The following is a 56322-nucleotide window of genomic DNA, read 5'->3' on the forward strand; positions in this document are numbered from 1 at the left end:
GCAGAGTGCTGTGTTTTTATTAAACAGTCGCAGCCACCAGTTTATTGCAACCCTTTCACCCTCATGGAGTAAACCAATCAAGCTACCGGGGCGTACCTTTTCCCGAAGTTACGGTACCAATTTGCCGAGTTCCTTCTCCCGAGTTCTCTCAAGCGCCTTAGAATACTCATCTCGCCCACCTGTGTCGGTTTGCGGTACGGTCTCGTATGACTGAAGCTTAGAGGCTTTTCTTGGAACCACTTCCGATTGCTTCGTGAATAAATTCACTCGTCTCAACCCCTTGAATTCCGCACCCGGATTTGCCTAAGTGCCTTCTATGAGCCAAAAACCAACTATTCCAACAGTTGGACAACCTTCCGCGATCCGTCCCCCCATCGCATCATACGACGGTGCAGGAATATTAACCTGCTTCCCATCAGCTACGCATCTCTGCCTCGCCTTAGGGGCCGACTCACCCTGCTCCGATGAACGTTGAACAGGAAACCTTGGGCTTACGGCGTGGAGGCTTTTCACCCCCATTATCGCTACTCATGTCAGCATTCGCACTTCTGATACCTCCAGCATCCTTTACAAGACACCTTCGCAGGCTTACAGAACGCTCTCCTACCATATCCAATAAAGGATATCCGCAGCTTCGGTGACTGGCTTAGCCCCGTTACATCTTCCGCGCAGGACGACTCGATCAGTGAGCTATTACGCTTTCTTTAAATGATGGCTGCTTCTAAGCCAACATCCTGACTGTTTTAGCCTTCCCACTTCGTTTTCCACTTAGCCAATCTTTGGGACCTTAGCTGGCGGTCTGGGTTGTTTCCCTCTTGACGCCGGACGTTAGCACCCGACGTCTGTCTCCCAAGCTCGCACTCATCGGTATTCGGAGTTTGCAATGGTTTGGTAAGTCGCAATGACCCCCTAGCCATAACAGTGCTCTACCCCCGATGGTGATACTTGAGGCACTACCTAAATAGTTTTCGGAGAGAACCAGCTATTTCCAAGTTTGTTTAGCCTTTCACCCCTACCCACAGCTCATCCCCTAATTTTTCAACATTAGTGGGTTCGGACCTCCAGGGCGTGTTACCGCACCTTCATCCTGGCCATGAGTAGATCACTTGGTTTCGGGTCTACACCCAGCGACTGATCGCCCTATTCGGACTCGATTTCTCTACGGCTTCCCTATGCGGTTAACCTTGCCACTGAATGTAAGTCGCTGACCCATTATACAAAAGGTACGCAGTCACGGAACAAGTCCGCTCCTACTGTTTGTATGCACACGGTTTCAGGATCTATTTCACTCCCCTTCCGGGGTTCTTTTCGCCTTTCCCTCACGGTACTGGTTCACTATCGGTCGATTACGAGTATTTAGCCTTGGAGGATGGTCCCCCCATATTCAGACAGGATGTCACGTGTCCCGCCCTACTTGTCGTACGCTTAGTATCACCGGTCTGATTTCGAATACGGGACTATCACCCGCTACGGTTCCTATTTCCAGAGGATTCTTCTATCAGTCCGACTATCACGTACAGGCTCTTCCCATTTCGCTCGCCGCTACTTTGGGAATCTCGGTTGATTTCTTTTCCTGCAGCTACTTAGATGTTTCAGTTCGCCGCGTTCGCCTTGCATACCTATGTATTCAGTATGCAATACCCTAAAAGGGTGGGTTGCCCCATTCGGAAATCTGCGGATCAAAGTGTGTTTGCTCACTCCCCGCAGCTTATCGCAAGCTACTACGTCCTTCATCGCCTGTAATCGCCAAGGCATCCACCATGTGCACTTATTCGCTTGTCCCTATAACGTTAGCCTCTCATCATTTACATAATGAAAGAGCGCTACAGGGATAAGAAAGTACAACGTTGTTGCTTGTTTGTTGATACATACAATCATTACCCATCGATTCGCTTTTTACGGCAAACCGATCAATAAATAATCTTTACTTCTTCCAGATTGTTAAAGAACATACAGCACTTGATCTCGAAAAGACCAAACCTAAATCCCGGTGTTGAACTCAACACTGATTTACGTTTGAACTTTTGGTGGAGGATGACGGGATCGAACCGACGACCCCCTGCTTGCAAAGCAGGTGCTCTCCCAGCTGAGCTAATCCCCCTATGGGTATTTCCAGACTACAGAAACTGGTAGGGCTGGTTGGACTCGAACCAACGACCCCCGCGTTATCAACACGGTGCTCTAACCAGCTGAGCTACAGCCCCAAATGCTGTTCTTTATATTAACAGCCGATAAGTGTGAACATTTGATGCGTGAATCATTTCTGATTCGTGCAAACTCTAGAAAGGAGGTGATCCAGCCGCACCTTCCGATACGGCTACCTTGTTACGACTTCACCCCAGTCACGAATCCTACCGTGGTAAGCGCCCTCCTTGCGGTTAAGCTACCTACTTCTGGTAAAACCCGCTCCCATGGTGTGACGGGCGGTGTGTACAAGACCCGGGAACGTATTCACCGCGACATGCTGATCCGCGATTACTAGCGATTCCAACTTCATGCAGTCGAGTTGCAGACTACAATCCGGACTACGATACACTTTCTGCGATTAGCTCCCCCTCGCGGGTTGGCGGCGCTCTGTATGTACCATTGTATGACGTGTGAAGCCCTACCCATAAGGGCCATGAGGACTTGACGTCATCCCCACCTTCCTCCGGTTTGTCACCGGCAGTCTCATTAGAGTGCCCTTTCGTAGCAACTAATGACAAGGGTTGCGCTCGTTGCGGGACTTAACCCAACATCTCACGACACGAGCTGACGACAGCCATGCAGCACCTGTGTACTGGTTCTCTTTCGAGCACTCCTCAATCTCTCGAGGATTCCAGCCATGTCAAGGGTAGGTAAGGTTTTTCGCGTTGCATCGAATTAATCCACATCATCCACCGCTTGTGCGGGTCCCCGTCAATTCCTTTGAGTTTTAATCTTGCGACCGTACTCCCCAGGCGGTCTACTTCACGCGTTAGCTGCGTTACCAAGTCAATTAAGACCCGACAACTAGTAGACATCGTTTAGGGCGTGGACTACCAGGGTATCTAATCCTGTTTGCTCCCCACGCTTTCGTGCATGAGCGTCAATCTTGACCCAGGGGGCTGCCTTCGCCATCGGTGTTCCTCCACATATCTACGCATTTCACTGCTACACGTGGAATTCTACCCCCCTCTGCCAGATTCTAGCCTTGCAGTCTCCAATGCAATTCCCAGGTTGAGCCCGGGGATTTCACATCAGACTTACAAAACCGCCTGCGCACGCTTTACGCCCAGTAATTCCGATTAACGCTTGCACCCTACGTATTACCGCGGCTGCTGGCACGTAGTTAGCCGGTGCTTATTCTTCAGGTACCGTCATTAGCAAAAGATATTAGCTTTCACCGTTTCTTCCCTGACAAAAGAGCTTTACAACCCGAAGGCCTTCTTCACTCACGCGGCATTGCTGGATCAGGCTTTCGCCCATTGTCCAAAATTCCCCACTGCTGCCTCCCGTAGGAGTCTGGACCGTGTCTCAGTTCCAGTGTGGCTGGTCGTCCTCTCAGACCAGCTACTGATCGATGCCTTGGTAGGCTTTTACCCTACCAACTAGCTAATCAGATATCGGCCGCTCCACGAGCATGAGGTCTTGCGATCCCCCACTTTCATCCTTAGATCGTATGCGGTATTAGCGTAACTTTCGCTACGTTATCCCCCACTCTAGGGTACGTTCCGATATATTACTCACCCGTTCGCCACTCGCCACCAGAGCAAGCTCCGTGCTGCCGTTCGACTTGCATGTGTAAGGCATGCCGCCAGCGTTCAATCTGAGCCAGGATCAAACTCTTCAGTTTAATCTCTGTTACTTTGCCGTTTTACCGGCACCGTCTTGCGACGGGTCGCTCACTCAAAAAACTGACAGGCTACTTCCGAAGAAGTATCCTATTTCATTATTTCTTGTGAACATTTGATATTTTAAGTTTTACAGCGATCCGAAAATCGCTGCTGCACTTACATCAAATGCCCACACTTATCGACTGTTAATTGTTAAAGAACTGTATTCGGCGCTACTTTCGCGCTATCGACAAAGCGTTGTGTTTGTCAGCTGCGAAGAAGGAAGAGTATGAAGCGTTTGCAGCATTTCGTCAACCTTCTTTTTTCACCCTGCTTTACTCGGCATTTGCATGCGTCGTTCAGCGAGGGGGCGAATTATAGCCCTGCTCCGCGTGCCCCGCAAGGGCTATTTTCCCTCCCTCACCGCCCAGCAAGCATAGTCTTCACTTCAAGCGCCTTTTTGTGCAGCCTGTCGCAATCGGCTGGCGTAGTTCGTGGTCTTTAGGCACAGTGGCAACATCAGACTCTGACGCTACTCAACAAGGGGTTAAACTTGCCCGCCGCGTCGATTAACTCTTGTATTTGAAAGTGCTCCCATGCTTCCGATTTCCAGCCTGCCCCACTTGTTGAAAACCATCCTCGCTTGGTTGCAACGGGCATTCGACGCGACGACGACCTGGGTCACCCAACTGTCTTGGTGGAAATTCTTCCTGTTCGCTGCGCTGGCCCTGATCGCCGGTTCCATTTTGCAAGATGAGCTGTTCTCGTCCAGTCCGGACGAAGAAGTAGTCATCAAGTCGCATAAACGCAGCAGCAAGGGTTCGGGTGAAACCAATATCCTGATCGACGATACGGGGATTCACTTCAATCCCCGCAACAGCAAGAACCGGCGCAGCAGCGCGGCCGATGCAGCCAGCGAGCCGGCCGATGCCGCCGAGGCGGACGCACAAGCCAGTGCCGTGCCGCCGGAACCACCGGAGCCGCCGGCCGCCCCTGCCAAGCCCAGCTATCCAGTAACGACGAATGCCTCGGGCGAAGAAGTCCACATCGAATTGCCGCCACAAATCGGTGAAGAGTTGTCGAACGCCATCGAAGAAGCGGTCGATGATGCGGCGGAACAAAAAGTCTCGCGCTATCACCAGCAAGCCTCGACCTGGTTCAAAAGCTTTGTATCCTTGCTGGTATTGGCCCTGTTCGCCATGAAAGCCCTGGTTGGCGGCAAGAAACGTGCGGAAGCGGAAACCGTCACGGCGAATGAGGCGGCCGAACGGGAATCCATGCAGCGCCAGCTCAGCGAAGCAAAGATGCAGATGATGCAGGCGCAAGTCGAGCCGCACTTCCTGTTCAACACGCTTGCTTCCGTCGAACACCTGATCCAGGTCGACCCGCCGCGCGCGGCCAAGATGCAGCGCAGCCTGATCCAGTATCTGCGCGCCGTGCTGCCGCAAATGCGCGACAACGCCCTGATTACCAACCTGGGCCGCGAAGCGGACATGGTGCAAGCGTACCTGAACCTGCTGAAAATGCGCATGGAAGAACGCCTGACCGTCGACTTCCAGATTCCCGATGGCCTGCGCAGCGCCGCCTTCCCGCCCATGATGCTGCAATCGATGGTGGAAAATGCCATCAAGCACGGTCTGGAAGTCAAACCGGAAGGTGGCACCCTGCGCATCGTGGCCGAAGTGGCGCACAGCAAGCTGCGCGTCACGGTGACCGATGACGGCCTCGGCTTTGGCGTGGTGCCCAGCGATGGCACGGGCCTCGGTTTGCCCACCATCCGCGAGCGCCTGAAGCTGCTGCATGGCGATGAGGGCAGCCTGACCATTACGCCAAATCAACCGTCCGGCGTGTGCGCCGTGATCGAAGTGCCATATCAATTGTCCAAATAAGACAGAGTAGTTGATAAAAACGCTAAATCATTGAATAATCAATCTTCGCCTGTTCACACTTGAGACCTATGCCTACCGCTATTATTGCCGACGACGAAAGACTGATGCGCGACCAGCTGCGCCTGCGCTTGGGCCAGGCCTGGCCTGAACTGGAAATCATCGGCGAAGCCAAGAATGGCGACGAAGCGATCGAACTGGTGGAGCAACTCAAGCCGGACTTTGCTTTCCTCGATATCCGCATGCCGGGCAAGACGGGCATGGAAGCGGCGCAAGTAATCGGCGGCAAGACGCATATCGTCTTCGTCACGGCCTATGATAGCCACGCCGTCGAAGCCTTCGAGCGGGGCGCCGTCGACTACGTGCTCAAGCCGCCCGAGCATGAGCGCTTGCTGGTCACGGTGGAGCGCCTGAAAACGCACCTGAACAAGCCGGCGCTGGACGTCAACAGCAGCGTCACGGCCATGCTGTCGCAGCTGGCGGAGAAAATCACGGCCAAGCCCACCTATTTGCAATGGATACAGGCCAGCATCGGCCAGGACTTGCGCATGATCCCCGTGGAAGAGATCCTGTTCTTCCGTTCTGACGAGAAATACACCTGCGTGCAAACCGCCAAGTATGAGGCGCTGATCCGCAAGCCCGTGCGCGACCTGGCCGAAGAGCTCGATCCTTCGCTGTTCTGGCAAATCCACCGCGCCACCCTGGTCAACGTGAATGCCATCGAAGGCGTGACGCGCGACATCCGCGGCCGCCACCTTGTGCTCATCAAAGGCAAGTCCGACAAGCTCGAAGTGAGCCGCAGCTTCCTGCACCTGTTCAAGCAAATGTAAGTCTCCCGCCGCCGCCCGGCCCTGGCCGGCGCGGCGCATGCCTCTCTTCTTTCCCCTTCCTGCGCCACATCAAGCCACGCCGCGCCAACAGGCATAGGCTAAAGTCCTGTCCGCCATTCCTGTCTTGCCTGCCTTCGCTCACGTTCGCAAGGAGAAGCCCATGCCTGACCGAGGCAGTTCCACACTGCTGCGTATTCTGCCGCTCGGCATGGCGGCGGCGCTTTTGCTGTGCTTGTTTCCTCCCCTGAAAGCCCGCCGGCAACGGCAGGCGCGTGGCCAGGCCATCATCGACAGCGCCAGCGACGCCATCATCAGCATCGACAGCGGGCAAATCATCCTGCATGCGAACGCGGCGGCAGCCAGATTGTTCGGCGACACGCCGGCCGGCATGCGCGGCATGCGCCTGGGCCAGTACATCCTGCGCGACTTGCGCACCCTGGGCGGCCTGGGCGAGCACGAGGGCGATCCGCCGTTTGGCGACATCAACCTGGAGCTGCGCCTGACGGGCCGGCGCACCACCGACTACACCCTGACGGGACGGCGCAGCGACGGCGCCATGTTTCCCCTCGAAGGCTCGCTCTCGGCCATGCTGGAAGACGGCCAGAGCGTATTTACCATCATCGTGCGCGACATCAGCGCGCGCCAGCAGATGCATGAACAACTGGCCCGCTCCTTTTCGCAATTGCGCGAATTGTCGAGCGCGCTGCAAACCATCCGCGAGGAAGAGCGCAAGCATATCGCGCGTGAACTGCATGATGACTTGGGGCAACTGCTGGCCACCTTGCGCGTTGACCTGACCTTGGTGCGCCAGCACACGGACACCACCGCATCCCTGCAGACACTGCTGTACAGCATGGACGGCTTGCTGGTGACGGCCATCACCTCGCTGCGGCGCATCGCCAGCAACCTGCGCCCACGCGCGCTCGATGAAGGGGGTTTGTATTTTGCGCTGCAAAAACTGCGCCACGACTTTCTGTTGCGCCGCGCCATCCATTTCGACTTGCTGGCCGACGAGGCCGACCTCGTGCTCGACGATGCGCGCAGCACGGCCATCTACCGCATCGTGCAGGAAGCGCTGACGAATATCGCGCGCCATGCCGAGGCTAGCCACATCACCATCGCCCTGCACCGCATCGATTCCTCGCTGGCCATCACCATCCAGGATGACGGCCGCGGCATCGCCGAGCACGACCTGGAAAAGGCCACGGCCCTGGGCTTGCTGGGCATGCGCGAACGGGTGTGGGGCTTGAATGGCAGCATCCATATCGGCGCCGATAGCGAACTGGGCGGCACTCGCATCGAAATCTCGCTGCCCATGCATGCGGAAGCGGCGGAAGCGGCCACGCCATAAAAAAGGCGCCCGCAGGCGCCTTCTACTTCGTCACATCGAATGCTGCTTAGAACTTGTGTGCCAGACCGATCTGGTACGAGGTCAGGGACTTGACGCGCTCGCGGCCAGCGTAGGCGTACACGTCGGTACGCTTCGACAGGTGGTAGTCGTAACCGACGCCGAATTCCTTGATGGTGTCCTGATCCTTGACCTTGTTGTTGCTTTGCTCTTGCTTGCCATACGACACTTTGGCATCGCCGCCGCCAACCGTGTAGTTCAGGCCGATCAGGTAGGACTTGAATTCGCCGTTGGCAGCCACCTTGGTGTCGCCCTTCGAGTAGGCGGCCGTGATCTTGGCCGGGCCGAATTTATAGCCGCCACCGATGGACCACAGGTCAGGCTTGGCGGCCGTTGCCGTTGCTTTTACGGCTTTTTCGTAGCCGGCGTGCAAGCTGATCGGGCCATTGTCGTAGGTTGCCAGGCCGATCACGCCTGCGTCAGCGCTGTTGACTTCGCTCAGCACGTATTGCAGGCTGCCCACGAAACCGTCAAAGCTTGGGCTGTTGTAGGTCACGGCGTTGTTGACGCGCGACGAGCCGACGCCCGAACGCAGCAGGGTTTCATTGTTCTTGCCGACCACGCCGTAGGTGTTGAATGGGTCGACGCGGGCGATGGTGCCATCGACCAGGTTCTTGGTGCGGCCCAGGATGGCGGTACCAAACGCGCCTTTCAAGCCCACGTAAGCTTGACGGTCGAACAACACGCCTTTTTGCGCGCCGGTGTCAGCCAGGAATTCACTTTCCAGGTTGAAAATTGCGGACAGGCCGCCACCCAGATCTTCCGTACCCTTGAAACCGAGGCGCGACGCGTTGTTTTCACGTTGTACCGTCGGCTGGCCAGTGGTCTTGGCAATACCGAGGTCAACCAGGCCATACACGGTGACGTTCGATTGTGCTTGTGCCGTAGCTGCTGCGAAGGTGCCGATGATCAATGCTGCCAGAGTAATTTTTTTCACTTGAGATTCTCTACATTAGGTTGGACAAGAATGGTGCTGCTCAGCTGCTGAACCGAATCATGCCCACCAAATACTTCAACAATATGACATCGACAAGATGTTGTTTTTTGGCACAACATCTTGTCAGATAAAAACAACAGGCGAAAAAAAACCGCCCGAGGGCGGCTCATGCGGCGGCAAGGCCTATTTACCGTAGGTCGGATTAGCGTGGCAAGGCCACGCGTAATCCGACAACATTGTTGGCAAGGCGGCGGTGTCGGATTACGCGGCTGAGCCGCTAATCCGACCTACCATATAGACAGATCAGCTTTATTTCAGGCGGCAGCTCAGCAGCCAGTAGTATTCCAGGCGCTTCATGCGGATTTCACGGGCCGAGTGAGCAAACTTCTTGCGCAGGTGGCTGTCCGATGGGAAATTCTTCAGCACTTCATAGCGCTCGCCCCCATCCGTCGTGCGGAACTGGTGGGTGTTGCCTTCCAGGTCGGTACGCGCGATCACGGTGCTGCTGCCGTCGACATAGGAATTGTCGATCAGCACCAGCATGATGTCCTTGCCCAGCTTGCTGCGCAATTGCTTCAGGTATTTATCCTGGTCTTCGCGCTTGACGTGCGACCACCAGAAACCGGCGAACACGGCCGTGAACTTGCCCAGCATATCGTCGGGCAAGTTAAAGGCGTCGAGCTTGGCGAAACTAACGTTGTCCGGCAAGCCGCGCGACTGGGCCAGCGCCAGCATTTCATCGTTGATATCGGTGGCCAGCACGGAGTCGGCCGACTCGGCGACCACTTCCGTCCAGTAGCCGGTGCCGCAAGCCAGTTCCAGCACGGTGTGGCCTTCCAGCACGTCGGCGACCTTGTCGCGCAACACTTCCAGGTCTTCCTGGCGTTCGGGCTTGGCATAGACGCGCTCGTACTGCTGCGCGATGGTGGCGTAATATTTGGCAAGCTGATCGGTAATCATTGTTTCTTCTCTTCTTAAATAATCTTGGCCAGGCAACTCGCCCGGCCGACTTCCTGCATTGTTTATAGTTCGTAGTGCTCTTTATCACCGCTCATCGCCTGCTCGATGAGCTTGCGGTTCAGGGTCGGCGTCAGCAACTCGATAAAGGTATAAATATAGCTGCGCAAATACGCGCCTTGCTTGACGGCCACGCGCGACACATTCATGCCGAACAGGTGGCCGACAGGGATGGCGCGCAAGCCTTTGTCGCGCTCGGCATCGAAGGCCATACCCGCTATGATACCAATCCCCATGCCCAACTCGACATAAGTCTTGATCACGTCCGCATCAATGGCTTCGAGCAAGATGTCCGGCTTCAGGCCGCGCAGCACGAAAGCGTGGTCGATCTTGTTGCGTCCGGCGAACGCGCTGTCATAGGTAATCAGGGGGAAGGCGGCGATTTCTTCCAGGGTCACGGACTTCGATTTGAGCAGCGGATGGTCGACCGGCACCACCACCACGTGCTCCCATTGATAGCATGGCAAGGTAATCAGGCCATCGATGGCGGCGATCGATTCCGTGGCGATGGCCAGGTCTGCCTGGTCGCGCTGCACCATCTCGGCGATCTGGCGCGGATTGCCTTGCAGCAAAGATAAGCGTACCTTGGGGAACTTCAGCATGAAAGCTTGCACCACCTTCGGCAAGGTGTAGCGCGCCTGCGTGTGCGTGGTGGCAATGGTAAAGCTGCCGCTGTCCTGCGCCGCGAATTCCTTGCCGATGCGCTTCATGCTGTCGATTTCCTGCATGACCAGCTCGACCGACTCCAGCACCAGGCGACCTGGCTCCGTCAAACCGCGGATACGCTTGCCATGGCGCGTAAAAATATCCACGCCCAGTTCTTCCTCCAGCTCGATGATGGCTTTCGATACGCCCGGTTGCGACGTAAACAAGGCCTTGGCGGCGTCCGTCAGGTTGTAATTCTGCCGGACCGCTTCGCGCACGAAGCGCAGTTGATGGAGATTCATTGCTGGTTTGCCCTAGATTGCCGTGATTTGCCGAGTTTCCGCCCCACCCATGATTTTGCGTTCATGCATATACGCATATCGCATATAAGCAAATGCGTACTTAGTAGTTTGGAATAAACACTAAGTTTATTACTATTGCGGGTACTTTGGGGGTGCAAGCATGACTTTGTCTTATATAGTCTCAGGATTTGCCGTAGGATTACTCGTAGGAATGACCGGCGTGGGCGGCGGCTCGCTGATGACGCCGCTGTTAACCCTGCTGTTTGGCGTGCCGCCTTCCGTGGCCGTGGGCACCGACCTGGCGTTCGCCTCGATCACCAAGAGCGCCGGCACCCTGACGCACCGCCTGCGCGGCACCATACGCTGGGATATCGTCAAGCGCCTGTGCATCGGCGCCCTGCCCGCCGCCGTCATCGCGACTCTGGCGCTGAAATCGTTCGGCACCCTGTCGCCGGAAATCGGCCAGATCATCCGCTACTCGATCGCCGGCTCCGTGCTGCTGACCGTCGTGGCACTGATTTTCAAGGGCCGCATGCTGGCCTGGATCAACGCGCACCCTGAGAAACAATTGCAAGGCAACAAGCTTGCCGCCGCAACCATTATTTCCGGCGCCGTGCTGGGCGTGCTGGTGACGGTGTCGTCGATCGGCGCCGGCGCCATCGGCGCGACCCTGCTGGTGATGCTGTATCCACGCATGAGCTCGGCGGAAGTGGCGGGCACCGACATCGCCTACGCCGTGCCCCTGACGGCCATCGCCGCCCTGGGCCACTGGTGGCTCGGCTCCATCCACTGGGAATTGCTGGCCTCCTTGCTGGTAGGCTCCCTGCCCGGCATCACGCTCGGTTCCTGGGTCGCCCGCTCGGTGCCGGAAAAGTTTTTAAGAGTCCTGCTGGCGATGACCTTGACCGGCGTGGCAGTGAAGCTAATCTATTAATTACCGAACAAGTGACAAGAGCAGTATCAAGAACATAATCCCAGGCAATCTTCCAGCACCCCGGCTTTTTTAGGAATTGATATGTACCATTACGATCAGTACGACCACCTCATCATCAAAGAACGCATCGCCCAGTACCGAGACCAGGTTGCGCGCCGTATCGCCAATGAACTGACGGAAGAGGAATTCATTCCGCTGCGCCTGCAAAACGGCCTGTACATGCAACGCCACGCCTACATGCTGCGCATCGCCGTGCCGTACGGCTTGCTGTCGTCGACGCAGATGCGCATGTTCGCGCACATTGCGCGCAAGTATGACCGCGGCTATGGCCACTTCACGACGCGCCAGAACATCCAGTTCAACTGGATCGAGCTGGAACAAACGCCCGATATCCTGACGGACCTGGCGTCCGTGGAAATGCACGCGATCCAGACGTCCGGCAACTGTATCCGTAATACAACATCGGATCCGTTCGCCGGCGTCGCGGCCGATGAAATCATCGATCCGCGCCCGTACGCGGAAGTATTGCGCCAGTGGAGCACCTTCCACCCCGAGTTCATCGCCCTGCCGCGTAAATTCAAGGTCGCCATCAATGGCGCCGAGGAAGACCGCGCCGCCATCGCCGTGCACGACATCGGCTTGACGGCCGTGCGCAACGCCGCTGGCGAAGTGGGCTTCAAGGTGATGGCCGGCGGCGGCATGGGCCGCACGCCGATCCTGGGCAGCGTCGTGCGCGACTTCTTGCCGTGGCAGCATTTGCTGACGTACATCCAGGCCATCATGCGCGTGTACAACTTGCACGGCCGCCGCGACAACAAATACAAGGCGCGCATCAAGATCTTGCTGAAAGCCATCGGCGTGGAAGAATTCACGCGCCAGGTGGAAGCGGAATGGGTCGACTTGAAGGACGGTCCGGAAACCCTGACGGCCGAGGAAATGCAGCGCGTGGCGGACTTCTTCAATCCGCCTGCCTACCTGGCCCTGCCGGAACTCGACTACAAGAATGAACACGCAGACAACAAGGCGTATGTGAACTGGCTGGCGCGCAACGTCAAGCCGCACCAGCGCCCCGGCTACGTGGCCGTGGTGCTGTCCCTGAAGAAAACGGGCGTGCCGCCCGGCGACGCGACTGCCGAGCAGATCGACTTCGTGGCCGATCTTGCCGACCGCTACAGCTTTGGCGAACTGCGTGTGACGCATGAACAAAACCTGGTGCTGGCCGACGTGGAACAGTCGAAACTGTTCAAGCTGTGGCAGGAAGCCAAGGCGCACGGCCTGGCCACGCCGAACATCGGTTTGCTGACCGACATGATCTGCTGCCCTGGTGGCGATTTCTGCTCGCTGGCCAACGCCAAGTCCTTGCCGATCGCGGCCGCTATTGCGGAACGTTTCGACAGCATCGACTTCCAGCACGACATCGGCGAGATCGAACTGAATATTTCCGGCTGCATCAATGCCTGTGGTCACCATCACGTGGGCAGCATCGGCATTCTCGGCGTCGACAAGGATGGCAGCGAATGGTATCAAGTGTCGATCGGCGGCGCGCAAGGCAACAACGCGGCCATCGGCAAGATCATCGGACCCTCGTTCTCTTCCCTGCAGATGCCTGAAGTCATCGGCCGCCTGCTGCACGTCTACGTGCGCGACCGCCATGAAGGCGAGCGCTTCGTCGACACGGCCCAGCGCCTGGGTGTGGCGCCGTTCAAGGAACACGTATATGCAACGCCGATCACGGTCGGCAACCTGGTGGGAGAAGACGAATATGTTTGAAGTACGCGAAGAAATCATCAAGAACGCCGCCGTGGTGCCAAATACCTGGGGCTTGCTGCGCCTCGATGAAACCGACACGCCGGAAACGGTGGTCGTGCCTGCCGGCAAGGTCATCGTGCCGCTGCTCGTATGGCAAGCCCAGCGCGAGACCCTGGCGGCCCGCCTGCCCGACATCGGCGTGTGGCTGGCTAGCGACGAGCGCCCGGAAGAACTGGCGGCCGACGTGGCGCAACTGCCCGTCATCGGCGTGGACTTCCCGAAATTCACGGATGGGCGCGGCTATTCCATCGCCTTCAACCTGCGCGCCCGCCTGGGTTTCCAGGGTGAATTGCGGGCGATTGGCGACGTGCTGCGCGACCAGCTGTTCTCCATGCACCGGGTAGGCTTCGACGCGTATGCGACACGTCCCGACCGCAGCATCCATGACGCCCTGAAAGGTTTATCGGTCTTTTCGGAAACCTACCAGGCTTCGTGGGATCAGAAATCGCCGCTGTTCCGCCGCCACCAGCGCGAAGGCCAGAATCCTGACCTCGACAACGCGGCTGGCATCTGAGGGCCTATCATGAGTGATTTGACTTCTTTGATTGACGCCACCGAGCAAACGCTGACACGTATCGCCGCGGATTTTTCGCCGGCCGTGTTCGCGTCCAGCCTGGCAGCCGAAGACATGGTGCTGACCCACATGATACTCAAGGCGAAGCTGCCCATCGGCATCTTTTCCCTGGAAACAGGCCGGCTGCACCAGGAAACCCTGGCCGTGCTCGACAAGGTGAAAACCCGTTACGACCATGACATCACCCTGTACCGTCCCCAGCCCGAAGCCGTGGCTGCCTACGTGGAACAAAACGGTCTGAACGCGTTCTACAACAGCGTCGAGATGCGCCGCGAGTGCTGTCGTATCCGCAAGGTCGAGCCGCTGGGCCGCGCCTTGGCTGGCAACAAGGCCTGGGTCACGGGACAGCGCCGCGCCCAGTCCACCACGCGCGCCGAATTGCACGTGCAGGAAGACGACGCCGCGCACGCGATGACGAAATTCAATCCGCTGGCGGACTGGTCGGAAGAAGACGTGTGGGCCTACATCCGCGCCAACGACGTGCCCTACAACGCATTGCACGACCAGGGCTACCCCTCGATCGGCTGCGAACCGTGTACGCGGGCCGTGCAGCCGGGCGAAGATGTGCGCGCCGGTCGCTGGTGGTGGGAAAACCCGGACTCCAAGGAATGCGGCCTGCACATGGTGGATGGTAAGTTGATACGCATCAAATCCGTGGCAGCCTGAACAGACACAACAGACTCAGCAGAACAAGAAAGCACCCATATGAGCAATATTTTGAACCAGCGTCACCTCGACAGCCTTGAATCGGAAGCCATCCACATCATGCGCGAAGTGGCGGCCGAATCGGCCAACCCCGCGCTGCTGTTTTCGGGCGGTAAGGATTCCGTCGTCCTGCTGCGTTTGGCCGAGAAAGCCTTCCGCCCAGGCAAGTTTCCATTCCCCCTCGTGCATATCGACACGGGCCACAACTTCCCGGAAGTCATCACCTTCCGTGACAAGAAGGTGGCGGAACTGGGCGAACGCCTGATCGTCGGCTCCGTGGAAGACTCGATCAAGCGCGGCACCGTGCGCCTGCGCAACCCGGCCACGGATTCGCGCAATGCGGCGCAGGCCGTGACCTTACTGGAAACCATCGCCGAACACGGTTTTGACGCCTGCATCGGCGGCGCGCGCCGCGACGAAGAAAAAGCCCGCGCCAAGGAACGCATCTTCTCGTTCCGCGACGAATTCGGCGCCTGGGACCCGAAAGCCCAGCGTCCGGAACTGTGGGACCTGTATAACACCCGCGTGCATCCTGGTGAAAACATGCGCGTCTTCCCGATCTCGAACTGGACCGAGCTGGACGTGTGGCAATACATCGCCCGCGAGCAACTGGAATTGCCGCCGATCTACTTCGCGCACGAGCGCCAGGTGATCCCGCGCAACGGTTTATTGGTGCCGCTGACGGATCTGACGCCGCCGCGCGACGGCGAAACGGTGGAAACACAAATCGTGCGCTTCCGCACGGTGGGCGATATCTCGTGCACCTGCCCCGTGTCGTCCGACGCGGCGACGGTCGACGCCATCATCGCCGAGACGGCAATCACGCAAATCACGGAACGGGGCGCCACCCGCATGGATGACCAGACTTCCGAAGCCTCGATGGAAAAACGCAAGAAAGCAGGATATTTCTAATGAACGCAGCACTCCAGAACACCACCTCCACCGACAGTTTAGAGCGCGGCATGTTGCGTTTTATTACGGCCGGTTCCGTCGATGACGGCAAGAGCACCCTGATCGGCCGTTTGCTGTTCGACAGCAAGGGCATCTTCGCCGACCAGCTCGACGCCATGTCGCGCTCCAAGCACAAGCGCACGGTGGGCGACACGGTCGACCTGTCGCTGCTGACGGACGGCCTGGAAGCGGAACGCGAGCAAGGCATCACCATCGACGTGGCCTACCGTTACTTTGCCACGCCGAAACGCAAATTCATCATCGCCGATACGCCGGGCCACGAGCAATACACGCGCAACATGGTCACGGGCGCCTCCACGGCTGACGCCGTCATCATCCTGATCGACGTGTCGAAAGTCAAACTCGGCGACGACGGCAGCGTGGAACTGCTGATCCAGACCAAGCGCCATTCGACGATTGCCCACTTGCTGCAAATCGAGCACGTGGTCGTCGCCGTCAACAAGATGGACCTGGTCGATTACGATGAAACGGTATACAACCGTATCGTCGCGGCCTACCGCGAATTCGCCCAGTCGCTGGGCCTGAAGGACATCACGCCGATTCCATTGTCCGCATTGACGGGCGACAACGTCGTCGAACGCGGCGACAAGCTGGGCTGGTACACGGGCCCGACCCTGATCGAGCTGCTTGAGTCCTTGTCCGTCTACGACGAATCGCACGACACGCCTTTCCGCTTCCCGGTGCAGCTGGTGGCGCGCCACAACGGCCACGAAGCGAACGACTTCCGCGGCTACATGGGCCGCATCGAGGCAGGCAAGGTCAGCATCGGCGACACCCTGGTGGTGCAGCCATCAGGCCAGACGGCCACCGTCAAGGATATCGTCACCCTGGACGGCTCGCTGAGCACCGCCGTGGTGGGCCAGTCCGTGACCCTGCTGCTCAATGAATACCTCGACATTTCGCGCGGCGACTTGCTGGCGAGCAGCGAGCGCCCTGCCACCCTGCTGAAAACCGTGGTGGCCGACGTGTGCTGGCTGTCGGAAGACGCACTGGATCTGCGCCGCAAGTACTGGATCAAGCACGGCACCAAGCAGACGGCGGCCAAGGTGACGGCGATCGAATCGATCCTCGACATCAATACGCAGCAGCGCCATCCAGCCGAAGGCCTCAAGCTCAACGACATCGCCCGCATCAGCCTGAACGTGCAGCAGGCGCTGGCGGCCGACGCGTATGCCGATATCCGCGCCACCGGTGCTTTCATCCTGATCGATGAAGTCACCCACCAGACGGTCGCGGCCGGCATGGTTCGACTCTAACCCCGCATCGTCCAGGAAAGGCAGCCACATGAACAGCTCCCCATCTCTCCCCGGCAAGGTCTACCTGGTCGGCGCCGGCCCCGGCGCGCAAGACCTGATGACCTTGCGCGGCGCGCGCCTGCTGGCGCAAGCGGACGTCGTGCTGCACGACGCGCTGGTCACCGAAGAGATGCTGGAGTTGTGCCCGCAAGCGCAAAAAATCCTGGTCGGCAAGCGCTGCGGCCAGTTGTCGACGGCGCAGGCGTTCATCAACAAGCAATTAGTAGACAACGCGCGCAAGCACGCCGTCGTCGTGCGACTGAAAGGGGGCGACCCCATGCTGTTCGGCCGCGCCGACGAGGAATTGCGCGCGCTGGAAGAGGCGGGCATCGAAGTGGAAGTGGTGCCCGGCATCACCACGGCCCTGGCGGCGGCAGCGGCCACGCAGCAGCCGCTGACCAAGCGGGGCGTGTCGCGCAGCGTCGCCTTCTTTACTTCCAGCACGGCGCCAGGCGAACCTGACCAGACGCGCATTCCCGACTGCGATACCCTGGTGCAATACATGGGTGGCCGCGAAGCCATCGCCACGGCGCAGCGCCTGCTGGCGCAAGGCCGCCGCGCCGATACCCCGGTGGTGGTGATTGAAAACTGCAGCCGCCCGGACCAGCACATCGTGCGCCTGCCGCTGAGCGCCCTGGCGCGTGGCCTGGGCGATACCCACGGCCCCGTGCTGGTGATGCTGGGCGACGCCATGGCCGCGCGCGCGCATCAGGCCATCGACAAAACGGCCGCTCTTCTGGCGCGCCATGCCTGATTAAACACAGCGTATTTTACCGACTTTAAAGTCAGTAACCGACGTCTTCAGAGGAAACATGATACGATGCTGACGCATCTTTTCTCGAGAAGTTGTTGCGTGATAGCAATAAATTCACGCTTCGCCCCGCCATAGCGCTTGCCATGCGGTTTCCCGGCTGACGGGAAGCACTGGCAATCTCCCCGAAAAAAGCTGCGCCCGCAGGCTGCAATACCGCGCCGCGCAACTTTAGCCTTACGATCACACATGAATTTCACCTCCGTGCGCGAAGCCCTGACTTCGCTCAGCCGCAGCAATGTCGGCGTCGCCAGCGCTGTGCTGCTCAGCATGCTCGCCTCCATCGCCCTGTGGACAGTGTTTCCGAATATCGACGACGAAAACCATTTGCTGGAGTGGCTGCAGGCGCTGTTCCTGGCCCTCGCCTGCACCGTGCACGGCGTGCGCGCCTGGCAAGAGACTGACCGCCAGTCGCTGCGCTTCCTCATGCACGCAGGCTTGTGCGCACTGCTGTTCGGCTTTCTGCTGCGCGAACTCGATATCGACCAGTTCGGCACGGCGCCCGCGTGGGCGCAACTGGAAAAAGCCCTGCGCGTGCTGGAATTGCTGATCCTGATACGCTTGCTGATCTTCTTCGCGCCGCGCGCGCGCAAGGTCTTCGCCCATGCCGGCCTGATTTTCAGCATGCGCATCACCATCCTGACGGCCATCGGCGGCTTGCTGATGGTGGCTGGCTGGCCGTTCGACAAGAAGGTCTTCCATGGCATGCCGGACGCTTACGCGCTGCTCGGCGAAGAAGTCTTCGAACTGGGCGCCTATTTGCTGCTGTTCCTCGCTTCACTGTCCGACAGCTCGGCCGCCGCCCGTATCAGCCTGGCGCCGAAGAAGAAATCGGCTTAAGCGCCTTCAAATGATGATGGCAGCGGCAGCAGCCGCTGCAAGGTGGCGGCCACGCGCAGCAGGCGCGGGTCGTCATCATCCGCCTCGTCGCAGGTATCGTTGATGCAGAAAAACGGCAAGCTGCCGAAACGCGCCGCCAGTTCCTCCAGCTGCCGCGGCGCCTGCACATCGCCGCTGGCGATATGCAGCGGGTCGAGCATGCGCGAGCGCGCAATCCCCTGATGCACCATCCAGCGCGGCACCAGGTCGGGCAGCAATGCCGGCACCTGCCACGAGCGGAACACCGTCGCGCGCACGCCGGCAAACATGGCCGGCGCCAGCCCTTCCAATGCATGCAGCGCGCTTTTCAGCATGGGGCGCGGCGCATGCGCATACAGGCGCGGTTCATGCAGGTATCCGGCGTACTGCGCCGACAGCCATTGCCGCGACAACGTGGCACAGTTGGCTGGCGCGGCCACGTCGGCGCGCAAGTCCTGCAGATCATCGTGCAGCGCGCTCTCCGTGAACACACTCAAACACCCCTCCCCTTCCTCCCCGAACCAGAACGCGGTCTCGAACGGCGCGCCGAAAAATACGTCGTCGTTCAGATACAGGAAGCGTTCGGACAGGCCCGGAATATGGTGCAGATACGATTCGATATGGCCCGAGTCGAACACCGGCAGGGATGCAGCGGGCATCAGGCTCGCATGGTCGATCACCGTCAGGCGCGGTGAGGCGCGCAGCCAGTCGGGCACTTGCCGGTCCGTCAGCAGGTAGATGTGGCCGTGGCCGGGGAAGAAGCGCTCGAGCGCGCGCAGGTTGTAGCGCAGTTCGCCGTTGTCGCGGTAGCGCCCCGCCACGTTGCCATGCAGGGCCAGCTGGCCGGGATGCGCCTGCGCCCAGGCGGCATAGGCGCGCTGCCGGCGCGTGCGCCAGGCGGGATCGGCGCCGTCCACCCACAGGTAGACGATGTCGATGCCGCTCAAGGGAGAATGCTGGAGCCTGGCGCCGCCACGCAGTAATCGGCGATGGCGGCGAGCACGCTGGAGTTCTCGCCCACCGCCTCGACCACCTTCAGGCGCAGTGCCGGATGCTGCTGGCGCAGTTCTTCCAGCAGCAGCGGCAAGTCGCGCAGCACATGCCCGCCCTGTCCCAGGAACACGGGCACCACGGTAACGTCCAGGGTGGCGCCGGCGGGCAGCTCGGCCAGCAGGGTCGCCACCAGTTCGGGCAGGCGCGGCGTCATCAGCTCCAGGAAGGCCAGGTGCACGCTGGTGGCAGGCATGCGCGCCTGGGTCAGATCGCGCAGGCGCTCGAAAGGCGCGGCCCACGATGCGGCGCGCGCGCCATGGGCAAACAAGATCAGGGCCTGTTGCACGTTCGTCTCCATCAGTGCCGCTCCACCCACCACAGGGCGCCCAGCGCCAGCAGCAGATACAGCGCGCTCGGCGCCACCGCCGTCAGGAAGGCCGGCCAGGTGCTGAGCAGCCCAAGATGCGAGAACAGCGTGTTGACCAGCATGAAACTGACGCCGATCATGATGCCGATGAAGATCTTCAGGCTGATGCCGCCGCTGCGCGTATGCATGTAGGCGAACGGCAGCGCCAGCGCCATCAGCACGAAAATGGCCAGCGGATCGATCAGCTTTTTCCAGAAGGCGATGCGGAAACGCTCCGTTTCCTGCTTGTTCTCGGCCAGGTGGCGCGTGTACACGGCCAGTTCGCTGGCCGACATGCGCTCCGGGTCGGACGCCGACACCGTCAGGATCTTCGGCGTCACTTCCGACGTCATGTCCTTGCTGGCGCTTTGCACCGTGTGCACCAGGCTCGTTTCCTGTCCATAGTAGTTCGACAGCTTGGGCTCGAAGCCGGGCGAAGTGGCCGCGCTGTTCGAGAACGAGGTTTCCGTCACCTCGGTCAGGCGCCAGATATTATTGCCCTGATACGTCGCGCCCTTGGCCACGGTCAGGGTACGCAAGCGCATGTCGGTGTCGAATTCATACAGCTTGACGTTTTTCAGCTGGCCGTCCGGACGCGCTTCGCCGACATTGAAGAAGCGCGAGCCGGTGACGGTGCCCGTCAGGCCCTCGCTCTTGACCATGTCCTTGGTCCACAGGCCCGAGCGAAACTCGCTCGACACGGCCGCGCCGCGCGACGTCAGCTTGAGGCGTTCGGCCAGCGGTTCCGTGCGCGGCGTGATCAACTCGCCGAAGATGAAGGTGATGACGACGAAGACGATACCGATGCGGAACAGGAAACCGGCCGCCATCGCCGTCGACATGCTCGATGCGCGCATGATGGTAAATTCGGAACTGGCGGCAAACTGCGCCATCGTATAAATGGTGCCGATCAGCGCCGCGATCGGCATCACCTCGTACACGTGACCAGGCACCAGCACCAGCACATACAGGAAGGCGTATTGGATGGTATAGCCGTTGCGGCCCACCTTGGGCAGCTCGCCCGTCAGGTCGATGAAGGCTTGCAGTGCCAAAAAAGCGAGCAGCACGAACAGCACCGCCTGGAATATCGAGACCGCAAAATAGCGCTGTAAAATCTTCATTTCGATGCCGCTTTACTTGGTTTGCCGGCGCGGCGCGCGCGCTTGAAAGCCGCCAGCAGGACCAGCGGATGATAGCGGTGGTTCACATTCAGGCGCCACGCGAACAGCGCCACCACGGCCAGCGCCGCCAGCAGGTGCAACGGCCACCAGGCCAGGCCAAAGCTCAGGCGGCCCTGCTTCACGCTCGCTTCGATGACCTTGATCAGGTTGCTGTACGTAAAGAAAATCAGCAAGGCGATGATCAGGTTGGTCGAACTGCCGGCCCGCGGATTGACAAAGCCCAGCGGAATGGCCAGCAGGATCAGCATCAGGCCGATCAGGGGCGCGCTGACCCGCCACAGCAATTCGGCCATGGTGTAGGGATTCGCATTGGCGACCAGCGCCATGGTGCTCATGGCGCGCACGCCCAGTTCCGCGCCCAGCTCCTGCTGCTTGCTCTCGATGCGCATGATGTACTGTTCGAATTCCATGGTCTGGAAGTCCGCTTGCGTCGGCACGCCCTGGTAGCGGCGGCCGCTCTTGAGCACCAGGAAGCGTTCGCCCTTGGCGTCGGTATTGATCACGCCTTCCTTGGCGACGACGACGACGGCGCTGCCTTTTTCATCGACGGTATTGACGAAGACGTTTTGCACCACGGTCTTTTCGCCGCTGACGCCCTCGACAAAGAAGATGCGGTTGCTGCCGGCCGATTCGCGGAACTGGCCCGGCGTGACTTTCTGCAGGTCTTCGCGCTTTTCAAAGCGCGCCACATATTCATCGCTTTTCTTTTGCGCCCACGGCGTGGCGTACAGGCTCAGGACGCCGGTAGCCAGCACCAGCGGCAGGCCGAAGCTGAGCACGGGCCAGATCCAGCGCGACAGGCTCAGGCCGGAGGCGAACCACACCACCATCTCCGACTCCTTGTAGCTGCGGGTGACGACCATCAGCACCGAAATGAAACCGGTGAGGATGATGATGGTGGGCAGCTGCATCAGGGCGGAAAAAACCATCAGCGACATGACGTCGGACGACGCAATCTTGCCGCCCGCCGCCTTGCCGAGAATACCGATCAGCATCCAGGTGAGCAGGATGCTGAACAAAACTGTGAAGGTGGCCCCGGCGGCACTAGCCAATTCACGTCGAAGGGCGCGTTGAAAGATCATTCGGAGTTTATAATTCGGGTCAGTTAGTTGAGTAACACGTTACTAGTAAATGAAAACGGAGAACCAAATGGACTTTAGCATAAAAGCATTCGATACCAAGAGCACCCTCGGCACGGCCAAAAGCGGATGCATCGCGGTTGCGGTATTCGAAAACAAAAAACTGTCGCCAGCGGCAAAATCGCTGGACAGCAAGGGTGCGATTTCGGCTGCGCTGAAGTCCGGCGACATCAGCGGCAAGCCTGGCAGCACCTTGCTGCTGCGCGCAGTCGATGGCGTCGCCGCCGAACGTGTTCTGCTGGTAGGCATGGGCAGCGATGATACTGTCAGCGAAAAAAGCTTCACGACCGGCGTACAAGCCGCACTGAAGGCCTTCGGCTCGCTGGGCGCTGCGGACGCCATTATCGCATTACCGCTGGCTGAAGTGAAAGAGCGCGACGTAAATTGGGCAATCCGTTGCGTGGTGCAAGCCGCCCACGACAGCGAATACCGCTGCGACTCGCAAAAAAGCAAAAAAGATCCGGCGCCAGCCGGCGTGCGCAAGATCGTCCTGGCTGCTCCCGCAACAGCAGCGACGCGCGGCGCGCTGGCGCAAGCCATCGCCATCGCCAACGGTTCCGACCTGACGCGCAAGCTGGGCGACCTGCCTGCGAACGTCGCCAATCCGACCTACCTGGCCAACACGGCCAAGCAGCTGGCCAAGGATTACAAGTTCGAAGTCGAAGTACTGGACCGCAAACAGCTCGAAGCGCTGAAAATGGGCAGCTTCCTGTCCGTCACCAACGGCAGCGAGCAGCCGCCGAAATTCATCGTCCTGAAGCACATGGGCGGCAAGGCCAAGGATGCGCCAGTCGTCCTGGTCGGCAAAGGCATCACCTTCGACACGGGCGGCATTTCGATCAAGGCCGGTCCTGGCATGGATGAAATGAAGTACGACATGTGCGGCGCCGCCTCGGTGCTGGGCACCTTCCGCGCCATCGGCGAAATGAACCTGAAGCTGAACGTCATCGGCGTCATCGCCGCCTGCGAAAACATGCCGTCGGGCCGCGCCACCAAGCCAGGCGACATCGTCACCTCCATGAATGGCCTGACCATCGAAGTGCTGAACACGGACGCCGAAGGCCGTCTGGTGCTGTGCGACGCGCTGACCTACGCCGAACGCTTCAAGCCGGCAGCCGTGGTCGATATCGCCACCCTGACGGGCGCTTGCGTCGTGGCCTTGGGCCACCACAACAGCGGCCTGTTTACGCGCAGCGATGCGGCGCATGACCAGCTGGCCAACGAATTGCTGGCAGCGGGCAAGCAGTCGAGCGACACGGCATGGCGCATGCCGATCGAAGAGGCGTACAACGAGCAGCTGAAGTCGAACTTCGCCGACTTGGCCAACATCGGCACGCCAGGCGGCGGTTCGGTGACGGCAGCGGCCTTCCTGGAAAACTTCACCAAGAAGTACACCTGGGCACATCTGGACATCGCTGGCACGGCATGGAAATCGGGCGGCGCAAAAGGCGCGACCGGTCGTCCAGTTCCCCTGCTGACGACGTTCCTGATCAACCGCGTGTAAGATAACGCAAGAAGACAGCCGCCATGGTCACTGACCCTGGCGGCTTTTTTTCGTGTCTAGTAATCAGTAGACGACGGGATTGGGCAAAGGCGACGGCGCCACCTTGGGCTGCACCACCGTTTCCGGCACGGCGGCCGGCCGCGGCGCTGGCATCGGCGCGGGCGGCGGCGCCAGGCGCGCCGGGTCCTGCATGACGATGGTCAGAATCGATGGATAGTCAAAGCCGGCGCCCGTGTTACGGTCGACGAAATAGCCGACGCCCAGGGTCAGGATGACATTGCCCCAGACGCTGCCATTGAGCTTGGGATCGATATGGTCGTCCGTCGCGATGGCGGGTGAACCGTGCTTGCGGCAGTCGACCTTCAACGGTTCCTGGCTCTTGCGGATGGTGATGCGGCCGGGCGTGGTGACGAACCACTTGCCCACGTCGTTGCTAAGGATGCAGCCGGCACCCGTCAGCTCGCGGTTGTCCTGGATGGTTTGCACCAGCACCATTTGCTCGGTGTTACCCGTCAGGGTGGCGCAGCCGCCCAGGCCGAACAGCAGCAGCGTCCTGGCGGCAAGGGCAGCAGACGATGGCACGCGCATGGGAAGCTCGCTTAACGGACGGGAATCGGCTGGTCGCCGGGCACGGCGACGGCGGTGACGCTGTTTTTCGGACTGCCGTCGATCAGGCGGTCGGAATACACGAGGTAGACCAGCGCATTGCGCTTGCTGTCGACCATGCGCACGACGCGCACATGCTTGAAGAAGATCGAGGCACGCTCGGTAAACACTTCTTCCTGGCGCGGTAGCTTGCCCTTGAATTGCAGCGGCCCCACCTGGCGGCAAGCCACGGATGCATCGGCCTTGTCTTCGGCCAGACCGACGGCGCCCTTGATGCCGCCCGTCTTGGCGCGCGACAGGTAACAGCTGACGCCAGCGACGCGCGGGTCGTCATACGCTTCGACGACGATCTTGTGGTCAGGGCCGATCAGTTTGAATACGGTATCGACCGAACCGATGGTTTCGGCATGCGCCGCGGCGCAGGCAAAGCCCAGCACCAGAGCGGCAGGCAGCAATTTACGCATGAAAGAATCCCGGGCACGCACGCAGGCGGCCATCAGTTGATGGGAGCGAAACGCTGGACCATGACGCCTTCGACTTCGATCAGTTGAAAGAACACGTCTTTCGGCCGGGTCCAGATGGAACCGTCGGCGGCGCGATAGACGATCATCGGCGTCAGATCCGCTTCCAGCGTGGCTTCGCACACCAGTTCGTAAATGCCGCCTTTATAGTGCCGATAACGCATCGCCGTCCCCTCAAGCCGTTGAATCTTCGCTCTTGTCGTCGGCCAGTGCCTTCTGCTTCTGCTTCAGGCCCTGGATTACTTTCAGTATGCCTTCCATGCCGGCCGCGCCATCGGCGCCGCTGAAGGCGTCGAGCACCTCATTGAGCACCTTGTTGCGCACGGTCGCTTCATCGGAAGACATTTCCAGCGCGCGCTGGGCTTTCGCCGCCTTCTCGGCCGCGCTCACGCGCGGCTTGGCAGCCGTCTTGCCATGCGTCAGAGCAGCCTGCCAGATAACCCAGCGGCGCTGGGTCTCGAAAATCAGGTACTCATCCGGTTTATCTTCTCTTCGCCGCACAATGTGGCCGTCACGCTGCGCCCACGCTTCAAATGCAGTTCGCATTTTCTTCCTTTGCAAATGCTACGCGCAAGTCTCACTATTAAAACTGCAACATTTCAAAATAGTACCATCTATTGATGTCGCAAAACAGTCTCATAGATATAGTACTGCAATTTATATAACAAGTCTGGCGGCGCCAAAGACGGAATTGACACTCCGTCCCCGGCACAGTGGTCATGTAATCGGAATAGCAATTACAACTAATTACAACTGCTTCCTGTTCGGTTCTTCACTTGGCTGTAACAAAGCCGTATGACACAGTTGTTACACGGTGCCATTTTAGTAGTTTTTATCGCGTTTTAGCGAGAAACTTTACACCTTTGTCGCGTTAAACGGCGGGACGCATCCTGCCGCGCCAGCCACTTATGCCAAATCAAACATAGGGGTTGATCAATGATACACAAAAACATAATATTCATGCGCCACGATTGGTTAAGTATAAATATTTTATCCCTCCTCTTTTTCCCGGTCAGTCAATAAAGCCCCTACCCGGCAAGAGGCGCAGGACGCCATCGACACGCATGCGGTAAGATTCGCGCCTATCGCCACCTATTCAAGCAAGGATTTTTCCCATGAAACTCGCCACCTGGAACGTCAACTCGCTCAAAGTGCGCCTGCCGCAAGTGCTGCAGTGGCTGACAGACAACCCGGTCGACATACTGTGCCTGCAAGAGACCAAACTGACGGATGACAAGTTCCCCGTCGCCGAGATCGAGGCGGCCGGCTACCAGGTAGTCTTCAGCGGCCAGAAAACGTACAACGGTGTGGCCATCCTGTCGAAGCTGCCGATCACCGACGTGGTCAAGAACAACCCGCGCTATGAAGATGCGCAGCAGCGCATCCTGGCCGCCACCATCGGCGGCGTGCGCGTCGTCTGCGCCTATGTGCCGAACGGCCAGAGCGTCGATTCGGACAAATACGAATACAAGCTGGGCTGGCTGGCCGCCCTGCACGACTGGCTGGCCGAAGAAGCGCGGCAGCACCCGCAACTGGCCGTCGTCGGCGACTACAATATCGCGCCCGACGACCGCGACGTGCACGACCCCGTCGCTTGGGCCGGCCAGGTGCTGGTGTCGGACAAGGAACGCGCCGCCCTGCAGCGCCTGTTCGACATCGGCCTGACGGACGCCTTCCGCCTGTTCGAGCAGGCCGACAAATCGTTCAGCTGGTGGGATTACCGCCAGCTGGGCTTCCGCCTGAACAAGGGCCTGCGCATCGACCATATCCTGCTCTCGCCTGCCCTCGCCGGCCGCTGCACGGCTTGCGTCATCGACCGCGTGCCCCGCAAGTGGGAACAGCCGTCCGACCATGCGCCTGTCGTGGCGACGATTGATTAACTAATAGCTATTCGCTCCAGCAAGGCCTGCGCGTTCACGGCGGGCACTGGCGCGGAAAACAGATAACCCTGCGCATAGCGGCAGCCGTTCGCCTGCAGCAGGGCGAACTGTTCTTCCGTCTCCACGCCCTCGGCCACGGCCGACAATTGCAGGCTGTCGGCCAGCGCGATGATGGCCGCCACGATGGCGCGGTCTTCCGCGCTATGTTCGAGGTCCTTGATGAAGGCGCGGTCGATCTTGACCTTCTTCACGGGGAAGCGCTTTAGATAGGCCAGGCTGGAATAGCCGGTGCCGAAGTCGTCGATCGACAGGCGCAAGCCCATGCCATTGATCTGGCGCAAAATCTCCAGCGTATGCTCGCCGTGCTGCATCAGCGCCGTCTCGGTGATCTCGAATTCCAGCAGCGCCGGATCGATGCCCGTTTCCCGCACCACGGCGCCGATGGCCGCCACCAGCCCCTTGTGCATGAACTGGCGCGGCGACAGATTCACCGCCAGCGGCACCGGCTGCAAGCCCTGGCGCTGCCAGGCCATGCTTTGCTCGCAGGCCTGGCGCATCACCCACTCGCCCACCGGCACGATCAAGCCGTTTTCCTCCATGATGGGAATGAAGCGGTCCGGCAGCACCAGGCCGTGGCCGGGACGGCGCCAGCGCAGCAGCACTTCCATGCCGTGCAGCCGGCGCGTGGCGATATCGATGATCGGCTGGTAAAACAGTTCGAACTGCTGCAGCGCCAGTGCCGTGCGCAAGCTGCTTTCCAGATCAAAGTGCAGGGCCGCCGCCTGGTTCATCGTCTGCGTGAAGAACTGGTAGTTGTTGCGGCCATTGCCCTTGGCGTGGTACATGGCCGCATCCGCATGGCGCATCAGCGCGTCGACGTCGCCGCCATCGTCCGGATACAGGCAGATGCCGATCGACGGCGTCACGTGCAGCACGTGGCCGTCGAGCGGAAAGGCGGGCGTCAGCGCCTCGATGACCTTCTCGGCCACACGCGCCGCCTCGTCGCTGCCGCGGATGCCAGGCACCAGCACGACGAATTCATCGCCGCCCAGGCGCGCCACCGTGTCGCTGGCGCGCACGGCGCCGCACAGCCGGGCGGCCACTTCCTTGAGCAGCAAATCGCCCGTCATGTGGCCCAGCGAATCGTTGATGGTTTTAAAGCGATCGAGGTCGATGAACATCACGGCCAGCTTGCGCCCGGAGCGCTGCGCGGCCAGCATGGCCCGCTCCAGCCGATCCGACAGCAGCGCGCGGTTCGGCAAGCCCGTCAGGTTGTCGTGGTAAGCCATGTGATGCACGCGCGCCTCGGCCTGGCGCCGCTCGGCGATCTCACCCTGCAGCAGCAGGTTGGCGCCGGCCAGTTCGGCCGTGCGTTCCTGCACGCGCAATTCCAGTTCGTCGCGCGCGCGGCGCACCGCCTCGGCCGCCTCGCGGCGCGCCGTGACGTCGTCGACCAGCCACACGGAACGGCCATGCGCATGCGCCAGGTCAAACGGCCGGCCGGACAGGCGCGCCCAGAAGCGGCTGCCATCCTTGCGCACCAGCTGGTATTCCGACATATGCACGCGCCCCGCATCGAAATCGCGCGCCGTCTCGCCGCGCGCCACCTTCCACGCGGCCACGTCCGGATACAGGGCTTGCACCGACAGGCCGTTGATCTCGCCGGGGCCATAGCCGAACAGCTCTTCCATCTTGCTGTTGGCGCGCAAATTGTAGCCGCCCTCTATCACCGAGATGCCCAGTACAGCGCTGTCGAGGATGGCCTGGTTTTCCAGCAGCGCGTTGCGCAGGGATTCTTCGGCGCGCTTGGCTTCCGTGCGGTCTTCGATGATCCAGATGGTGCCGGCGGCGGGGTCGTCGGGATTGACGACATAGGCGATCAGCTGCGCCCACAAGGTCGTGCCGTCGCGGCGCATCATCTCGACTTCCGTCTGGAAGGGCTTGGCCACCGACAGGAAGGGAAAGGCCGCCGCACCGAGCAACTCGTACGATTGCTGCGACACGTACAGCGCGCGCCCGGGCAAGCCCAGCGCCTCGTCGCCGCTGTAGCCGAACATCGCGGCAAAGCCCAGGTTGTAGCGCGTGATCTGGCGGTTCTTGGTGTACAGGATGCTCACCGAGGCATTCGTCATGATGGCCGCCACCTCCATCTGCGCCTGGCGGCTGGCCGTGATGTCTTCCAGGATCCAGATGGCGCCCTGCTCGCTGTGCGTCTGGTCGACGGCCTTGGCGCGGATGCGGCACCAGAACAGACTGCCGTCGCGGCGGCGGAACAGCGATTCATCCTGCTCGTACGGCAAGCCCTGCCCCAGCAGCGGCGTCGCTTGCACGCCAAACGCCTCGTAGGCGGCGGGCGAAGGAAACAGCTCGGCGGCGGGCAGGCCCGTCATCTCTTCCTGCGCGTAGCCGAACATTTCGGCAAAGCGGGGATTGCAGCGCAGGATCAGGCGCGAACGCGAAAACAGGATGCCGACGGAGGCATTGTCGAGAATGGCCTGCTGCTCCAGCATCAGCTGGCGCGTCGCCTCCTCGGCCGCCTTTTGCGCGCTGCGGTCGTCGAACAGCCAGATCGTGTCGCGCAAGCCGCGATCCGTCTGGCTCTCGGGATTGAGCACATAGCCATACGCCAGCGCCCAGAACGTGGAGCCGTCGCGCCGGCGCATCTCCATCTCGCCCTGGAACGGCAAGCCACGCCGCAGCAGGGGCGAAGCCTGCCGCACGACATTGTCATATGCCGCGCGCGACGGATACAGGTCGGCGACGGCCATGCCCACACCGCTGTCGCCGTCAAAGCCGAAGCATTCGGCGAAGCGCCGGTTGTAGCGCAGCACGCCCTTGTCGCGCTGGAAGCCGATGGCCAGCGGCGCGTTATCCATCACGGCCTGCATTTCCAGCATGGCGCGGCGCAGCTGGTCTTCATCGCGCCGGTGGTCGCTGATGTCTTCGATGATCCAGACCGTGCCGTCATGGGTATTCAAGGGATCGACGGCGCGCCCGTGCAGCCGGCTCCAGAACAGGGTGCCATCCTGGCGCCGCAATTCCAGCTCGGTGCGGTATGGCTTGCCCTTCGAGAGCAGCGGCGCCGCTTCCAGCCCCAGGGCGCGGCAATGCTCGGCGGAGCGGTACAGCACCGCGCCCGGCATGCCCGTCAGCTGGTGGCGCGCATAGCCGAGCATCTCGGCGGCGCGGATATTGCACTCCTCGATGAAGCCGCCCTTGGAAAAGACGATGCCGACGGCCGCGCTTTCCAGGATGGCCTGCTGTTCCAGCAAGGTCTTGCGCAAGGCTTGCTGGTCGCGCTGCTGCACGCGGATGTCGGCAAACACGAGGGTCGCACCGGGCAAGCCATCGTCCACCAGAAGCGGCCTGGACCAGACCTGCACGGCGATGGCGCCCGATACCCCTTGCAGGCTGCTGTCCCACTGCCGCTCGCGCCCGGCCGCACCGAGCGCGCCGCGCAGCATGCTGGTGCTCGACGCGCGGTAGGCGTCCGTAAAGCAATCGGCCAGCAGCCGGCCCGCGATATCCGTGCCCAGCAAGGCCTGCAAGGCGCCATTCGCCGCCACCACCATGCCGCAGGCATCGCAGGCACAGGCCGGCAAGGCGATCAGCTGCAAGGCATCGGCAATGAAATCGGGACTGGTGGGGACGCGGTTCATGGACACCATGGGACGGTTAGGGACGAGATAAACATGCGCCTGTGTAAATATTCTTCCAAGCATCATGGTGCTGCTAGATCATAAACCAGTTTCCGGCGGTTTTTTCATATTCCTTATTGGCAATATCTGAAACGCCACAGACCACTTGCAACACGATCGTTGCAACGGCGTTGCATGGCAAGAAAATGAAACAAATCGTTTAGAATAAAGCATGCGCCGCCCTCCCCAACCTCCGCTCGACCACCGCGACAAACCCGTCATCTGGACCGTCTCCGTCTCGCGGCTGTTCGACCTGTTCCGCGACATCACGCTCGAATACGACGACCTGGCGACGATCGAACCGATCAACCTCGGTTTCGACGACGCCGTGCGCCACATCCGCGAACGCATGGCCACCGAGCGCTGCGACGCCGTCATCGCGGCCGGCTCGAACGGCGCCTACCTGAAAGGCCGGCTGTCGGTCCCCGTCATCATCGCCAAGGCCAGCGGCTACGACGTGATGCAGGCGCTGGCGCGCGCGCGGCGCATCTCGCCGCACATCGGCGTCGTCACCTACCAGGACCCGATGCCGGAACTGGCCGAATTTGCCGCCACCTTCGGTTTCCAGATCGCGCAGCGCACCTACGCCACCGAGGAAGACGCGCGCGCGCAAATCAATGAACTCAAGGCGGCGGGCGTGAAAGCCGTCGTCGGCGCGGGGCTCGTCACCGACCTGGCCGAAGAGGCGGGACTGGCCGCCGTCTTCGTGTATTCGGCCACGGCCATCCGGCGCGCCTTCGACGACGCGCTGGAACTGGCGCGCCTGACGCAGATCGAATCGACGCGGGGACGCCGCGCGGTGGTGGCAGATACCCTGCGCGCGCGCCACGGCCTGCACGACCTGCGCGGCGAATCGGAAGCGATGGAAGCGCTGCGCCAGTCGGTGGTGCTGTATGCGCGCTCGCCGGCGACGGTGCTGATCCAGGGCGAGACGGGCAGCGGCAAGGAACTGGTGGCGCAGGCGATCCACCGTGAAAGCCCGCGCAGCCTGGGCGCGAACCGGCCCTTCATCGCCATCAATTGCGGCGCCATCGCCGAATCCCTGCTGGAATCGGAACTGTTCGGCCACGAGGACGGGGCCTTCACGGGCGCGCGCCGCGGCGGCCATGCGGGCCTGTTCGAAGCGGCCAACCACGGCACCCTGTTCCTCGACGAAATCGGCGAAATGCCGCTGGCCCTGCAAACGCGCTTGCTGCGCGTGCTGGAAGAGCGCGAAGTGGTGCGCGTGGGCGGCACGCGGCCCATCGCCATCAATGTGCGCATCATCAGCGCCACGCATTGCGACCTGGAGCAGCGCATCCGCGAAGGCCGCTTCCGCGCCGACCTGTTCTACCGCCTGGCCGTGCTGCGCCTGCATTTGCCCGCTTTGCGCGAACGCGCCAGCGATATTCCGGGCCTGGCCGAATGGTCGCTGAAAAACGCGCTGGCCGCGCTGGGCGCCCGTCCGCACCCCAATCTGCATGCGGAAATTCAGGCGTGCGCGCCGCTGCTGCGCCGCTACGACTGGCCCGGCAATGTGCGCGAACTGCGCAACCTGGCCGAGCGCCTGGCCCTGTTCCTGGCCGCCGAACCGCTGCAGGCGCTGACACCCGGCTTCGTGCTGGGCGTGGCGCCGGAACTGGCCAGCGCTGCCGGCGCGGCGGTGCCGCTGGCGCAGGCTACCGCCGCTGTCACCGCCGCGCCGCGCCTGGAAGACGAAAGCGCCAGCGCCGTGCTGGCGCGCTTCGGCGGGCGCCGCGACGCCGCCGCCCACTATCTCGGCATCAGCCGCACCACCCTGTGGCGGCGCCTGCGCAGCGGCTGACTTTTCAACCATACCCCAAACACCATGGACGACTGGCCTCATTTGCACGAATTATGGCAACGCTGCACGGGACACGCTGGCGCGAGCGGCAAGCAGGGACTGGCGCGCGACCAGCGCGACATCAAGGCGCTGTACGCGTGCGGCATTTCCATGGAAGACGCCATGCAGTTCCTGTTCCAGCAACGCCCTACGCTGGAAGCCTTCCAGGCGTGGCTGGCTGGCCGCACGCGCGTGCGCCCGGCGCACGCCGCCAGCGCGCACCAGGACGTGCTGTCCGCCGCCGAGCTGCGCCATTTCGAGGAGCACGGCTATCTGGTGCTGCGCGGCGCCGTGCCACGCGCGCAGTGCGAGGCAGCCCGAGCAGCCATCTGGGACTATCTGGATGCCAGTCCCGATGATGCCGCGTCGTGGTACCGGCCGCACCCGGGCAAGCGGGGCCTGATGCTGCAGTTTTCCGACCATCCGGCCCTCGAGGAAAACCGCCACAACGCGCACATCCGCCATGCCTGTCAGCAGCTATATGACACCGGCATCGGCGCTGGCGCCGGCATCTACGCCAGCATCGACAAGGTCAGCTTCAATCCGCCGCAGACGCCGCAGCACAGCTTCCCTGGCAGCGCCCTGCACTGGGACGTCAGCCTGCAGCAGCCGATTCCCTTCAAGCTGCAAGGCATGCTGTACCTGAGCGACTGTCCCGCGCAGCACGGCGCCTTTCACTGTGTGCCCGGCTTCCAGCACCACATGGCCGACTGGCTGCGGCAAGTGCCGCCGGGGCGCCAGCCGCGCGAATGGGCCGTCGACGATTTGCGGCCCGTGCCCGTCGGCGGCATGGCCGGCGATTTCATCATCTGGCACCAGGCCCTGCCCCACTGCGCCACGCCCAACCACGGCCCGGCGCCGCGCATGGTGCAGTACCTGACCTACCTTCCCGACCATTGCCAGGACCAGGATGTGTGGATATGAACCGCTCATCCCGCCCTGCCGCCGTTCATCCCGCGGCGCTGGCAGCCGCACGCCTGTGCCGCTAGCATGGTCGTCAAGGAGGAGTACCCCATGAAACGAACACTGCAAACCTTGATCTTATCTAGTGCCCTGCTGGCGGCAGGCGCCAGCCAGGCCGCCACCCCAAAGGCCTTCACGGTCGAAGTCACCGGACAAGGCCGGCCGCTGATCCTGATTCCCGGCCTGGCGTCGTCGGGCGAAGTGTGGCAAGGCACGGTGGCGCGTCTGTGCGGCCCGCAAGCCGCACGCCAATGCCACGTGCTGACACTGGCCGGCTTTGCTGGCGCGGCGCCCATCGAAGGCGACTTGCTGGCGCAGGCGGAGCAGCAACTGGCCGACTACATCGGCAACCAAAAACTGGGCCAGCCGGCCATCATCGGGCATAGCCTGGGCGGCTTCCTGGCCCTGAAAATGGCCATCGACCATCCGGCGCAAACGGGCAAGCTGGTGATCGTCGACTCGCTGCCGGCGCTGGGCGCGACGCAACTGCCCTCCATCACGCCGCCGCAGCTGCAAGCCATGGCGACGCAGATGCAATCGGCCATGCGCGCGCAGGATGGCGCCACCTACGCCGCCAGCCAGCGCCGCGCCGTGACCAGCATGGCCAGCGCGCCGGCCGACGTGGAACGCATCATCGGCTGGGGCCAGCGCTCGGACCGCGAGACGGTGATCAAGGCCATGGGCACCCTGATGGCCAGCGACCTGCGCCAGGACGTGGCGAAAGTGCGCTCGCCGACCCTGGTGCTGGGCACCTGGATCGCCTACAAGGACTTTGCGCCGCGCGCCGCCATCGAGGCTACCTTCCAGCAGCAGTATGCACAGCTGCCCGGCGTAAAAGTCGCACTGGCCGACACAGCGCGCCACTTCATCATGTACGACCAGCCAGACTGGATGCATGCGCGCATCGAACAGTTCCTGGACTAGGCAATGAACACGCCCTTGCACCGGCCGCTGCTGGCCAGGATCAACTGGTACTGGACCTTCCAGCTGGCCGGCTGGGGCGCGCTCACCCTGTTCAACAGCGTGTATGGCGGCTCCACGCAGCTGCGCATCGTCGTGACGATTGCCGGCTGGGGCTCGCTGGGCGGGCTGCTGCTGTCGCATCTGTGGCATGGCATCCTGCAGCGGCGCGGCTGGGCGGCCAACGGTCTGCGCTGGACACGCATCGTGCCGTCGCTGATCGTGCTGGCCGCCATCCAGACGGCCAGCGTGGCGAGCGCCTTCCACGTCATGTATCCGCCGCACACCATTCGCGGCCTGGCCTGGCTGCCCGGCGCCCTGTTGTTCTGGTTCGGGGTATTCCTGACCTGGACGGTGTTCTACTTCACCGCGCTGTCGCTGCGCCGCGCCAGCCGCTTCGAGGCCGAGGCGCTGCGCCTGGAAGTGCTGGCCAAGGACGCCCAGTTGCGCGCCCTGCAGGCGCAAGTCAATCCGCATTTCTTCTTCAACAGCCTCAATAGCGTGCGCGCGCTGATCTTCGAAGACCGCGAAGCGGCCGCGCACATGATTGACCAGCTGGCCGGCCTGATGCGCCACGCGCTGCAGTCCAGCCAGCACGCCACGGTGCCGCTGGCGGCCGAACTGGACGCCGTGCGTGCCTACCTGGCCATCGAACAGAGTCGCTTCGAGGAACGCCTGCGCGTCAGCTTCGACATCCTCCCCGGCCTGGAGCACGCGCGCGTGCCGCCCATGGCCCTGCAAACGCTGGTGGAAAACGCCGTCAAATACGGCGTCGAAGCGAACGCCGAGGGCGGCGACATCCGCATCGCGGCGCGGCGCGGCGCCGACACGGACATGCTGCGGATCGAGGTGGCCAATACGGGTGAGCTGCGCGGCGCATCCAGCTCCACCGGCATCGGCCTGCGCAATGCGCGCCAGCGCCTGCAGCTGGCCTGCGGCGAGCGCGCCAGCCTGGAACTGCGCCAGCAGGCGGGTTGGGTATATGCCACCATCGACTTGCCGGAGCCGGCATGAACGGATCGCCGCTGAAGGTAATGCTGGTCGATGACGAGCGCCTGGCGCGCGCCGAGCTGCGAAGGCTGCTGGCGCCGCATGTGCAGCAAGGCGCCGTGGAGATCGTGGGCGAGGCGGCCAGCGCGGCCGATGCCGTCGCGCAGATCGGCAAGCTGCGCCCCGACCTGCTGCTGCTCGACGTGCAGATGCCGGGCGGCTCCGGCTTCGACCTGCTTGCCGCGCTCGATGATGCGCCGGACGTCATCTTTTGCACGGCCTTCGACCAGTACGCGCTGCAGGCGTTCGAGGTCAGCGCCCTCGACTACCTGCAAAAACCCGTGCAGGCGGCGCGCCTGGCCACGGCGCTGGCGCGTGCCGGCGCGCGGGCGCAAACCGTGCCACCGCCCGCGCCGCGCAAGGTCTTCATCAAGGACGGGGAACGCTGCTGGTTCGTGGCGTTTGACGATATCCGCCTGCTGGAATCGGAAGGCAACTACACGCGCGTGCATTTCGGCGCACAGCGGCTGCTGATGCTGCGCACCCTGAACCAGCTGGAAGAAAAGCTCGATCCCGCCCTGTTCCTGCGCGCCAACCGGCGCCAGATCGTCAACCTGGCGCAGGTGGCGCGGCTCGCGCCAAATGCCGCCGATGGCCTAGCCCTGCACCTGCAGGACGGCAGCGTGGTCGAGGTGTCGCGCCGCCGCGCGCAGCAGTTCAAGGCCGCCTGCGGCCTGTAGCCGGACTACTTCAGCGCGGGAATCGGCTGCGCCTGGAAGGCCGGGCGCGGCTGCTCCTTGAGCTTTTTCGCCAGCATGTCGAGCGCCACTTCCAGCTGGCGGTCGGCGCCATTGAAGGTGGCGTGCGGCGGGTTTTCCACCTCGACGTCCGGCACCACGCCCACGCCTTCGATCAGCCACTGGCCGTCGATGCCGAACTGGCCGTTTTCCGCCACGCGCGCCATGCCGTTGTCGGCCAGGCGCGTATTGTCGCTGAGCCAGACGCCGGCGCCGGCCGTGCGCTTGCCCACCAGCGGCGCCAGTTTCAATGCCTTGATGCCGGCGGCGAAAGTCTCGCCATCCGAATACGTGAGTTCATCGACCAGCACCACCAAATGGCCACGGAAGGTGTTCTGCATGTTCGACGACGGCTGCACGCCCGGCGGCGCCCAGTAGGCCCAGGCCTTGCGCAGCAGCTTTTCAATGATCCAGCTGTCGATATTGCCGCCGTTATTGCGCCGCACGTCGATGATCAGGCCTTCGCGGTTGATGTTGGCGTAAAAATCGCGCGCGAACGAGGCGATGTCATTGGCGCCCATGGCGCGCAAATGCAGGTAGCCGATGCGTCCCTGCGAGGCGGCCGCCACCTGCTCGGCGCGGCTCAGTTCCCAGTCGCCATAGCGCAGCGCCGTCTGTTTCGCCATGTTCACGGGCGCGACGATGACGGCGCGCGGCGCGCCCCCTTTTCCATTACTCCGTTTGACCTGCAGCAGCACCTGCTTGTCGGCCTGGTTCAGCAGCAAATCGCTGATGTCGCGCGCGGCCAGCACGTCCTTGCCGTTGACGGCCGTGATCACGTCGCCCGCCTTCACATCCACTTCGGGGCGCGACAGCGGCGCGCGCGCCGAGGGCAATTCCGCTTCGCTGCGGTAGACATGTTCGACCCGGTAGCCCTCGCCGGTGCGCGCCAGCACGGCGCCGAGGCCCGCCGGCGTGCCTTCCTGCTCCGTGCGGCGCAATTCGCCGGGACGGATCTGCGAATGCAGGGCGCCCACTTCGGCCACCATCATGCCGAGTACATCATTGAGTTCGGCACGGTCCGTGACCCGCTCGACCAGCGGCGCATATTTGTCGCGCGCCGCCTTCCAGTTCACGCCGCGCATCTTCGCGTCGTACAGGAAGTCGCGGTGCAAACGCCACGCATCGTTGAACATCTGCTTCCATTCCAGGCGCGGATTCGACACGAACGTCCAGTCGTCGACCTTGACCTTGGCCTTCGACAGGTCCGCCGGCAGCTTGGCGCCCGCCTCGATCACCAGCATCTCGCCCGGGCCGGTGGCGGCCGCAGTACGGTAATACAGATGCTTTTTATCCTGCGCCAGGTCGAATTCGCGCACATTGGCCACCAGCAGTTCCGGCTTGGAGCCGGTATTGCCAATCGCCAAGGTCTTCAGGCTGGACTTGTTCTCGCCACTTTCCCGTTCCAGGAAATACAGGCGCTTGTCGTCAGCGGCCAGCGCGCTGTAATTGCCCGCCGCCAGCGGCACTTCATACAGGCGCTCGGCCAGGCCCTGGCTGACGATGGCAGGCAAGGCGGCTGGCGCCTTTTTCACGGCGCCCTTGCCGCCGGCCTTTTCCAATGCTTTTTCCGCCGCCTGTTCGGCCGCCTTTTCACCATCCGTTTCGGCCGGTTTCACTCCCGGACGGCTCAGCTCGTCGTCGGGCTGGAACGGGAAACGGTTGCCCGGCTGCAGCGCCAGCGCATATACGCCGATGCGCTTGTCGAACACGGGGCCCATGTTGCGATCACCCCACGGCGAGCCGTTGGCCAGCTGGAAATTGCGCGCCGACATGAAATACAACCACTTGCCGTCGGGCGAAAACACGGGTGAACCGGACGTATAACGGTCGCTGGTGACGAATTGCAGCTGCTTCGATGCGAGGTTGTACAAGCCGATCTGCTCGCGCTGCTCGTTGCTGGCCACGCGCACGATGGCCAGGTTATGGCTGTCGGGCGACCATTGCACTTCGTCATGCTTGTCCACGCCGGCCTTGCCCGCATCGTCGATCAGCTGGTTGCCCCTGGTCGCCAGGTCCAGCAGCCAGAAACGGCCCTTTTTGTCCGTGTGCGCCAGCCAGCGCCCGTCCGGCGATGGATACAGTTTCCAGCGATGATTATCTCCCTGCGTCGTCAGCTGCTCGCCCTTGCCCGAACCATCGGCGGCGTACTTCCAGATCTCATTCTCGCCGCTCGTGTCGACGATGGCGAAGACGGATTTCTCGTCGCTGGAAAAGACGGCGTCGCGCGCCCGCGCCCCTTCGGGAATGGCGATATCGACTCGGCGCAAACTGCCCGTGCCGGCGATGCTGACCTTGCCGCGGGCGGTGAGGATGATGCGCTCATCCTTGCCCGACACCTGCACATTGGAGAGGGTGTCCAGTGGCGAGCGGATCTGGCGCGCGCGCTGCTGGTCGAAGTCGGACACGAGGCTGATCGGCAATGGCGACGAGTCCGTCCCTGCCGCCAGGTCCAGCACTTGCAGGTCCGCACCCAGTTGATACACGATCTTGCCGTCGCCCAGCTGCGCATTGCGCACGTCCCACTGCGTGTGGGTCGTCAAGGCGCGGCGGTCGGAGCCGTCCGGCAGCATGCTCCACAGATTGTCGCTGCCGCCCTCGTCGCTGATGTAATAGACTCTGCCTTGCCACCACATGGGGCGCTTGTTGTTGCCCGTCAACACGGCAGGCTCCGCATGCATGCGCACGGCCTCGCCCTTGCCATCGAGGTCATAGCGCCACAGGGTCGCATGCGCGCCGCCCCGGTAGTTGCGCACATTGTCGTTGGTCATGGCCAGGCCAAAACGCGTGAAGAACAGCGTCTTGCCAGAGTCGTCGAGCACGGCGTCGTTGGCGTCGGCCACGGGAAACACGCGGCGCGTCTGTTTCACGGGATCGATGGCGGCGACGATGCGGCGCGAAGCGGGGCCATCCGTATTTTGCGTGCTGACCAGCACCTCGCCCTGCGCCGTCCAGCCCAGCACCAGCACGCCGCCATTGTCATACGAAATACGGCGCGGCAAGCCGCCGGCCAGCGGCATCACATACGCTTCCTGCGCCCCTTCGTAGGCGGCGGAAAAGGCAATCCACTGGCCGTCGCGCGAAATCGCCGCGTTCGTTTCATAGCCGGGATGCGTGGTCAGGCGCTGCGCCGCGCCACCGCGCAGATTGCTTTTCCACAAATCGCCTTCGGCCGTGAAGACGACGGTATCGCCGCGCACGGCGGGAAAGCGGAAATAGCTGCCGGCAGGCGCGGCGGCAACAGCGGCAGCGGCGGCGTTACCCAGCAAGCCGGCGGAAAACAACAGGAAGGCGAGAGTACGGGAAATTTTCATGTGGACATCCAGATGGCGGTCAGGCGGTATGGACACCATGTCGATACCGGATAGCAATTCTGGCATAACTATGACCAAAGAAAACCTTCTTAAAACCTTCTTTATTGCCCATAAAAACGTAAAAAAACCCGCGCCACTTGCGTGGGCGGGTTTTTCGTTGACTGCAGGAAGCTTATTCCACTTCCACCGTTTCCGGCGCAGCCGTCGGCGCCGCGTCTGGCGGTTCCGGGAATTCCAGCAAGACCTGGTCCTTGTCGTCGAGGTCGACGGTGACCCGTCCGCCTGTGACCAGACGGCCGAACAACAGTTCGTCGGCCAGGGCCTTGCGGATCATGTCCTGGATCAAACGTGCCATCGGACGCGCACCCATGAGCGGATCGAAACCTTTCTTGCCGAGGAAAGCACGCAGCTTCTCGGTAAATACGGCTTCGACCTTTTTCTCGTGCAACTGCTCTTCCAGCTGCATCAGGAACTTGTCGACCACGCGCAGGATGATTTCTTGGTCCAGCGAGCGGAAGCTGATGGTCGCGTCGATGCGGTTGCGGAACTCCGGCGTGAACATGCGCTTGATGTCGGCCATCTCGTCGCCAGCCTGCTTCGAGTTGGTGAAGCCGATCGACGTTTTTTGCAAGCTTTCCGCGCCCGCATTGGTCGTCATGATGATGATCACGTTGCGGAAATCGGCTTTGCGGCCATTGTTGTCCGTCAAGGTGCCGTGATCCATCACTTGCAGCAGGATATTGAAAATGTCCGGATGGGCTTTTTCAATTTCATCGAGCAGCAAGACCGCATGCGGCTTCTTGGTGATCGCTTCCGTCAGCAAGCCGCCCTGGTCGAAACCGACGTAACCCGGCGGCGCACCGATCAGGCGCGACACGGCATGGCGTTCCATGTATTCCGACATGTCGAAACGGATCAGCTCGATACCGAGGATGAAGGCCAGCTGTTTCGCCACTTCGGTCTTGCCGACGCCGGTCGGACCGGAGAACAGGAAGGAACCGATCGGCTTGTCCGTCTTGCCCAGACCGGCACGCGCCATCTTGATGGCCGACGCCAGCGCGTCGATGGCGGGATCTTGCCCGAACACGACATTGCGCAAGTCGCGGTCGATCGTCTGCAGCTTGCTGCGGTCGTCCTGATTGACCGTTTGCGGCGGAATGCGCGCGATCTTGGCAATGATGTCCTCGATCTCGGCCTTGCCGATGGTTTTCTTTTGCTTCGACTTCGGCAGGATGCGCTGCGCCGCGCCCGCTTCATCGATGACGTCGATTGCCTTGTCGGGCAGATGGCGGTCGTTGATGAAGCGCGCCGCCAGTTCGGCCGCCGTCGACAGGGCCGAGGCCGAGTATTTCACGCCATGGTGCTCTTCGAAGCGCGATTTGAGGCCGCGCAAGATTTGCACGGTTTGCTCGACGGTCGGCTCGTTGACGTCCACTTTCTGGAAGCGGCGGGAGAGCGCATGGTCTTTCTCGAACACGCCGCGAAATTCCGTGTACGTGGTCGCGCCGATGCATTTCAATTGACCATTCGCCAGTGCCGGTTTCAGCAGGTTGGACGCATCGAGGGTGCCGCCCGACGCCGAACCCGCACCGATGATGGTGTGGATTTCGTCGATGAACAGGATGCCGTTCGGATTGTCCTTCAATTGCTTCAGCACGGCTTTCAGGCGCTGCTCGAAGTCGCCACGGTATTTGGTCCCGGCCAGCAAGGCGCCCATGTCCAGCGAATACACGACGGCATTCTGCAGGATTTCCGGCACATCGCTTTGCGTGATGCGGTAAGCGAGGCCTTCGGCGATGGCCGTCTTGCCCACGCCCGCCTCGCCGACCAGCAGCGGATTGTTCTTGCGGCGACGGCACAGGATCTGGATCACGCGGTCGACTTCTTCCTCGCGACCGATCAGCGGGTCGATCTTGCCTTCGGCAGCGGCCTTGTTCAGGTTTTGCGTGAACTGGTCGAGCGGGCTTTCCTTCGGCTGGCCATCGACAGGCGCTTCTTCCACGCCCTCGGAGGCTTTCGCGCTTTCCGTCGACTGGTCCTTGCGCACGCCGTGCGAAATGAAATTGACCACGTCCAGGCGCGTCACGCCCTGCTGGTGCAGGTAGTAGACCGCATGCGAATCCTTCTCGCCGAAGATGGCCACTAGCACATTGGCGCCCGTGACTTCCTTCTTGCCATTCGAGGCGGACTGGACGTGCATGATGGCACGCTGAATCACGCGCTGGAAACCAAGCGTCGGCTGGGTGTCGACTTCGCCCGTGCCAGGCACGGTCGGCGTGTTATCGCCGATGAAATTGGTGAGGGTCTTGCGCAGGTCCTCTATATTGACCGCGCAGGCACGCAACACCTCGGCAGCGGAGGGATTGTCCAGCAGTGCCAGCAGTAAATGCTCAACCGTGATGAATTCGTGCCGTGCCTGCCGAGCTTCGACAAACGCCATGTGCAAACTTACTTCTAATTCCTGCGCAATCATACTTCCTCCATCACGCACTGCAGGGGGGTGCCCCGCCTTGCGCGCATGCGTTAAAACGAACTCCACTTTGGTACACGCTATATCTTTAGAGAACACGCCGCACACTCCTTTGCCGTAGCGATGAACACTGAGCATGATTTGCGTCGCCGTTTCACGGTCCTTGTTGAAATACTCCTGAATGATGGCCACCACGAATTCCATCGGGGTGTAGTCGTCATTGAGCAAGGCTACCTGGTAGAGCGGTGGCGGCTTCAGCACTTGCCGCTCCAGCAGGGTTTCTGTGTCGTGCTTGGTTGCCATACGCTTATTCTAATGCTTTCACAGTGGTTGTCATGCGCAATATCTACGCCTTTCCAATTGTTTTCAATCTTACGCGTTTTCTTAATAGTGCGCAGATGGCGACCTTGCCGTCAAAATCAAGAGTTGCTTTTTTGGTTGCCGTGAAGAATTTGGCAATATCGATGGAAAAGCGCTTGACTTCATTATTTATTCCGCCAACAATGCTGTATCGACTGTTGCAGTAATGTACAGCTTGATAAGAAGTGAGACGTCGAGGAGGGGGCAAGAAGCTTCTTGCTTTTATGGCTCGTGTGATTTGTTTTAATTTTGAAAGTTCTTTTTATGGCAACAGGTACAGTTAAGTGGTTCAATGATTCCAAAGGTTTTGGCTTCATCACTCCAGATGATGGCGGCGAAGATTTGTTTGCTCATTTCTCCGCAATCAACATGAACGGTTTCAAGACCCTCAAAGAAGGTCAAAAAGTTCAATTCGAAGTCACGCAAGGCCCTAAAGGCAAGCAAGCTTCCAACATCCAAGCAGCCTAAGCATCGCCGGCCCTCAGATGTGAAAAACCCCGTTTCCTTGAAGCGGGGTTTTTTTTCGTCCGCAGGGTGCGCAACACCCTGCCCCTCTATTACATGTGCTCGATCATCACGGCGCCAAAGCCCGAACACGACACTTGCGTGGCGCCTTCCATCAGGCGGGCGAAGTCGTAGGTGACGCGCTTCGAGGCGATCGATTTTTGCATCGAGGAAATCACCAGGTCCGCCGCTTCCAGCCAGCCCATGTGGCGCAGCATCATTTCCGCCGACAAAATCAAGGAACCGGGGTTCACGTAATCCTTGCCCGCGTACTTCGGCGCCGTGCCGTGCGTCGCTTCGAACATGGCGACGGAGTCCGACAGGTTGGCGCCTGGCGCGATGCCGATGCCGCCCACTTGCGCCGCCAGCGCGTCGGAAATGTAATCGCCGTTCAAATTCAGGGTGGCGATGACGCTGTATTCGGCCGGACGCAGCAAAATCTGTTGCAGGAACGCGTCAGCGATGGAATCCTTGACGATGATATCGCGGCCCGTCTTCGGGTTCTTGAACTTGCACCATGGACCGCCATCGATCAGCTCGGCGCCGAATTCCTTTTGCGCCAGCGCATACGCCCAGTCGCGGAAGCCGCCTTCCGTGTACTTCATGATGTTGCCTTTGTGCACGATCGTCACGGATGGCTTGTCATTGTCGATCGCGTACTGGATGGCCTTGCGCACCAGGCGCTCCGTGCCTTCGATGGAGACGGGCTTGATGCCCAGGCCCGACGTGGCCGGGAAACGGATTTTCGTCACGCCCATTTCATTGACGAGGAAATCCATCAATTTTTTGGCTTCGGGCGAACCCTGCTGGTATTCGATGCCGGCATAGATATCTTCCGAGTTTTCGCGGAAAATCACCATATCCGTCTTTTCCGGCTCTTTCACGGGCGATGGCACGCCCGTAAAGTAGCGCACGGGACGCAGGCAGACGTACAGATCGAGCTGCTGGCGCAAGGCCACGTTCAGCGAGCGGATGCCGCCGCCCACGGGTGTCGTCAGCGGGCCCTTGATGGAAACGACGTAATCTTTGAGTACTTGCAGGGTTTCTTCCGGCAGCCACACGTCGGGGCCGTACACATTCGTCGATTTTTCGCCCGCATAGATTTCCATCCAGCTGATCTTGCGCGCGCCGCCGTAGGCCTTGGCCACGGCAGCGTCGATCACCTTGATCATGACCGGGCTGATGTCGATGCCCGTGCCATCGCCTTCAATGAAGGGAACGATGGGATTATCTGGTACATTCAGCGAAAAATCGGCGTTGACGGTGATTTTTTGGCCGTCAGCAGGTACAGTGATATGTTGATACATCGTGATCTCCGAAGTGGGACACACCGCTGGCGGGCAACACAGGCCGGCGACGCGCTCTGCGATTGCAGAGTTTACAAAAACAAGTCCGAACAAGGCGGCAACAACGCACTTTAGCAGGGAAAGAACACCCGGACCATCCGCGTCGCCAAAGAACCGCAGCGCCATAGTCTTCTATAAGACATAAGACTAACGTTTCACATTATGCACCAGTATCTTACAGGGCGCCACGCTTTTGCGGCGCCGACCAGCAGCCACCATCGTTTGCATCAATTTATCCAGCATGCCACTCATCCTCTTCAATAAACCATTCCAGGTCCTGTGCCAGTTTTCGCCACAGGATGGCCGCGCCACCCTGGCCGACCATCTCACCATCCCCGGCATCTACCCGGCCGGCCGGCTCGACGCCGACAGCGAGGGCTTGCTGCTGCTGACGGACGATGGCCGCCTGCAGCACGAGATCAGCCACCCGGACCGCAAGGAAGCGAAAACCTATCTGGTGCAGGTGGACGGCGTGCCCGACGCGGCCAGCCTGGCGCGCCTGCAGGCGCCGCTGGACCTGGGCGACTTCATCACCAAGCCGTGCAAAGCCGTGCGCATCGCCGAGCCGGACTGGCTGTGGCCCCGCAATCCGCCCATCCGCGCGCGCGCCGACAAGCCCACCTCGTGGCTGGCGATCACTTTAAAAGAAGGAAAAAACCGGCAAGTGCGGCGCATGACGGCGGCCGTCGGCCTGCCCACCCTGCGCCTGGTGCGCAGCGCCATCGGCCCGTTCTCGCTGGCCAGCCATCCCTTGCTGCCCGGCGAATGGTGCGAAGTGCCGGCCGAGAACATAGGAAAAGCGTGAGCGGGACAAGAAAAAACAGCCGCGGCGTCGAATTTTGCCAATAAGCACTATTTATTTTTAGATAATGCATTAAAATCATCCCACCTTAACATGACAGAAAAGGAAAGATGATGACAAAAGTAATCCTGGCCCTGGCCGCTACCCTGTTTGCTGGCGCCGCACTGGCGCAATCGGGCGCCAAGGTGCACGCTTCCGCCGCGACCGATGCCGTCAAGCCGCCACCCGCCTCGGCTGCCAGCCATGCGTCGGCCGCCACCGACGCCGTCAAGCCGGCGCCGCCGGCCTCGGCCACCGTCAACGCTTCGGCCGCGACGGATGCGGCGCGTTCCGGCGCATCAACCAAGGCTTCGGCCGCGACCGATGCGCCACGCCTGATTCCCCAGGCACGCAAGACGAAGCAGCCGGCCGCTGAAGCTGGCAAGCCCGTGAAGTAAGTGCAGTTCCCGGGGTTACGGCAGCAGCCATGTTGCTGTAACCCCACGCTTTCGGTGCGGACAGGCAGCATGCTTGACCAGGCAGCCGCCAGCATGGCTTAATCGCCGCTTCGCAGCCACCGTCACGCCCCCATGAAAAATTCCCTACGCCGTCTGATCCTGTCCACCGCCCTGCTGGCCTGCGCCGGCATTGCCCAAGCGCAAACAAAGAGCGTGCAACTGTCGGCTGGCATGCACTTGATCCAGGCGGAAGTGGCCGCCACGGAAGCGCAGCGCGAACAGGGTTTGATGTACCGTGAAAAAATGGAGGCCAATGCGGGCATGCTGTTCGTCTTTGGCAATCCATCGACGCAATGCATGTGGATGAAAAACACGCCGCTGCCCCTGTCCGTCGCCTTTATCGATGCCGGCGGCAAGATCGTCAACATCGAAGACATGCAGCCGCACACGCTCGACAGCCATTGCTCGACGAAGACCGTGCCCGTGCGCTATGCGCTGGAAATGCACCTGGGCTGGTTCAAGCAAAAGAACATCAAGCCAGGCATGAGCATCGGCAGCTTGCCGGCCGCGCGCTAGGCGGTGGCCGCTGTCCATTGCGGACACGGCCGCGAAAAACCGCGAAAAAGAACGCGAAAAAACCCGCCAGAATGAATCTGCGGGTTTTTGCTTTTCAACCAGTGCCAGCGTACCGGCACAGGCAAGGCCACCGTGGTGGCTTGCCTGCTGGCGAATATTAAGCGGACAGTGCTTTCAAAGCAGCTGCCAGACGGCTCTTATGGCGAGCTGCCTTGTTTTTGTGGATGATCTTCTTGTCAGCGATACGGTCGATGGTCGACACGGATGCTTGGAAGATTGCAGCAGCAGCTGCCTTGTCGCCGCCCTGGATCGCTTTGCGAGCAGCTTTGATAGCCGTGCGCAAGGTCGAACGTTGGGACGAATTGTGTGCGTTTTGCTTAACTGCTTGACGAGCGCGTTTGCGCGCTTGTGCGGTATTTGCCATGGAATTTCCTAAAACAGGGTCAAAGTGCGTTTGCAAACATTAGTGTTTGCCAACCGGTGCGTTCTGTGCGTCTGCCGAACCATGTGTGCCAAACCAGTGCCTGTCAAACATTAGTGTCTGCGTAACAGAATTCTGTACAGCCTTCGATTATAGCGATATTTTCAAGCGGGGGCAAATCAAAAAACCGTGTATCACGCCAAAAACACGTGAAAATGGGCCTGACAAGGGCGAATAGGCGGCGCTTGTTACCCGCTTGTTACCATATTTTAAGCGTTTGCCAGTACCGCGCCCGGCTATAATCTGCCCCCATGAACTTGCTTAAAACCCTCGCCGCCATTTCCAGCATGACCATGCTGTCCCGTGTAACCGGATTATTGCGCGAAAGCCTGTTCGCGCGCGCCTTTGGCGCCGGCGCCTACACGGACGCCTTCATTGTTGCCTTCCGCATCCCCAACCTGTTGCGCCGCTTGTTTGCCGAGGGCGCGTTCTCGCAAGCCTTCGTGCCGATCTTGTCTGAATACAAGAACCAGCATGGCCAGGAAGCGAGCAAGCAACTGGCCGACCATGTGGCCACCACTCTGGTCTGGGCCACACTGCTCGTGTCCGCCATCGGCATCGTCGGCGCGCCGTGGTTCGTCTACGCGATCGCCACGGGCCTGTCCAAGGATCCGGGCGCTTTTGACGCGGCCGTGTGGATGACGCGCTTGATGTTCCCCTATATTACTTGCATGTCCTTCGTGGCCCTGGCCGGCGGCATTCTGAATACCTGGCGCGAATTCAAGATTCCCGCGTTCACGCCGGTGCTGCTGAACCTGTCGTTCATCGCCGCCTCGCTATTCCTCGCGCCCTATTTGAAACAGCCGATCTACGCCATGGCCATTGCCGTGTTTGCCGGCGGCCTGCTGCAGGTGGCCATCCAGATTCCCGCGCTGATCAAGATCGGCATGCTGCCGCGCCTGTCGATCAACCCCGCCATCGGCCTGTCCGACGGCGGCGTGCGCCGCGTGCTGAAGAAGATGGGGCCGGCCGTGTTCGCCGTCTCGGCAGCGCAGATCAGCCTGATGATCAACACCAGCATCGCGTCGCGCCTGGCAGAAGGCAGCATTTCCTGGCTGTCGTACGCGGACCGCCTGATGGAGTTCCCCACCGCCATGCTGGGCGTGGCCCTGGGCACCATCTTGCTGCCCAGCCTGTCGAAGGCGAACGTGGATGGCGACAAGACGGAATACTCGGCCCTGCTGGACTGGGGCTTGCGTTTGACCTTCCTGCTGGCCCTGCCCGCCGCCGTGGGCATGGCAACCCTGGCCACGCCGCTGATCGCCACCCTCTTCCATTACGGCAAGTTCACGGCCGAATCCGTGACCATGTCGACGCAGCCGCTGGTGGCTTACAGCCTGGGCCTGATCGGCATCATCTTGGTAAAAACCCTGGCGCCCGCGTTCTATGCGCGCCAGGACATCCGCACGCCCGTGAAAATCGCCATCGGCGTGCTGATCGCCACGCAACTGATGAATCTGCTGTTCGTGCCCTACATCGCCGTGGCCGGCCTGGCCCTGTCGATCGGCCTGGGCGCCTGTCTGAACGCCACTTTTCTCTATTGGGGCTTGCGCAAGCGCGGCATCTACCAGCCGAAACCGGGCTGGGCCAAGTTCTTCCTGCGCCTGCTGCCGGCACTCATCGTCATGGGCGGCGTGGCGTATGCTGGCGCCATGCGCATCGACTGGATCGCCATGCAAGCCCATCCGCTGTTGCGGGCCGGCGCGCTGGCCCTGGTGGTGGCCCTGTGCGGCGTGGCCTACTTTGCCACCCTGTTCCTCGTTGGCTTCCGCTTCCGCGATTTCAAGCGCCACGCTTGACAACATCCAACAAGAAACAAAAAAACCCGCCTCGGCGGGTTTTGTCATTCTAACCAATAAAAATCAGGCAGCTTTGCGGGCGCGGCGGGCCGCGAAGCCGACCAGCGCCAGGCCGCCCAGCAGCATGCCGTAGGTTTCCGGTTCCGGCACGGGCAAGGCGGAGACCGTGCCCACGTACTGGCCATTTTGCAAACCACTCAAGCCCGATACACGCACCTCATAGTTGCCCGCAGCCAGGGAACCGGCCCAGCTCAGGCTCTGGATGCCGGCCACCGACGTCAGGGTCAGGTCGCCATAACCCACCAGTGTGGCCGCGAAGTTGCTGATCGCGCCTTCGGCAACGGAAAACGTTTGCAAGGCGCCAAACGAGGTCGACGATGGGGTCAGCAGCTTGAAGGTCCACAAATCATCGACCACCGAATTGGCGGCGAAATTGGTGGTGATCGATGCCCGCGTATCGAAGCCGCTAGGATCCAGGATGCCCAGATTGTAGGTGGCCGCCGATGCGCTGAACGATGCTGCAGCCAGAATGCCTGCCGCGATAAATTTCAATTTCATAAATTATCCCTTAAAAGTAATTTATGGCCGCCAAGTGGGCCAGCCATCGCTTTAGTACTGAAAGTACCAGGCGGAATGGTAGCATAAAGACATTAAATTACTTGTAATTATTTTATCGAAATTTCATTTATTGAAAGTGTTTCCTCTATGAAATGGTTATGAGTCAAGATGAATTTCCAGGTGAAAATAGTTACCCTTGGATACTCGTTGTTGACTTATGGTTAAAGCAGATTGCGCGCTTCTTGTTATGCGCCGGTCTCCTCCTCCGGCTCCACCACCTCGGGCGGTACCGGTTCGGACGCTGGCGCGGCAGCTTGTGGCGGTGGAAACAAGGCGGGCGGTGCGGTGAAGGACGGTGCGGCGGCGTCTGCCGGCACCAGGGCCAGTCCCGCCGGCGGCACGGGCCCACCGGCGACAAACTGCCACTCGGACAAGCGCGACCTGCCTTCAAAACCGGTGAAGCGGGCGTCAAAATTGCCCACTTTCAAAGGCGCGGACGACGACAGGCTATGCACGCCGATAATGCCCTGGCTGCCGGGCTGGTACAGCAAGCCCCACTCGGCGCGTCCCGTGATGGGGTCCACATACAGCTTGCGCAAATGCCGGCGCACCTGCGGAAAGCGGGGGTCGCGCAGCAAGGCGGCCAGAGTCGGCGGATGCTGCGGCTGGCCGGCTGGCGTGGCGCCCGCATAACTCTGCAGCGCATCGACAAACTGCGCGCCGATGTCGAGCAATTCCTGCTCGGCCGCCTGGCGCTGCAGCAGGGAACCCATCTTCAGCCCGGCCGCCCCAACGAGGCCCAGGATGGCCACCACGATGATCAGGCCCAGGTAAGTGAAACCACGCTGGCGGCGCGCAGGACGGTGCATGGCCGCTACCAGTCGGCGAACGGCATGCCGCTGCGGTCCTTGCCGGGCGCGCCGCTTTTCACGTCATACACCTGGCCCGGCGTGTCGTCGGGCGGCGGCACGATGAGCCAGCTGCTGTCGCTGTCGGTGATGGGGTCGATGGGCATGGCGCGCAGGTATTTCTTTTCCACCAGTTGCTCCAGCGTATCGGGATAACGGCCCGTATCGCCGTGGAACTGGTCGATGGTCGCACGCAGGTTGCGCAAGTTATCGGCCAGCACGGTTTCCTTCGCCTTGTCGAGGCTGGGAAAGTAGCGGGGCACGGCCAGGGTCAGCAGCAGCGCCACGATGCCTAGCACCACCAGCAACTCGATCAGGGTAAAGCCGCGCGTGCGGGCGGCGCGGTCATGGACGGGCATGTTTCACCATAGACGGTAAGGCACGTTGTTCAGGCCGGTCTTGTTGGAAGTCGAGTACACATCGTAGACATCGTCGCCCTCGCGCGGTTCGGCCGCTTCGCTGGCGTAGCTGCGCTTGCCCCACGTTTGCGCATCGCTGAGGCCAGCATCCGCATTGAACGGGTCGCGCGGCACGCGGCGCAGGAAAAACAGCTTGCTGCGCTTCGGGTTGCGCTGATCCGGCACGCCCTCGACCAGCAATTCCAGGCTTTTCGGATAGCCGCTGACGTCGGGCGCGCGCAGGACGCGGCCCTCGTCGCCGGCCCGTTTATAGGCGTCGAGCCCCTGGCGGATCTCGCGCAGCGCGCGCCGCAGCTCCTGCTCCTGGCGCCGCTGCACCGTCATCTGCGTGACGGGGATCACCAGGGTGGCCAGCACGCCCAGGATGGCCAGGGTCACCAGCAGCTCGATCAGGGTGAAGCCGCCTTGCCCGCCTTGCGCATGCGCCAGTCTCATTTGGCGGGAGGCGGCGCCACCGGCACCGGCTGGCTGGACGAGAACGGCAAAGGCGCCGCCTGCAGCGGCACGGGCTGGCCAGCCGGTATCGGCAAGGGAGAGGCGGCCGGCTCGGGCGACGGCGCCACGTCCGGCGCCGGCACGCTCTGCGGCAAGGCCGCTGGCACCTGGCCGGGCGCCATCATCGGCTGCGCCGGCGCCGGCTGCATGCCGACGGCCGACGGGCCGGAACGCACGATTACCGTGCCCGGCATCTGCGTGGGCGCCTTGGCCGCCATGTCGGGCCGTCGGCGGAAGCTGCCTTCCGTACCGGCGGAAAACTCCGACTCCTTCGCTTCCGGACGCTGCACCGTGCGCACCAGATGCGGCGTGATCGACAGCACGATTTCCGTCTTCTGGCTGTCGTCCTTGCTGCTGCCGAACAGCCGCCCAAGCACGGGGATGTCGCCCAGGCCCGGCACCTTGTTACCCGAGCTGCGCTCTTCATTGTTGATCAGGCCCGCCAGCACCTGGTTTTCACCATCCTTCAATTGCAGCATGGTCGACGCCTGGCGCGTGCCAATCTGGTACAGGGTCGAGCCGCTGCGGGTGGTGGTCGCCGCCCCCAGGTTGCTCACTTCCAGCGAGATGCGGATGCCCACTTCATTGTTCAAATAAATGGTCGGCTCGGCGTTCACCGTCAGGCCCACGTCCAGGTAGCTGACCGACTCGGACGCGAAGCCGCCCGTGCCCGGCGAAATGGTGGTGGTCACCACGGGTACCCTGTCGCCGATGACGAATTTCGCCTTTTCACGGTTGCGTACGCGGATGCGCGGGTTGGCCAGGATGTTCGCGTCACCATCCGTCTTGTTGGCGTTTGCCGTCACGGACAGGTCACTCACGCCGATGGTGCGCTGATTCAGTCTATTCAAGTCGCTGATGGTCAGCCCGATCCCGCCCGAGGTGGAAAGCGGCGTCAGGGTCAGGCTCGATGGCCAGGCCACGCCCAGTTCCATCAGGCGGCTGCGCTTGACTTCGAGGATTTCCAGCTCCAGCACCACTTCCGCCTCGGGCACGTCCTGCAGCGCGATCAGGCGCTCGGCCAGGCGGATCGCCTCGGGCGTGTCGCGCACGATGACGAGATTGAGTTTTTCATCGGCCACCACGTCGCGCGTCTTCAAAATGGTCTTGAGCGTGTTGGCCACTTGCCTGGCGTCCGCGTTCGCCAGGAAGAAGGTTTTTACCAGCACCTCCTGATATTCCTTCAATTTTGCCGCCACGTTCGGGTAGATCAGAATCGTGTTCGCATCCATCACCTGCTGCTCCAGCTGGTTCGTCACCAGCAGGAAGTAGACGGCCGATTCCACCGTGCTGTTTTTCAGGAAGATCGAGGTTTTCGCGTCCGCCTTGACGTCCTTGTCGAAGACGAAATTGAGGCCGGAACGGCGCGCGATCAACTCGAACACCTGTTTTAACGGTGCGTCGCGAAACTCGATCGTGATCGGCTGCTTGTACGACTTGGCCAGGCCCGATTCGACGACGGGCGGCGCCGTTTTGTCATCGACTTCACGCAGCAGCGCGCGCGCGCCCGCATGGTTCGGCTGCTCCGTCAGGATGGCGTTCAGGCGCTGGCGCGCCGGGTCGTATTGTTTTGCATCAAACGCCGTGCGTGCATCGGCCAGCAATTTCCCCTGGCGCTGCTCGCGTTCCAGCGCGCGCAAGCCGCTGTTGGCGCGCTCGTTCTGCGCATCGATTTCCAGCACGCTCATGAAAGAAGCACGCGCCAGCTCGCCCTGCCCCGTTTGCGCCTGGCGCTCGGCCTGTTGCAAGCGGTTGCCGGTCGCCCGTTCGCGCGCCTGCAAGTAGGCGCTGCGGTATTGCGCGTTGCCGGGATCCTGCTGCAGCGCTTCCTGCAGCTTTTGCAGGCCGGCCGGCACCTGATCTTGCGCAATCAGCTCGCGCCCGTCGCGGTAGGCCTGCTGTCCCGCGCAGCCGGACAACAACAAGAGCAGCAGCGCCGATGAAAAGGAACGAGACATCACTCGGAAACTCCAATGTTGAGCTGCTGAACCTGGTTCAACGGCAGATAAGTGAGCGTCATGACGGGCGGCGCGATCGTCACGACCTTGTAGGCGCCATCGATGACGGTATGGGCGCGCACGATATACGTCTTGTCGGCGCGCGACAAAAACACTTCCCAGGCGCCATCGGCGGCCGCCTTGCCCAGATAGACGAAGGGCAGCGGCGGCGCCATCGGCGGTGGTGGCGGCGGTGGCGCGACGGCTACGATTTTCGGCGGCGGCGGATTCCAGTTCTGGCTCTGGAAGACAGCGGCAGCGCCATCGGCGCCGCCAAACGTCTCGCCCTCCTCGCCCGCCACTTCGCTGCGCGGCAGCAGGGCCAGGATGGCGGGCTGCGCGGCCGGTGCCCTGGCGGCAGCATGGCGCGCGGGCGCGACGGCCCGCTCGACCGCCTCGGCCACCTCGGCCACGGGCTGGCGCTCGCCAAACAACAGCAAGGCGCCCGCGCCCAGCACGCCGGCCAGCATCAGATAATGGCGCGGGGTCATGGCGTTTCTCCCGCATCGCCCGGCGTATCGGTCAGATAAAACGTCAGGCGCACGCGCGCTTCGAGTTGCGTATCGGCGATCTGCTCGCGGCGAAAACTCAGTTCGTCGAGCGAAGCAAAGGGGACGGCGCGCAGCGCTTGCAACGCGAACTGCGACACGGCCGCATAACTGCCTTTCAGCGGCAAGCTCACCTGGTATGTCGCGACCCGGCTGGCCTTGTCGTAGCCACTCTTGTATTCACCCTGCGCCAGCAGCAAGCCGTTTTTCGCAGCCAGGTCGAACAGCTGCTTGACTTGCTGCTCCGCGTGGCGCTGCTGTCCCAGGGCGGCATAAAAGCGCGCCAGGTTCTCGCTGGCCGTCGCCGGCGGCGCCGCGGCCACCACAGCCGGCGCTGGCTGCGGCAAGGGCCGCGCTTCCAGTTGCGCCGCCACGGCGCGCTGCTGCCAGGCCCACGCCCAGGCTGCCAGGCCCAGCGCGAGCAGGGCCACGGCCAGGCAGGCGGGCGCACCCAGGCGGCGCAGCAGCAGCTGCGCGCGCAGGCGCAAGCTATTGAGGTCGATGGCCATCATGGCGTGCTCCAGCGCGCTTCGATCTGGAAGCGCAACGGTTTGTTCGGATCGAGCGCGTTGATTTCATGGCGCAGCAGTTGCACGCGCGTGCCGAACAGCTCCTGCCGCTTCAATTGCGCGATATAGGCCACCATGGCGTCGCTATTGGTCGTCTCGGCCGTGATCTTCAGCACGCGCTTGCGCGCGTCCGGCTCCAGCGCCAGCAGCGCGATGGCGGGCGGCGTGGCGCTATTCAGCGCATCCTGCAGGTCGCGCCACGGCAGGTTCAATTGCAGGATGGCCGCATTCACGGCTGCCGCCTGCGCCGGCGCGATCGGTGTTTGCGGTGCGCTCGCCGGCCCTTGCGTGGCGGCCAGCAGGCGCTGCTGCGCGCGCTGCAACTGCGCCTCGCTTGCCTGCTGGCGCTGCAGCGCGGCGCTGCCGCTGTACGCGGCCGTGACGGCCAGCGCCACGCCCAGCGTACCGATGCACCACGCCCAGACGGGTACGCGGTGCAGGCTGCGGCGCCAGTTGGGTGGCGCGAAATCGATATCGAGGCGCGTCATGCCACGCCTCCGCTATGCGCCAGCCGGGCCGCCGGCGACAAAACGCCGTCCCCGTCCGGCGTGGAAAAAGCCTGGCAATGGAACTCTTTCGCGGGCGTCAGCCAGCCCGCTGGCGGCGCGCCGCATAGCTGCAGCAGCGCCGGTGCGGGCACGCCTTGCAGCAACGCCTCGCGCGCCAGGGTCTGCGCCAGCCAGTCCCTGCCAGCGCCAGGCGGTACGGGCAGCGCGCGCACGGCGCGCAGACGGCCCTCGTGCCGCACGCCCAGGGTCAGGACGTGCTCCTGCAGCTGGCCAAACCAGGCGCCCGGTTTCAACGCGCCGTGCCAGCGGTTCCAGTGGCGCGCGAATTGCGGCGCAATGAAAATCATGGCCAGCTTGCGTGCGTCGGCCACGCGCGTCAGCTGCGCCAGCAGCGCGCGGGGCACGGCGCAGAAAAACGGCGCGCGCGCATCCCAGGCGCCGCTGCTGCGCCACAGGCCCGGTGCATCGCCATACAGCGACTGGAAGCGCAGCGCAGCGGCCGCCTCGATATCGGCCAGGCGCGCGGCGCCGTGCGGCATGTCCACCTGCCACAGGCGCGCCAGTCCATCGTCAAGCACCACGGACAAAGGCCAGCCCGCGTATTGGCCAACTGGCAGAATCTGTTCCAGCGCCTGGCCCAGGGCGGCGAAGTCGCCATGCGGCGCGTCATCGGGCGCATACGCGGCTTCGTCCAGCGGCGTCCATGCGGGCGCGCGCCAGCGGCTGCTGCGCCACAGGCTCACCTTGCCCGCCGCCACGCCCAGGCGCAGAGCTTGTCCATAACCTCTACGCATGCAGGGTGACCCTCTTGATTTCCGTGATGGTGGTGGCGCCCCGCTTGACCAGTTCCAGCGCCGCCAGGCGCAGGCTGCGCGTGCCGTTCGCATACGCTGCCGCCTTGATCTGGCGGATCGGTTTTTTATCGACGATCAGTTCGCGGATTTCATCGGTCAGCACGAGGATTTCGGCGATCGAGCGGCGCCCCTTGTAGCCCGTGCCGCGGCAGTCGCCACAGCCTTTTCCCTGCTTGAATTGATATTGCGCCACGTCGGCGCGCGCCAGGCCCACGCTGGCCAGCTCACTGTCGTCGGGCGTGTAGTCGACCGCGCAATGGGGACAGTTGGTGCGGATCAGGCGCTGCGCCCAGATGCCGTTCAGGGCCGAAACGAACGCATACGGGTCGATGCCCATGTGCGTAAAACGGCCGAACACGTCGAACACATTATTCGCATGCACGGTGGTGAGCACCAAATGGCCCGTGAGGGCCGATTGCACGGCGATTTCCGCCGTCTCGCGGTCGCGGATCTCGCCCACCATGATCTTGTCAGGGTCGTGCCGCAGGATCGAGCGCAAGCCCTTGGCGAAGGTCAGCCCCTTCTTTTCATTGACGGGGATTTGCAAAATGCCGGGCAGCTGGTATTCGACCGGGTCTTCGATGGTGATGATCTTTTCGCGCCCGTTATGGATTTCCGTCAGCGCCGCGTACAGGGTCGTGGTCTTGCCGGAACCCGTGGGACCGGTGACGAGCAGCATGCCGTAGGCTTCCTGCGCCAGCGCGCGCAAGGCGACCAGCGATGGCGAGTCAAAGCCCAGCGCTTCCAGGGTCAGGGCGCCGTAGGCCTCGATCATGGCGCGCTTGTCGAGGATGCGGATGACGGCGTCCTCGCCATGGATGCTGGGCATGATGGAGACGCGCAAGTCGATTTCGCGCCCGCCCGATTCGACACGGAAGCTGCCGTCCTGCGGCACGCGGCGCTCGGCGATATCGAGTTCGGCCAGCACTTTCAGGCGCGAGATGATGTGTTCGGCCACTTCGATGCCGTTGACGGACGTGGCGTGATCGAGCACGCCGTCGACCCTGTACTTGACGGCCAGGCCGCCTGCCGTGCTTTCCAGGTGGATGTCCGAGGCGCCTGCTTTGAGCGCGTCATACAGGGTCGAGTTGACCAGCTTGACGGCGGGGCTGGCCGCT

At 61.7% G+C, this 56322-nt stretch carries 48 protein-coding genes, 2 tRNA genes, 2 rRNA genes and 1 pseudogene (2 of these 53 only partly in view); 23 read left to right on the forward strand and 30 right to left on the reverse strand.

What is annotated here, in order from left to right:
• From ACPJXG_RS20885 to ACPJXG_RS20900, 4 genes are all read right to left on the reverse strand, one after another.
• Nucleotides 1–1782: ribosomal RNA gene (locus ACPJXG_RS20885) — 23S ribosomal RNA — on the reverse strand (it extends 1094 nt beyond the left edge of the window).
• A gap of 243 nt (nucleotides 1783–2025) precedes the next feature.
• Nucleotides 2026–2101, reverse strand: a tRNA-Ala gene (locus tag ACPJXG_RS20890).
• Between the two features lie 26 nt (nucleotides 2102–2127).
• A tRNA-Ile gene (locus ACPJXG_RS20895) sits at nucleotides 2128–2204 on the reverse strand.
• A gap of 79 nt (nucleotides 2205–2283) precedes the next feature.
• Nucleotides 2284–3814: ribosomal RNA gene (locus tag ACPJXG_RS20900) — 16S ribosomal RNA — on the reverse strand.
• The 16S and 23S rRNA genes sit together here with 2 tRNA genes alongside, the layout of an rRNA operon.
• A 576-nt stretch (nucleotides 3815–4390) precedes the next feature.
• Here ACPJXG_RS20900 and ACPJXG_RS20905 point away from each other — a divergent pair.
• The 3 genes from ACPJXG_RS20905 (at nucleotide 4391) to ACPJXG_RS20915 (ending at nucleotide 7861) form a co-directional block, all read left to right on the forward strand.
• Complete coding sequence (locus tag ACPJXG_RS20905) at nucleotides 4391–5683, forward strand: sensor histidine kinase (protein ID WP_425252221.1); 1293 nt, start codon at nucleotides 4391–4393, stop codon at nucleotides 5681–5683.
• A 68-nt stretch (nucleotides 5684–5751) separates the two neighbouring features.
• Nucleotides 5752–6510, forward strand: coding sequence for a LytR/AlgR family response regulator transcription factor (locus ACPJXG_RS20910; protein WP_035825940.1), 759 nt, complete (start codon nucleotides 5752–5754; stop codon nucleotides 6508–6510).
• Between the two features lie 160 nt (nucleotides 6511–6670).
• Nucleotides 6671–7861, forward strand: a complete 1191-nt coding sequence (locus ACPJXG_RS20915; protein ID WP_425252222.1) for a PAS domain-containing sensor histidine kinase — start codon at nucleotides 6671–6673, stop codon at nucleotides 7859–7861.
• A gap of 46 nt (nucleotides 7862–7907) precedes the next feature.
• Here ACPJXG_RS20915 and ACPJXG_RS20920 read toward each other — a convergent pair whose 3' ends face one another.
• The 3 genes from ACPJXG_RS20920 to ACPJXG_RS20930 form a co-directional block, all read right to left on the reverse strand.
• A complete protein-coding gene (locus ACPJXG_RS20920; protein WP_425252223.1) occupies nucleotides 7908–8855 on the reverse strand; it encodes a porin in 948 nt (315 codons plus the stop codon).
• A gap of 309 nt (nucleotides 8856–9164) precedes the next feature.
• On the reverse strand, nucleotides 9165–9815 hold the full coding sequence (locus tag ACPJXG_RS20925) for a class I SAM-dependent methyltransferase (RefSeq protein ID WP_035825935.1): 651 nt from the start codon (nucleotides 9813–9815) through the stop codon (nucleotides 9165–9167).
• 62 nt (nucleotides 9816–9877) lie between these two features.
• Nucleotides 9878–10819, reverse strand: coding sequence for a CysB family HTH-type transcriptional regulator (locus tag ACPJXG_RS20930; RefSeq protein WP_035825933.1), 942 nt, complete (start codon nucleotides 10817–10819; stop codon nucleotides 9878–9880).
• A gap of 160 nt (nucleotides 10820–10979) precedes the next feature.
• On the opposite strand from ACPJXG_RS20930, the gene ACPJXG_RS20935 reads away from it, so the two are divergent.
• The 8 genes and pseudogenes from ACPJXG_RS20935 to ACPJXG_RS20970 all read left to right on the forward strand — a co-directional run bounded on the left by ACPJXG_RS20935 (nucleotide 10980) and on the right by ACPJXG_RS20970 (nucleotide 18759).
• A complete protein-coding gene (locus ACPJXG_RS20935; protein WP_034782225.1) occupies nucleotides 10980–11753 on the forward strand; it encodes a sulfite exporter TauE/SafE family protein in 774 nt (257 codons plus the stop codon).
• An 81-nt stretch (nucleotides 11754–11834) separates the two neighbouring features.
• A complete protein-coding gene (locus ACPJXG_RS20940; RefSeq protein WP_176390375.1) occupies nucleotides 11835–13523 on the forward strand; it encodes a nitrite/sulfite reductase in 1689 nt (562 codons plus the stop codon).
• The gene (locus ACPJXG_RS20945) at nucleotides 13516–14076 is read left to right on the forward strand and encodes a DUF934 domain-containing protein (RefSeq protein ID WP_035825928.1); all 561 of its coding nucleotides are present in this window, start codon (nucleotides 13516–13518) and stop codon (nucleotides 14074–14076) included. Before ACPJXG_RS20940 ends, ACPJXG_RS20945 begins: the two co-directional genes overlap by 8 nt.
• Nucleotides 14077–14085: 9 nt before the next feature.
• Nucleotides 14086–14802, forward strand: coding sequence for a phosphoadenylyl-sulfate reductase (locus ACPJXG_RS20950; protein ID WP_278318164.1), 717 nt, complete (start codon nucleotides 14086–14088; stop codon nucleotides 14800–14802).
• 33 nt (nucleotides 14803–14835) lie between these two features.
• Nucleotides 14836–15753, forward strand: a pseudogene (gene cysD / locus ACPJXG_RS20955) (sulfate adenylyltransferase subunit CysD); the annotation flags it as partial.
• Nucleotides 15753–17069, forward strand: a complete 1317-nt coding sequence (locus ACPJXG_RS20960) for a sulfate adenylyltransferase subunit 1 (protein ID WP_099401052.1) — start codon at nucleotides 15753–15755, stop codon at nucleotides 17067–17069. The pseudogene cysD and the gene ACPJXG_RS20960, both read left to right, overlap by 1 nt.
• Before the next feature lie 28 nt (nucleotides 17070–17097).
• Nucleotides 17098–17862 carry a uroporphyrinogen-III C-methyltransferase gene (cobA, locus tag ACPJXG_RS20965; protein ID WP_219312954.1) on the forward strand — a complete coding sequence of 255 codons (765 nt, stop codon included), beginning with the start codon at nucleotides 17098–17100 and terminating at the stop codon, nucleotides 17860–17862.
• A 246-nt stretch (nucleotides 17863–18108) separates the two neighbouring features.
• Complete coding sequence (locus tag ACPJXG_RS20970; protein ID WP_278318162.1) at nucleotides 18109–18759, forward strand: hypothetical protein; 651 nt, start codon at nucleotides 18109–18111, stop codon at nucleotides 18757–18759.
• Here ACPJXG_RS20970 and ACPJXG_RS20975 read toward each other — a convergent pair.
• The 4 genes from ACPJXG_RS20975 to lptF are packed head-to-tail and all read right to left on the reverse strand — an operon-like array spanning nucleotide 18756 to nucleotide 22439.
• On the reverse strand, nucleotides 18756–19724 hold the full coding sequence (locus ACPJXG_RS20975; protein ID WP_425252224.1) for a stealth family protein: 969 nt from the start codon (nucleotides 19722–19724) through the stop codon (nucleotides 18756–18758). The two genes, ACPJXG_RS20970 and ACPJXG_RS20975, sit on opposite strands and share 4 nt — an antisense overlap.
• On the reverse strand, nucleotides 19721–20128 hold the full coding sequence (locus tag ACPJXG_RS20980; protein WP_425252225.1) for a sirohydrochlorin chelatase: 408 nt from the start codon (nucleotides 20126–20128) through the stop codon (nucleotides 19721–19723). The genes ACPJXG_RS20975 and ACPJXG_RS20980 overlap by 4 nt, the downstream gene beginning before the upstream one ends.
• Nucleotides 20128–21297, reverse strand: a complete 1170-nt coding sequence (gene lptG / locus ACPJXG_RS20985) for an LPS export ABC transporter permease LptG (protein WP_035825911.1) — start codon at nucleotides 21295–21297, stop codon at nucleotides 20128–20130. Before lptG ends, ACPJXG_RS20980 begins: the two co-directional genes overlap by 1 nt.
• Nucleotides 21294–22439, reverse strand: a complete 1146-nt coding sequence (gene lptF, locus ACPJXG_RS20990; RefSeq protein ID WP_099401048.1) for an LPS export ABC transporter permease LptF — start codon at nucleotides 22437–22439, stop codon at nucleotides 21294–21296. Before lptF ends, lptG begins: the two co-directional genes overlap by 4 nt.
• 67 nt (nucleotides 22440–22506) lie before the next feature.
• Between lptF and ACPJXG_RS20995 the strand changes: the two genes are divergently transcribed.
• Nucleotides 22507–24000 carry a leucyl aminopeptidase gene (locus tag ACPJXG_RS20995; protein ID WP_219312960.1) on the forward strand — a complete coding sequence of 498 codons (1494 nt, stop codon included), beginning with the start codon at nucleotides 22507–22509 and terminating at the stop codon, nucleotides 23998–24000.
• A 63-nt stretch (nucleotides 24001–24063) separates the two neighbouring features.
• Here the strand turns inward: ACPJXG_RS20995 and ACPJXG_RS21000 are convergent, their stop codons facing one another.
• The 4 genes from ACPJXG_RS21000 to ACPJXG_RS21015 are packed head-to-tail and all read right to left on the reverse strand — an operon-like array spanning nucleotide 24064 to nucleotide 25673.
• Nucleotides 24064–24588, reverse strand: coding sequence for a hypothetical protein (locus ACPJXG_RS21000; protein WP_425252226.1), 525 nt, complete (start codon nucleotides 24586–24588; stop codon nucleotides 24064–24066).
• A gap of 11 nt (nucleotides 24589–24599) precedes the next feature.
• A complete protein-coding gene (locus tag ACPJXG_RS21005) occupies nucleotides 24600–25070 on the reverse strand; it encodes a CreA family protein (RefSeq protein WP_425252227.1) in 471 nt (156 codons plus the stop codon).
• A 32-nt stretch (nucleotides 25071–25102) separates the two neighbouring features.
• Nucleotides 25103–25291, reverse strand: coding sequence for a DUF1653 domain-containing protein (locus ACPJXG_RS21010; protein WP_034782199.1), 189 nt, complete (start codon nucleotides 25289–25291; stop codon nucleotides 25103–25105).
• Nucleotides 25292–25301: 10 nt separating this feature from the next.
• Nucleotides 25302–25673: a hypothetical protein gene (locus ACPJXG_RS21015; RefSeq protein WP_034751548.1), complete on the reverse strand. Its 372-nt coding sequence runs from the start codon at nucleotides 25671–25673 to the stop codon at nucleotides 25302–25304.
• Between the two features lie 569 nt (nucleotides 25674–26242).
• Between ACPJXG_RS21015 and xth the strand changes: the two genes are divergently transcribed.
• The gene (gene xth / locus ACPJXG_RS21020) at nucleotides 26243–27007 is read left to right on the forward strand and encodes an exodeoxyribonuclease III (protein ID WP_425252228.1); all 765 of its coding nucleotides are present in this window, start codon (nucleotides 26243–26245) and stop codon (nucleotides 27005–27007) included.
• On the opposite strand, the gene ACPJXG_RS21025 is transcribed toward xth, so the two are convergent.
• On the reverse strand, nucleotides 27004–30666 hold the full coding sequence (locus tag ACPJXG_RS21025) for a sensor domain-containing protein (protein ID WP_425252229.1): 3663 nt from the start codon (nucleotides 30664–30666) through the stop codon (nucleotides 27004–27006). The two genes, xth and ACPJXG_RS21025, sit on opposite strands and share 4 nt — an antisense overlap.
• A gap of 211 nt (nucleotides 30667–30877) precedes the next feature.
• Here ACPJXG_RS21025 and prpR point away from each other — a divergent pair, with 211 nt between their 5' ends.
• From prpR to ACPJXG_RS21050, 5 genes are all read left to right on the forward strand, one after another.
• Entirely contained in the window at nucleotides 30878–32509 is a 1632-nt protein-coding gene (prpR, locus tag ACPJXG_RS21030; protein ID WP_425252230.1) for a propionate catabolism operon regulatory protein PrpR, read from the forward strand.
• Nucleotides 32510–32533: 24 nt separating this feature from the next.
• Nucleotides 32534–33472 (forward strand): phytanoyl-CoA dioxygenase family protein, encoded by a 939-nt coding sequence (locus ACPJXG_RS21035; RefSeq protein ID WP_425252231.1) that lies wholly within the window; start codon nucleotides 32534–32536, stop codon nucleotides 33470–33472.
• Between the two features lie 90 nt (nucleotides 33473–33562).
• Nucleotides 33563–34435, forward strand: coding sequence for an alpha/beta fold hydrolase (locus tag ACPJXG_RS21040; protein WP_425252232.1), 873 nt, complete (start codon nucleotides 33563–33565; stop codon nucleotides 34433–34435).
• A gap of 3 nt (nucleotides 34436–34438) precedes the next feature.
• Nucleotides 34439–35485 (forward strand): sensor histidine kinase, encoded by a 1047-nt coding sequence (locus tag ACPJXG_RS21045; RefSeq protein WP_425252233.1) that lies wholly within the window; start codon nucleotides 34439–34441, stop codon nucleotides 35483–35485.
• Nucleotides 35482–36201 carry a LytR/AlgR family response regulator transcription factor gene (locus tag ACPJXG_RS21050; protein ID WP_425252234.1) on the forward strand — a complete coding sequence of 240 codons (720 nt, stop codon included), beginning with the start codon at nucleotides 35482–35484 and terminating at the stop codon, nucleotides 36199–36201. Before ACPJXG_RS21045 ends, ACPJXG_RS21050 begins: the two co-directional genes overlap by 4 nt.
• Before the next feature lie 5 nt (nucleotides 36202–36206).
• On the opposite strand, the gene ACPJXG_RS21055 is transcribed toward ACPJXG_RS21050, so the two are convergent.
• Entirely contained in the window at nucleotides 36207–39572 is a 3366-nt protein-coding gene (locus tag ACPJXG_RS21055) for a S41 family peptidase (RefSeq protein ID WP_425252235.1), read from the reverse strand.
• Between the two features lie 172 nt (nucleotides 39573–39744).
• Complete coding sequence (gene clpA / locus ACPJXG_RS21060; protein WP_425252236.1) at nucleotides 39745–42345, reverse strand: ATP-dependent Clp protease ATP-binding subunit ClpA; 2601 nt, start codon at nucleotides 42343–42345, stop codon at nucleotides 39745–39747.
• A 321-nt stretch (nucleotides 42346–42666) separates the two neighbouring features.
• On the opposite strand from clpA, the gene cspE reads away from it, so the two are divergent.
• The gene (cspE, locus tag ACPJXG_RS21065; protein WP_010395943.1) at nucleotides 42667–42870 is read left to right on the forward strand and encodes a transcription antiterminator/RNA stability regulator CspE; all 204 of its coding nucleotides are present in this window, start codon (nucleotides 42667–42669) and stop codon (nucleotides 42868–42870) included.
• A gap of 89 nt (nucleotides 42871–42959) precedes the next feature.
• Here the strand turns inward: cspE and icd are convergent, their stop codons facing one another.
• Complete coding sequence (gene icd / locus ACPJXG_RS21070) at nucleotides 42960–44213, reverse strand: NADP-dependent isocitrate dehydrogenase (RefSeq protein WP_035825883.1); 1254 nt, start codon at nucleotides 44211–44213, stop codon at nucleotides 42960–42962.
• 280 nt (nucleotides 44214–44493) lie between these two features.
• On the opposite strand from icd, the gene ACPJXG_RS21075 reads away from it, so the two are divergent.
• From ACPJXG_RS21075 to ACPJXG_RS21085, 3 genes are all read left to right on the forward strand, one after another.
• Complete coding sequence (locus ACPJXG_RS21075) at nucleotides 44494–45057, forward strand: pseudouridine synthase (protein ID WP_096234386.1); 564 nt, start codon at nucleotides 44494–44496, stop codon at nucleotides 45055–45057.
• Nucleotides 45058–45164: 107 nt separating this feature from the next.
• Nucleotides 45165–45491 (forward strand): hypothetical protein, encoded by a 327-nt coding sequence (locus tag ACPJXG_RS21080; RefSeq protein WP_176390392.1) that lies wholly within the window; start codon nucleotides 45165–45167, stop codon nucleotides 45489–45491.
• A gap of 132 nt (nucleotides 45492–45623) precedes the next feature.
• Nucleotides 45624–46067: a DUF192 domain-containing protein gene (locus ACPJXG_RS21085; protein WP_425252237.1), complete on the forward strand. Its 444-nt coding sequence runs from the start codon at nucleotides 45624–45626 to the stop codon at nucleotides 46065–46067.
• A gap of 157 nt (nucleotides 46068–46224) precedes the next feature.
• Here ACPJXG_RS21085 and rpsT read toward each other — a convergent pair whose 3' ends face one another.
• On the reverse strand, nucleotides 46225–46491 hold the full coding sequence (gene rpsT / locus ACPJXG_RS21090; RefSeq protein WP_010395935.1) for a 30S ribosomal protein S20: 267 nt from the start codon (nucleotides 46489–46491) through the stop codon (nucleotides 46225–46227).
• Between the two features lie 308 nt (nucleotides 46492–46799).
• Here rpsT and murJ point away from each other — a divergent pair, with 308 nt between their 5' ends.
• Complete coding sequence (murJ, locus tag ACPJXG_RS21095) at nucleotides 46800–48347, forward strand: murein biosynthesis integral membrane protein MurJ (protein WP_425252238.1); 1548 nt, start codon at nucleotides 46800–46802, stop codon at nucleotides 48345–48347.
• Between the two features lie 63 nt (nucleotides 48348–48410).
• On the opposite strand, the gene ACPJXG_RS21100 is transcribed toward murJ, so the two are convergent.
• From ACPJXG_RS21100 to ACPJXG_RS21145, 10 genes are all read right to left on the reverse strand, one after another.
• Entirely contained in the window at nucleotides 48411–48905 is a 495-nt protein-coding gene (locus tag ACPJXG_RS21100; protein ID WP_035825867.1) for an FxDxF family PEP-CTERM protein, read from the reverse strand.
• Between the two features lie 245 nt (nucleotides 48906–49150).
• Complete coding sequence (locus ACPJXG_RS21105; protein ID WP_425252239.1) at nucleotides 49151–49774, reverse strand: type II secretion system protein; 624 nt, start codon at nucleotides 49772–49774, stop codon at nucleotides 49151–49153.
• 5 nt (nucleotides 49775–49779) lie between these two features.
• The gene (locus ACPJXG_RS21110; protein WP_425252240.1) at nucleotides 49780–50172 is read right to left on the reverse strand and encodes a type II secretion system protein; all 393 of its coding nucleotides are present in this window, start codon (nucleotides 50170–50172) and stop codon (nucleotides 49780–49782) included.
• A gap of 3 nt (nucleotides 50173–50175) precedes the next feature.
• A complete protein-coding gene (locus ACPJXG_RS21115; RefSeq protein ID WP_425252241.1) occupies nucleotides 50176–50667 on the reverse strand; it encodes a type II secretion system protein in 492 nt (163 codons plus the stop codon).
• Complete coding sequence (locus ACPJXG_RS21120; RefSeq protein WP_425254776.1) at nucleotides 50664–52685, reverse strand: secretin N-terminal domain-containing protein; 2022 nt, start codon at nucleotides 52683–52685, stop codon at nucleotides 50664–50666. Before ACPJXG_RS21120 ends, ACPJXG_RS21115 begins: the two co-directional genes overlap by 4 nt.
• Complete coding sequence (locus tag ACPJXG_RS21125) at nucleotides 52685–53215, reverse strand: hypothetical protein (RefSeq protein ID WP_425252242.1); 531 nt, start codon at nucleotides 53213–53215, stop codon at nucleotides 52685–52687. The genes ACPJXG_RS21120 and ACPJXG_RS21125 overlap by 1 nt, the downstream gene beginning before the upstream one ends.
• On the reverse strand, nucleotides 53212–53784 hold the full coding sequence (locus ACPJXG_RS21130) for a hypothetical protein (protein ID WP_425252243.1): 573 nt from the start codon (nucleotides 53782–53784) through the stop codon (nucleotides 53212–53214). Before ACPJXG_RS21130 ends, ACPJXG_RS21125 begins: the two co-directional genes overlap by 4 nt.
• Entirely contained in the window at nucleotides 53781–54329 is a 549-nt protein-coding gene (locus ACPJXG_RS21135; protein WP_425252244.1) for a hypothetical protein, read from the reverse strand. The genes ACPJXG_RS21130 and ACPJXG_RS21135 overlap by 4 nt, the downstream gene beginning before the upstream one ends.
• A complete protein-coding gene (locus tag ACPJXG_RS21140; protein WP_425252245.1) occupies nucleotides 54326–55144 on the reverse strand; it encodes a hypothetical protein in 819 nt (272 codons plus the stop codon). The genes ACPJXG_RS21135 and ACPJXG_RS21140 overlap by 4 nt, the downstream gene beginning before the upstream one ends.
• On the reverse strand, nucleotides 55137–56322 hold the 3' portion of the coding sequence (locus tag ACPJXG_RS21145) for a GspE/PulE family protein (RefSeq protein ID WP_425252246.1). Its footprint extends 512 nt past the window's final position; the window shows 1186 of its 1698 coding nt (coding positions 513–1698); the start codon falls outside the window, past its right edge; the stop codon is at nucleotides 55137–55139. Before ACPJXG_RS21145 ends, ACPJXG_RS21140 begins: the two co-directional genes overlap by 8 nt.

This window comes from Janthinobacterium sp. NFX145 (genome assembly GCF_049810325.1).
Lineage (GTDB): Bacteria > Pseudomonadota > Gammaproteobacteria > Burkholderiales > Burkholderiaceae_D > Janthinobacterium > Janthinobacterium rivuli.

What these genes read in the sequence shown, in the direction of transcription:
- clpA (WP_425252236.1), bottom strand. Translation starts at nt 42,345, where the DNA reads ATGGCAACCAAGCACGACACAGAAACCCTGCTGGAGCGGCAAGTGCTG.
- murJ (WP_425252238.1), top strand. Translation starts at nt 46,800, where the DNA reads ATGAACTTGCTTAAAACCCTCGCCGCCATTTCCAGCATGACCATGCTG.
- ACPJXG_RS21135 (WP_425252244.1), bottom strand. Translation starts at nt 54,329, where the DNA reads ATGACGCGCCTCGATATCGATTTCGCGCCACCCAACTGGCGCCGCAGC.
- ACPJXG_RS20960 (WP_099401052.1), top strand. Translation starts at nt 15,753, where the DNA reads ATGAACGCAGCACTCCAGAACACCACCTCCACCGACAGTTTAGAGCGC.
- ACPJXG_RS21015 (WP_034751548.1), bottom strand. Translation starts at nt 25,673, where the DNA reads ATGCGAACTGCATTTGAAGCGTGGGCGCAGCGTGACGGCCACATTGTG.
- ACPJXG_RS20915 (WP_425252222.1), top strand. Translation starts at nt 6,671, where the DNA reads ATGCCTGACCGAGGCAGTTCCACACTGCTGCGTATTCTGCCGCTCGGC.
- lptG (WP_035825911.1), bottom strand. Translation starts at nt 21,297, where the DNA reads ATGAAGATTTTACAGCGCTATTTTGCGGTCTCGATATTCCAGGCGGTG.
- ACPJXG_RS20925 (WP_035825935.1), bottom strand. Translation starts at nt 9,815, where the DNA reads ATGATTACCGATCAGCTTGCCAAATATTACGCCACCATCGCGCAGCAG.
- ACPJXG_RS21080 (WP_176390392.1), top strand. Translation starts at nt 45,165, where the DNA reads ATGATGACAAAAGTAATCCTGGCCCTGGCCGCTACCCTGTTTGCTGGC.
- ACPJXG_RS20905 (WP_425252221.1), top strand. Translation starts at nt 4,391, where the DNA reads ATGCTTCCGATTTCCAGCCTGCCCCACTTGTTGAAAACCATCCTCGCT.
- cspE (WP_010395943.1), top strand. Translation starts at nt 42,667, where the DNA reads ATGGCAACAGGTACAGTTAAGTGGTTCAATGATTCCAAAGGTTTTGGC.
- ACPJXG_RS21055 (WP_425252235.1), bottom strand. Translation starts at nt 39,572, where the DNA reads ATGAAAATTTCCCGTACTCTCGCCTTCCTGTTGTTTTCCGCCGGCTTG.
- ACPJXG_RS21140 (WP_425252245.1), bottom strand. Translation starts at nt 55,144, where the DNA reads ATGCGTAGAGGTTATGGACAAGCTCTGCGCCTGGGCGTGGCGGCGGGC.
- ACPJXG_RS21045 (WP_425252233.1), top strand. Translation starts at nt 34,439, where the DNA reads ATGAACACGCCCTTGCACCGGCCGCTGCTGGCCAGGATCAACTGGTAC.
- ACPJXG_RS21005 (WP_425252227.1), bottom strand. Translation starts at nt 25,070, where the DNA reads ATGCGTAAATTGCTGCCTGCCGCTCTGGTGCTGGGCTTTGCCTGCGCC.
- ACPJXG_RS20950 (WP_278318164.1), top strand. Translation starts at nt 14,086, where the DNA reads ATGAGTGATTTGACTTCTTTGATTGACGCCACCGAGCAAACGCTGACA.
- ACPJXG_RS21050 (WP_425252234.1), top strand. Translation starts at nt 35,482, where the DNA reads ATGAACGGATCGCCGCTGAAGGTAATGCTGGTCGATGACGAGCGCCTG.
- ACPJXG_RS20940 (WP_176390375.1), top strand. Translation starts at nt 11,835, where the DNA reads ATGTACCATTACGATCAGTACGACCACCTCATCATCAAAGAACGCATC.
- ACPJXG_RS20995 (WP_219312960.1), top strand. Translation starts at nt 22,507, where the DNA reads ATGGACTTTAGCATAAAAGCATTCGATACCAAGAGCACCCTCGGCACG.
- ACPJXG_RS21120 (WP_425254776.1), bottom strand. Translation starts at nt 52,685, where the DNA reads ATGTCTCGTTCCTTTTCATCGGCGCTGCTGCTCTTGTTGTTGTCCGGC.
- rpsT (WP_010395935.1), bottom strand. Translation starts at nt 46,491, where the DNA reads ATGGCAAATACCGCACAAGCGCGCAAACGCGCTCGTCAAGCAGTTAAG.
- ACPJXG_RS20935 (WP_034782225.1), top strand. Translation starts at nt 10,980, where the DNA reads ATGACTTTGTCTTATATAGTCTCAGGATTTGCCGTAGGATTACTCGTA.
- xth (WP_425252228.1), top strand. Translation starts at nt 26,243, where the DNA reads ATGAAACTCGCCACCTGGAACGTCAACTCGCTCAAAGTGCGCCTGCCG.
- ACPJXG_RS21010 (WP_034782199.1), bottom strand. Translation starts at nt 25,291, where the DNA reads ATGCGTTATCGGCACTATAAAGGCGGCATTTACGAACTGGTGTGCGAA.
- ACPJXG_RS20980 (WP_425252225.1), bottom strand. Translation starts at nt 20,128, where the DNA reads ATGGAGACGAACGTGCAACAGGCCCTGATCTTGTTTGCCCATGGCGCG.
- ACPJXG_RS21025 (WP_425252229.1), bottom strand. Translation starts at nt 30,666, where the DNA reads ATGAACCGCGTCCCCACCAGTCCCGATTTCATTGCCGATGCCTTGCAG.
- ACPJXG_RS20930 (WP_035825933.1), bottom strand. Translation starts at nt 10,819, where the DNA reads ATGAATCTCCATCAACTGCGCTTCGTGCGCGAAGCGGTCCGGCAGAAT.
- ACPJXG_RS21040 (WP_425252232.1), top strand. Translation starts at nt 33,563, where the DNA reads ATGAAACGAACACTGCAAACCTTGATCTTATCTAGTGCCCTGCTGGCG.
- ACPJXG_RS21115 (WP_425252241.1), bottom strand. Translation starts at nt 50,667, where the DNA reads ATGAGACTGGCGCATGCGCAAGGCGGGCAAGGCGGCTTCACCCTGATC.
- cobA (WP_219312954.1), top strand. Translation starts at nt 17,098, where the DNA reads ATGAACAGCTCCCCATCTCTCCCCGGCAAGGTCTACCTGGTCGGCGCC.
- ACPJXG_RS21000 (WP_425252226.1), bottom strand. Translation starts at nt 24,588, where the DNA reads ATGCGCGTGCCATCGTCTGCTGCCCTTGCCGCCAGGACGCTGCTGCTG.
- ACPJXG_RS21075 (WP_096234386.1), top strand. Translation starts at nt 44,494, where the DNA reads ATGCCACTCATCCTCTTCAATAAACCATTCCAGGTCCTGTGCCAGTTT.
- ACPJXG_RS21100 (WP_035825867.1), bottom strand. Translation starts at nt 48,905, where the DNA reads ATGAAATTGAAATTTATCGCGGCAGGCATTCTGGCTGCAGCATCGTTC.
- ACPJXG_RS21085 (WP_425252237.1), top strand. Translation starts at nt 45,624, where the DNA reads ATGAAAAATTCCCTACGCCGTCTGATCCTGTCCACCGCCCTGCTGGCC.
- ACPJXG_RS21035 (WP_425252231.1), top strand. Translation starts at nt 32,534, where the DNA reads ATGGACGACTGGCCTCATTTGCACGAATTATGGCAACGCTGCACGGGA.
- ACPJXG_RS21130 (WP_425252243.1), bottom strand. Translation starts at nt 53,784, where the DNA reads ATGATGGCCATCGACCTCAATAGCTTGCGCCTGCGCGCGCAGCTGCTG.
- ACPJXG_RS20910 (WP_035825940.1), top strand. Translation starts at nt 5,752, where the DNA reads ATGCCTACCGCTATTATTGCCGACGACGAAAGACTGATGCGCGACCAG.
- icd (WP_035825883.1), bottom strand. Translation starts at nt 44,213, where the DNA reads ATGTATCAACATATCACTGTACCTGCTGACGGCCAAAAAATCACCGTC.
- ACPJXG_RS20945 (WP_035825928.1), top strand. Translation starts at nt 13,516, where the DNA reads ATGTTTGAAGTACGCGAAGAAATCATCAAGAACGCCGCCGTGGTGCCA.
- ACPJXG_RS21105 (WP_425252239.1), bottom strand. Translation starts at nt 49,774, where the DNA reads ATGCACCGTCCTGCGCGCCGCCAGCGTGGTTTCACTTACCTGGGCCTG.
- ACPJXG_RS21125 (WP_425252242.1), bottom strand. Translation starts at nt 53,215, where the DNA reads ATGACCCCGCGCCATTATCTGATGCTGGCCGGCGTGCTGGGCGCGGGC.
- prpR (WP_425252230.1), top strand. Translation starts at nt 30,878, where the DNA reads ATGCGCCGCCCTCCCCAACCTCCGCTCGACCACCGCGACAAACCCGTC.
- ACPJXG_RS20970 (WP_278318162.1), top strand. Translation starts at nt 18,109, where the DNA reads ATGAATTTCACCTCCGTGCGCGAAGCCCTGACTTCGCTCAGCCGCAGC.
- ACPJXG_RS21110 (WP_425252240.1), bottom strand. Translation starts at nt 50,172, where the DNA reads ATGCCCGTCCATGACCGCGCCGCCCGCACGCGCGGCTTTACCCTGATC.
- lptF (WP_099401048.1), bottom strand. Translation starts at nt 22,439, where the DNA reads ATGATCTTTCAACGCGCCCTTCGACGTGAATTGGCTAGTGCCGCCGGG.